This window comes from Alteromonas sp. G4i35 (assembly GCF_054960375.1).
The window spans coordinates 115,343-171,235 of record NZ_JBHNZD010000007.1; the positions used below are offsets into that span (position 1 = coordinate 115,343).

General features: G+C 44.7%; 57 protein-coding genes (1 of these 57 running past the window's edge). 26 read left to right on the top strand and 31 right to left on the bottom strand.

Annotated elements, in window-relative coordinates:
- From nspC to ACFI6L_RS05905, 4 genes are all read right to left on the bottom strand, one after another.
- On the bottom strand, window positions 1–47 hold the beginning of the coding sequence (gene nspC / locus ACFI6L_RS05890) for a carboxynorspermidine decarboxylase (protein WP_462573589.1). 1,084 nt of this gene lie to the left of the window's left edge; only the first 47 of its 1,131 coding nucleotides appear in the window; its start codon is at window positions 45–47; the stop codon falls past the left edge of the window.
- Between the two features lie 176 nt (window positions 48–223).
- A complete protein-coding gene (locus ACFI6L_RS05895; RefSeq protein ID WP_014950514.1) occupies window positions 224–1,426 on the bottom strand; it encodes a saccharopine dehydrogenase family protein in 1,203 nt (400 codons plus the stop codon).
- Between the two features lie 299 nt (window positions 1,427–1,725).
- The gene (locus tag ACFI6L_RS05900; RefSeq protein ID WP_039226244.1) at window positions 1,726–2,136 is read right to left on the bottom strand and encodes a hypothetical protein; all 411 of its coding nucleotides are present in this window, start codon (window positions 2,134–2,136) and stop codon (window positions 1,726–1,728) included.
- 203 nt (window positions 2,137–2,339) lie between these two features.
- Window positions 2,340–3,374, bottom strand: a complete 1,035-nt coding sequence (locus tag ACFI6L_RS05905; protein ID WP_462573590.1) for an AraC family transcriptional regulator — start codon at window positions 3,372–3,374, stop codon at window positions 2,340–2,342.
- 99 nt (window positions 3,375–3,473) lie between these two features.
- On the opposite strand from ACFI6L_RS05905, the gene ACFI6L_RS05910 reads away from it, so the two are divergent.
- Together ACFI6L_RS05910 and ACFI6L_RS05915 are read left to right on the top strand one after the other, a co-directional pair.
- Window positions 3,474–3,902, top strand: coding sequence for an SRPBCC family protein (locus tag ACFI6L_RS05910; protein ID WP_462573591.1), 429 nt, complete (start codon window positions 3,474–3,476; stop codon window positions 3,900–3,902).
- Window positions 3,889–4,701, top strand: coding sequence for a sterol desaturase family protein (locus ACFI6L_RS05915; RefSeq protein ID WP_462573592.1), 813 nt, complete (start codon window positions 3,889–3,891; stop codon window positions 4,699–4,701). The genes ACFI6L_RS05910 and ACFI6L_RS05915 overlap by 14 nt, the downstream gene beginning before the upstream one ends.
- Window positions 4,702–4,778: 77 nt before the next feature.
- Here the strand turns inward: ACFI6L_RS05915 and ACFI6L_RS05920 are convergent, their stop codons facing one another.
- Both ACFI6L_RS05920 and ACFI6L_RS05925 read right to left on the bottom strand, forming a co-directional pair.
- Window positions 4,779–5,024: a DUF4282 domain-containing protein gene (locus ACFI6L_RS05920; RefSeq protein ID WP_014950508.1), complete on the bottom strand. Its 246-nt coding sequence runs from the start codon at window positions 5,022–5,024 to the stop codon at window positions 4,779–4,781.
- A 171-nt stretch (window positions 5,025–5,195) separates the two neighbouring features.
- Window positions 5,196–6,125, bottom strand: a complete 930-nt coding sequence (locus ACFI6L_RS05925; RefSeq protein ID WP_462557323.1) for a 1-aminocyclopropane-1-carboxylate deaminase/D-cysteine desulfhydrase — start codon at window positions 6,123–6,125, stop codon at window positions 5,196–5,198.
- A 107-nt stretch (window positions 6,126–6,232) separates the two neighbouring features.
- Here ACFI6L_RS05925 and ACFI6L_RS05930 point away from each other — a divergent pair, with 107 nt between their 5' ends.
- The 3 genes from ACFI6L_RS05930 (at window position 6,233) to ACFI6L_RS05940 (ending at window position 8,362) form a co-directional block, all read left to right on the top strand.
- Entirely contained in the window at window positions 6,233–6,889 is a 657-nt protein-coding gene (locus tag ACFI6L_RS05930; protein ID WP_156078769.1) for a chalcone isomerase family protein, read from the top strand.
- Window positions 6,890–6,949: 60 nt separating this feature from the next.
- Window positions 6,950–7,510 carry a DUF3833 domain-containing protein gene (locus tag ACFI6L_RS05935; protein WP_462557319.1) on the top strand — a complete coding sequence of 187 codons (561 nt, stop codon included), beginning with the start codon at window positions 6,950–6,952 and terminating at the stop codon, window positions 7,508–7,510.
- A 213-nt stretch (window positions 7,511–7,723) separates the two neighbouring features.
- Window positions 7,724–8,362 (top strand): RpiB/LacA/LacB family sugar-phosphate isomerase, encoded by a 639-nt coding sequence (locus tag ACFI6L_RS05940; protein ID WP_462557317.1) that lies wholly within the window; start codon window positions 7,724–7,726, stop codon window positions 8,360–8,362.
- A gap of 109 nt (window positions 8,363–8,471) precedes the next feature.
- On the opposite strand, the gene ACFI6L_RS05945 is transcribed toward ACFI6L_RS05940, so the two are convergent.
- The 3 genes from ACFI6L_RS05945 to aceK all read right to left on the bottom strand — a co-directional run bounded on the left by ACFI6L_RS05945 (window position 8,472) and on the right by aceK (window position 12,591).
- Window positions 8,472–9,872 carry a HAMP domain-containing sensor histidine kinase gene (locus ACFI6L_RS05945; protein ID WP_278344335.1) on the bottom strand — a complete coding sequence of 467 codons (1,401 nt, stop codon included), beginning with the start codon at window positions 9,870–9,872 and terminating at the stop codon, window positions 8,472–8,474.
- Window positions 9,869–10,549 carry a response regulator transcription factor gene (locus ACFI6L_RS05950; protein ID WP_014950502.1) on the bottom strand — a complete coding sequence of 227 codons (681 nt, stop codon included), beginning with the start codon at window positions 10,547–10,549 and terminating at the stop codon, window positions 9,869–9,871. Before ACFI6L_RS05950 ends, ACFI6L_RS05945 begins: the two co-directional genes overlap by 4 nt.
- Before the next feature lie 311 nt (window positions 10,550–10,860).
- Window positions 10,861–12,591 carry a bifunctional isocitrate dehydrogenase kinase/phosphatase gene (gene aceK, locus ACFI6L_RS05955; protein WP_321824772.1) on the bottom strand — a complete coding sequence of 577 codons (1,731 nt, stop codon included), beginning with the start codon at window positions 12,589–12,591 and terminating at the stop codon, window positions 10,861–10,863.
- Between the two features lie 179 nt (window positions 12,592–12,770).
- On the opposite strand from aceK, the gene ACFI6L_RS05960 reads away from it, so the two are divergent.
- Complete coding sequence (locus ACFI6L_RS05960) at window positions 12,771–13,169, top strand: response regulator (protein ID WP_283627594.1); 399 nt, start codon at window positions 12,771–12,773, stop codon at window positions 13,167–13,169.
- A gap of 92 nt (window positions 13,170–13,261) precedes the next feature.
- Here ACFI6L_RS05960 and arsB read toward each other — a convergent pair whose 3' ends face one another.
- From arsB to ACFI6L_RS05990, 6 genes are all read right to left on the bottom strand, one after another.
- Window positions 13,262–14,290: an ACR3 family arsenite efflux transporter gene (gene arsB, locus ACFI6L_RS05965; protein ID WP_014980115.1), complete on the bottom strand. Its 1,029-nt coding sequence runs from the start codon at window positions 14,288–14,290 to the stop codon at window positions 13,262–13,264.
- 22 nt (window positions 14,291–14,312) lie between these two features.
- Window positions 14,313–15,080 (bottom strand): arsenical resistance protein ArsH, encoded by a 768-nt coding sequence (gene arsH / locus ACFI6L_RS05970; protein WP_014950498.1) that lies wholly within the window; start codon window positions 15,078–15,080, stop codon window positions 14,313–14,315.
- Window positions 15,080–15,547 (bottom strand): arsenate reductase ArsC, encoded by a 468-nt coding sequence (locus ACFI6L_RS05975; RefSeq protein WP_321824771.1) that lies wholly within the window; start codon window positions 15,545–15,547, stop codon window positions 15,080–15,082. Before ACFI6L_RS05975 ends, arsH begins: the two co-directional genes overlap by 1 nt.
- A 171-nt stretch (window positions 15,548–15,718) precedes the next feature.
- On the bottom strand, window positions 15,719–16,063 hold the full coding sequence (locus ACFI6L_RS05980) for a metalloregulator ArsR/SmtB family transcription factor (protein ID WP_239218508.1): 345 nt from the start codon (window positions 16,061–16,063) through the stop codon (window positions 15,719–15,721).
- Window positions 16,064–16,204: 141 nt separating this feature from the next.
- Complete coding sequence (locus ACFI6L_RS05985; RefSeq protein ID WP_462573593.1) at window positions 16,205–16,894, bottom strand: protein-tyrosine phosphatase family protein; 690 nt, start codon at window positions 16,892–16,894, stop codon at window positions 16,205–16,207.
- A 170-nt stretch (window positions 16,895–17,064) separates the two neighbouring features.
- Window positions 17,065–17,832, bottom strand: a complete 768-nt coding sequence (locus tag ACFI6L_RS05990) for a hypothetical protein (protein WP_462573594.1) — start codon at window positions 17,830–17,832, stop codon at window positions 17,065–17,067.
- 173 nt (window positions 17,833–18,005) lie between these two features.
- Here ACFI6L_RS05990 and ACFI6L_RS05995 point away from each other — a divergent pair, with 173 nt between their 5' ends.
- Window positions 18,006–19,304: a sensor histidine kinase gene (locus ACFI6L_RS05995; RefSeq protein WP_462573595.1), complete on the top strand. Its 1,299-nt coding sequence runs from the start codon at window positions 18,006–18,008 to the stop codon at window positions 19,302–19,304.
- A complete protein-coding gene (locus ACFI6L_RS06000) occupies window positions 19,301–19,945 on the top strand; it encodes a response regulator (RefSeq protein ID WP_239300584.1) in 645 nt (214 codons plus the stop codon). Before ACFI6L_RS05995 ends, ACFI6L_RS06000 begins: the two co-directional genes overlap by 4 nt.
- Before the next feature lie 54 nt (window positions 19,946–19,999).
- Here ACFI6L_RS06000 and ACFI6L_RS06005 read toward each other — a convergent pair whose 3' ends face one another.
- Window positions 20,000–21,157: an S-(hydroxymethyl)glutathione dehydrogenase/class III alcohol dehydrogenase gene (locus ACFI6L_RS06005; RefSeq protein WP_039226285.1), complete on the bottom strand. Its 1,158-nt coding sequence runs from the start codon at window positions 21,155–21,157 to the stop codon at window positions 20,000–20,002.
- 189 nt (window positions 21,158–21,346) lie between these two features.
- Between ACFI6L_RS06005 and ACFI6L_RS06010 the strand changes: the two genes are divergently transcribed.
- From ACFI6L_RS06010 to ung, 5 genes are all read left to right on the top strand, one after another.
- On the top strand, window positions 21,347–22,225 hold the full coding sequence (locus ACFI6L_RS06010) for a LysR substrate-binding domain-containing protein (protein ID WP_039226287.1): 879 nt from the start codon (window positions 21,347–21,349) through the stop codon (window positions 22,223–22,225).
- Between the two features lie 293 nt (window positions 22,226–22,518).
- A complete protein-coding gene (gene thrA / locus ACFI6L_RS06015) occupies window positions 22,519–24,984 on the top strand; it encodes a bifunctional aspartate kinase/homoserine dehydrogenase I (protein WP_110288209.1) in 2,466 nt (821 codons plus the stop codon).
- 170 nt (window positions 24,985–25,154) lie between these two features.
- On the top strand, window positions 25,155–26,099 hold the full coding sequence (thrB, locus tag ACFI6L_RS06020) for a homoserine kinase (RefSeq protein ID WP_252118969.1): 945 nt from the start codon (window positions 25,155–25,157) through the stop codon (window positions 26,097–26,099).
- A 118-nt stretch (window positions 26,100–26,217) separates the two neighbouring features.
- Window positions 26,218–27,501 (top strand): threonine synthase, encoded by a 1,284-nt coding sequence (gene thrC / locus ACFI6L_RS06025; protein WP_462573596.1) that lies wholly within the window; start codon window positions 26,218–26,220, stop codon window positions 27,499–27,501.
- Window positions 27,501–28,172, top strand: coding sequence for a uracil-DNA glycosylase (gene ung, locus ACFI6L_RS06030; RefSeq protein ID WP_462573597.1), 672 nt, complete (start codon window positions 27,501–27,503; stop codon window positions 28,170–28,172). Before thrC ends, ung begins: the two co-directional genes overlap by 1 nt.
- Before the next feature lie 253 nt (window positions 28,173–28,425).
- Here the strand turns inward: ung and ACFI6L_RS06035 are convergent, their stop codons facing one another.
- The 3 genes from ACFI6L_RS06035 to tal form a co-directional block, all read right to left on the bottom strand.
- On the bottom strand, window positions 28,426–28,602 hold the full coding sequence (locus ACFI6L_RS06035) for a DUF3545 family protein (protein WP_012519516.1): 177 nt from the start codon (window positions 28,600–28,602) through the stop codon (window positions 28,426–28,428).
- 362 nt (window positions 28,603–28,964) lie between these two features.
- Complete coding sequence (gene pgi, locus ACFI6L_RS06040) at window positions 28,965–30,614, bottom strand: glucose-6-phosphate isomerase (RefSeq protein ID WP_462573598.1); 1,650 nt, start codon at window positions 30,612–30,614, stop codon at window positions 28,965–28,967.
- A gap of 14 nt (window positions 30,615–30,628) precedes the next feature.
- Window positions 30,629–31,588: a transaldolase gene (gene tal, locus ACFI6L_RS06045; RefSeq protein WP_462573599.1), complete on the bottom strand. Its 960-nt coding sequence runs from the start codon at window positions 31,586–31,588 to the stop codon at window positions 30,629–30,631.
- Window positions 31,589–32,230: 642 nt separating this feature from the next.
- On the opposite strand from tal, the gene yaaA reads away from it, so the two are divergent.
- Together yaaA and ACFI6L_RS06055 are read left to right on the top strand one after the other, a co-directional pair.
- Complete coding sequence (gene yaaA, locus ACFI6L_RS06050) at window positions 32,231–33,007, top strand: peroxide stress protein YaaA (protein ID WP_462573600.1); 777 nt, start codon at window positions 32,231–32,233, stop codon at window positions 33,005–33,007.
- Between the two features lie 44 nt (window positions 33,008–33,051).
- Window positions 33,052–33,405, top strand: a complete 354-nt coding sequence (locus tag ACFI6L_RS06055) for an RNA recognition motif domain-containing protein (protein WP_338852134.1) — start codon at window positions 33,052–33,054, stop codon at window positions 33,403–33,405.
- 60 nt (window positions 33,406–33,465) lie between these two features.
- On the opposite strand, the gene ACFI6L_RS06060 is transcribed toward ACFI6L_RS06055, so the two are convergent.
- Entirely contained in the window at window positions 33,466–34,725 is a 1,260-nt protein-coding gene (locus tag ACFI6L_RS06060) for an MFS transporter (RefSeq protein ID WP_462573601.1), read from the bottom strand.
- A gap of 643 nt (window positions 34,726–35,368) precedes the next feature.
- On the opposite strand from ACFI6L_RS06060, the gene ACFI6L_RS06065 reads away from it, so the two are divergent.
- Genes ACFI6L_RS06065 through ACFI6L_RS06075 form a run of 3 tightly spaced genes read left to right on the top strand, consistent with a single transcriptional unit; the run spans window position 35,369 to window position 36,910 of the window.
- Complete coding sequence (locus tag ACFI6L_RS06065) at window positions 35,369–35,860, top strand: helix-turn-helix domain-containing protein (protein WP_080589203.1); 492 nt, start codon at window positions 35,369–35,371, stop codon at window positions 35,858–35,860.
- A complete protein-coding gene (locus ACFI6L_RS06070) occupies window positions 35,857–36,579 on the top strand; it encodes an AzlC family ABC transporter permease (protein WP_014950477.1) in 723 nt (240 codons plus the stop codon). The genes ACFI6L_RS06065 and ACFI6L_RS06070 overlap by 4 nt, the downstream gene beginning before the upstream one ends.
- Complete coding sequence (locus ACFI6L_RS06075; protein WP_014950476.1) at window positions 36,569–36,910, top strand: AzlD domain-containing protein; 342 nt, start codon at window positions 36,569–36,571, stop codon at window positions 36,908–36,910. Before ACFI6L_RS06070 ends, ACFI6L_RS06075 begins: the two co-directional genes overlap by 11 nt.
- Before the next feature lie 28 nt (window positions 36,911–36,938).
- On the opposite strand, the gene msrA is transcribed toward ACFI6L_RS06075, so the two are convergent.
- Entirely contained in the window at window positions 36,939–37,550 is a 612-nt protein-coding gene (gene msrA / locus ACFI6L_RS06080; RefSeq protein ID WP_061486426.1) for a peptide-methionine (S)-S-oxide reductase MsrA, read from the bottom strand.
- A 430-nt stretch (window positions 37,551–37,980) separates the two neighbouring features.
- Between msrA and ACFI6L_RS06085 the strand changes: the two genes are divergently transcribed.
- The gene (locus tag ACFI6L_RS06085; protein WP_061486425.1) at window positions 37,981–38,415 is read left to right on the top strand and encodes an OsmC family protein; all 435 of its coding nucleotides are present in this window, start codon (window positions 37,981–37,983) and stop codon (window positions 38,413–38,415) included.
- Between the two features lie 172 nt (window positions 38,416–38,587).
- Here ACFI6L_RS06085 and sodC read toward each other — a convergent pair whose 3' ends face one another.
- Window positions 38,588–39,133: a superoxide dismutase family protein gene (gene sodC / locus ACFI6L_RS06090; RefSeq protein ID WP_049586032.1), complete on the bottom strand. Its 546-nt coding sequence runs from the start codon at window positions 39,131–39,133 to the stop codon at window positions 38,588–38,590.
- 419 nt (window positions 39,134–39,552) lie between these two features.
- On the opposite strand from sodC, the gene ACFI6L_RS06095 reads away from it, so the two are divergent.
- The 3 genes from ACFI6L_RS06095 (at window position 39,553) to ACFI6L_RS06105 (ending at window position 43,075) form a co-directional block, all read left to right on the top strand.
- Entirely contained in the window at window positions 39,553–40,194 is a 642-nt protein-coding gene (locus ACFI6L_RS06095; protein WP_462573602.1) for a glutathione S-transferase family protein, read from the top strand.
- 234 nt (window positions 40,195–40,428) lie between these two features.
- Window positions 40,429–42,273 carry a DUF885 domain-containing protein gene (locus tag ACFI6L_RS06100; RefSeq protein ID WP_131138298.1) on the top strand — a complete coding sequence of 615 codons (1,845 nt, stop codon included), beginning with the start codon at window positions 40,429–40,431 and terminating at the stop codon, window positions 42,271–42,273.
- A gap of 466 nt (window positions 42,274–42,739) precedes the next feature.
- Window positions 42,740–43,075, top strand: a complete 336-nt coding sequence (locus tag ACFI6L_RS06105) for a VOC family protein (protein ID WP_014950470.1) — start codon at window positions 42,740–42,742, stop codon at window positions 43,073–43,075.
- On the opposite strand, the gene ACFI6L_RS06110 is transcribed toward ACFI6L_RS06105, so the two are convergent.
- From ACFI6L_RS06110 to ACFI6L_RS06130, 5 genes are all read right to left on the bottom strand, one after another.
- A complete protein-coding gene (locus tag ACFI6L_RS06110) occupies window positions 43,072–45,162 on the bottom strand; it encodes an oxidoreductase (RefSeq protein ID WP_462573603.1) in 2,091 nt (696 codons plus the stop codon). The two genes, ACFI6L_RS06105 and ACFI6L_RS06110, sit on opposite strands and share 4 nt — an antisense overlap.
- A gap of 331 nt (window positions 45,163–45,493) precedes the next feature.
- Entirely contained in the window at window positions 45,494–45,967 is a 474-nt protein-coding gene (locus ACFI6L_RS06115) for a DUF4426 domain-containing protein (protein WP_462573604.1), read from the bottom strand.
- 96 nt (window positions 45,968–46,063) lie between these two features.
- The gene (locus ACFI6L_RS06120; protein WP_014950467.1) at window positions 46,064–46,600 is read right to left on the bottom strand and encodes a YggT family protein; all 537 of its coding nucleotides are present in this window, start codon (window positions 46,598–46,600) and stop codon (window positions 46,064–46,066) included.
- 20 nt (window positions 46,601–46,620) lie between these two features.
- The gene (proC, locus tag ACFI6L_RS06125; RefSeq protein WP_278344347.1) at window positions 46,621–47,442 is read right to left on the bottom strand and encodes a pyrroline-5-carboxylate reductase; all 822 of its coding nucleotides are present in this window, start codon (window positions 47,440–47,442) and stop codon (window positions 46,621–46,623) included.
- Between the two features lie 70 nt (window positions 47,443–47,512).
- Window positions 47,513–48,199 carry a YggS family pyridoxal phosphate-dependent enzyme gene (locus tag ACFI6L_RS06130; RefSeq protein WP_278344348.1) on the bottom strand — a complete coding sequence of 229 codons (687 nt, stop codon included), beginning with the start codon at window positions 48,197–48,199 and terminating at the stop codon, window positions 47,513–47,515.
- A gap of 27 nt (window positions 48,200–48,226) precedes the next feature.
- Here ACFI6L_RS06130 and ACFI6L_RS06135 point away from each other — a divergent pair, with 27 nt between their 5' ends.
- The 3 genes from ACFI6L_RS06135 to ACFI6L_RS06145 all read left to right on the top strand — a co-directional run bounded on the left by ACFI6L_RS06135 (window position 48,227) and on the right by ACFI6L_RS06145 (window position 50,849).
- A complete protein-coding gene (locus ACFI6L_RS06135) occupies window positions 48,227–49,270 on the top strand; it encodes a type IV pilus twitching motility protein PilT (RefSeq protein ID WP_014950464.1) in 1,044 nt (347 codons plus the stop codon).
- Between the two features lie 8 nt (window positions 49,271–49,278).
- Window positions 49,279–50,391, top strand: a complete 1,113-nt coding sequence (locus ACFI6L_RS06140) for a PilT/PilU family type 4a pilus ATPase (RefSeq protein ID WP_014977241.1) — start codon at window positions 49,279–49,281, stop codon at window positions 50,389–50,391.
- 140 nt (window positions 50,392–50,531) lie between these two features.
- On the top strand, window positions 50,532–50,849 hold the full coding sequence (locus ACFI6L_RS06145; protein ID WP_039227917.1) for a putative signal transducing protein: 318 nt from the start codon (window positions 50,532–50,534) through the stop codon (window positions 50,847–50,849).
- A gap of 312 nt (window positions 50,850–51,161) precedes the next feature.
- Here the strand turns inward: ACFI6L_RS06145 and ruvX are convergent, their stop codons facing one another.
- The 4 genes from ruvX to ACFI6L_RS06165 all read right to left on the bottom strand — a co-directional run bounded on the left by ruvX (window position 51,162) and on the right by ACFI6L_RS06165 (window position 54,101).
- Window positions 51,162–51,593: a Holliday junction resolvase RuvX gene (ruvX, locus tag ACFI6L_RS06150; RefSeq protein ID WP_014980071.1), complete on the bottom strand. Its 432-nt coding sequence runs from the start codon at window positions 51,591–51,593 to the stop codon at window positions 51,162–51,164.
- Window positions 51,586–52,152, bottom strand: coding sequence for a YqgE/AlgH family protein (locus ACFI6L_RS06155; protein ID WP_061095728.1), 567 nt, complete (start codon window positions 52,150–52,152; stop codon window positions 51,586–51,588). Before ACFI6L_RS06155 ends, ruvX begins: the two co-directional genes overlap by 8 nt.
- A 128-nt stretch (window positions 52,153–52,280) precedes the next feature.
- Window positions 52,281–53,234: a glutathione synthase gene (gene gshB, locus ACFI6L_RS06160; protein ID WP_049586041.1), complete on the bottom strand. Its 954-nt coding sequence runs from the start codon at window positions 53,232–53,234 to the stop codon at window positions 52,281–52,283.
- Between the two features lie 138 nt (window positions 53,235–53,372).
- Window positions 53,373–54,101: a 16S rRNA (uracil(1498)-N(3))-methyltransferase gene (locus tag ACFI6L_RS06165; RefSeq protein WP_348671034.1), complete on the bottom strand. Its 729-nt coding sequence runs from the start codon at window positions 54,099–54,101 to the stop codon at window positions 53,373–53,375.
- Window positions 54,102–55,009: 908 nt separating this feature from the next.
- On the opposite strand from ACFI6L_RS06165, the gene ACFI6L_RS06170 reads away from it, so the two are divergent.
- Window positions 55,010–55,852: a mechanosensitive ion channel family protein gene (locus tag ACFI6L_RS06170; RefSeq protein ID WP_014950457.1), complete on the top strand. Its 843-nt coding sequence runs from the start codon at window positions 55,010–55,012 to the stop codon at window positions 55,850–55,852.
- Window positions 55,853–55,893 lie beyond the last annotated feature (41 nt).

Genomic DNA, 55,893 nt, shown 5'->3' on the forward strand with positions numbered 1-55,893 from the left:
ACGTAGCAAGGAGAGGGAATATCAGTACGTTGAGTTAAATCGGTCAATGGGATAAAGCTCCAAAAAATAAAACGGCTTTCAACATTTATCAAACGCCTAATGTATTACATTACAGGTCGTAGCTCAAAACTACTCTGTATCCTACATTCCAGTAATCTGATCTAGATTTAAATAGTGGCGTTAATAAAAAAGGGCGCTTGAATTAAGCGCCCTGATGTTTCAATTATTTAGTGAAAGGGCTACCTTCACATTCGAGTACGTGCCATGGCAGACCATGCTCGTTAAGCATATCCATGAATGGGTCTGGATCGAATTGTTCCATGTTCCATACACCAGCTTCTTTCCATGTGCCGTTAAGCATAAGCGCTGCGCCAATCATCGCAGGAACACCTGTGGTGTAAGATACTGCTTGCGCGCCTACCTCTTCGTTACATTTCGCGTGGTCACAGTTGTTATAGATAAAGATAGTTTTTTCTTTGCCATCTTTAATACCTGTGATGTAAGTGCCAATGCACGTCATACCGCTATAACCTTCAGCAAGTGAGCCTGGGTTAGGAAGTACTGCTTTCAAGAACTCTAGTGGTACAATCTTCTGGCCTTGGAATTCAACTGGCTCAATGCTAGTCATACCAATACCTTCAAGTACACGCAGGTGGTTAAGGTAAGCATCGCCAAAGGTCATCCAGAAGCGTGCACGCTTAAGAGTAGGGAAGTGCTTAACAATAGACTCTAGCTCTTCGTGGAACATCAGGTAAGATGCGCGAACACCAATGTTTTGATAGTCCAGATCTTCACGTACGCTTAACGGATCGGTTTCTTTCCACTCGCCGTTTTCCCAATAGCGACCGCGTTGGGTAATCTCACGAATGTTGATTTCAGGGTTGAAGTTAGTCGCGAAAGCCTGGCCGTGATCGCCGCCATTACAGTCTACGATATCAAGATAGTGGATTTCGTCGAAGTAATGCTTAGCTGCATATGCTGTGTAAACGTTAGTTACACCTGGATCAAAGCCACTGCCAAGAAGGGCCATAATGCCCGCGTCTTTAAACTTGTCTTGGTAAGCCCACTGCCACGAGTATTCAAACTTCGCTTCGTCTTTAGGCTCGTAATTGGCGGTGTCTAGGTAATCAGTATTAGTTGCAAGACATGCATCCATGATTGGAAGGTCTTGATATGGCAACGCAAGGTTGATTACTAGGTCTGGCTTTACTTCGTTGATAAGTGCTTCCACTTCTTTTGCGTTGTCAGCATCAACAGCGAAAACACCCTTAACGCGATCTGCACCTACTTCTTGCTGTAGCGCTTCACACTTAGATACCGTGCGGCTTGCTAAGTAAATTTCGTCGAAATGTTGCGGTAAACGTGCACATTTTTTCACAGTTACCGACGCAACACCGCCAGCACCAATAATTAAAACGCGAGACATAATAACTAATCCCTAATTTTGCTAATGAATTTTGGGCTGAATGCTAGCAGACCAATGGGATTTGGCAAGCAAAGACAGCCCATGACAGTACAAAAAATTTTAATCGTAACAACGAATGTAAAAGGTATTGCACACCTACTAGCGGCCTACCTTTCAAAGCCCTCATTATTGACCGTTTATGGTCCACGCCGAGATACGTCGTTCAATAGAAGTTTGAGCTGATACGAAAGCAGAAACGTTTTAAAATTAATAACGTGTCTGCAATTCTGCTCGGTTTAAAATATAAAGTCGCTCGAATTTCAGCGGGTAACCGTATCAATTGGTGGCGATATGACTACCTTATCATCAACTTTGTAATAAGGGTAAAGAATCAAACGCTCTTCATGATTTGGTGTAGCAGTGGCTATGGCAATGGCGTCGAGGGTTTTACTGTCTTGGGTATTAACCGCCGCAGCATAAACCAATACGCTGTAGCTGTTTGTGTCGGTGGTGGTATCGATAATTCGCCACTGAAGCTGCTCGATAAGCTGTGACTCTCGCTTTTGACCTTGTGTTTCGTCGTTGAAAATACAACCTACTCGGCCGTTTTCATAGATGGCAGCAAAGGGGTAAAACACATCGCATACGGGTAACATAAGCTCACATAAGCTTAGTGACTTCGACACGAGTACGTTTAATGGCGTTGGCAATGTAACTGGACGGTCGATCATAGCGCATCTCCTGTGAGTTAGCGTTGCTGGACACTTGCTAATACCTACGCTTACTACGTCACATTAGTTTAATATTCACCATTGCGATAGCTAAACACTACCATTTCATACTAAAAGATTAAGAGACTATAGGGCGATTGCTTTTTATCGGTTGTTCTTCAACGCGACTTAATAGTTCGGCGATGAGGAAGTGGACATTAGCTTTAAGGCGCTAAAAGTTGTTTTTGGTATTTCAGTGGTGTTGTTGAGTACCACTTTTTAAAGGCGTGGGTAAATGATGATTGTTCCTGAAACCCCAATAAATCTGCGGTATCAGCGATGGAGTGATGTTTCAGCAAATCATCTAAGCGGGCTTTGCGTTCGCTATTGAGAATTTGTTGAAAACTAGTGCCACTTTGCTTCAATTTTCGCTGTAAGGTGCGCGGACTGATAAAAAGTGCATTGGCTACGCGTTGCTGATCGCAGCCTTTTAAGGTTGGATTGGCTTTTAAAAGCGCAACGACTCTATGACTTATGTCTTCATGCTGATTGGCGGTGAACTGGCTATTGGCAAATTGAACACGGTCGCCGCCTTTGCTCGCCATTAGTTCTTCTTCGGTCACTTTTACGAGCGCACTAAACATCGCTTTGTTCTCGCTGGTAAATGGAATATGTAAAAGGTGCTGAGGAAAAATAATGGCGTTGGTGTTGGCGTTATCAACCACCTCACAATTGAACCACATCGCTAGCATGGCTTTTTCCGAATCGCTCAAAGGAAACGTAAAGGTGACGGCATTCAGTTTACAGGCAGAACCTAATATCTTGTAAACGGTTGCTACCCAGGCTGTGGTGTTGCGCAATACCATCTGCTTGCAATCGGCGCTTTTGGGTACCCACTCAACGCGGGTATTGTCAGGTTCGAAAAACACGCTAGTGGTGCCAATGTCAGCGACTAAAGCGTCAAAGCGGGTTAGCGCATTAATGGCTTGAGCTAAGTTTTCGCAACTTTCAACAAGATAACCCAGTACTCCGTAATCTTTCGCCTGAATATGTTTACCCAACTCAAAACCAAATAGCGAATTGTTGGTTAATGCGACCCCTTGGTTTAACAGCTCAACGTATACATTCATATCAACACGTGAAGAGCCAGACAGTGAGTCATGCTTCTGGGTAGTTAACGAAACATTGTCGGCATTAACGCCTAAGCTAACTAAATAGCTCACCGTACTTTGGATATAGGCTGAGGAAACTGATGGCATATGCTTGTCGCAAAATAACAAAAACACTGTCGCATTAACGCAAGATAAAACAGTAATGTCAATTTATGCTAGGAGCCGTCAGAAAAGGAAATAACGTAGATGGTTAACGTTTGCTACCAAAAAAATATTGCTGCAACGCCCAAAGAACTGCGCGATACACTGCTTGATCACCAGAATTTAAGCGATTTTTTCAACGCGTCGTTTAAGGTATTGAAAGCAGAAAATGATAATGAGATTAGCGGCGGAAAGGGCTGCGTAAGAGAAGTCACTATTCTGGGAGTACGCTTTAAAGAAGAAATTGTTCGTGCAGATACCAACGGCATTGAGTATAGAGTGGTTGATGACTTCCCAGTGAAGGCGCACAGGGGCGCTATTGCGTTCACGCAGCAAGAAAATGCAACAAACGTTTCTTATCGCATTGCCTGTCGGGCGCCCTGGTATATACCAAACTGGTTACTGACGCGCCTGTTGCAAAACGATATTAAGCAATGTCTAGATAAGTTAGGAGCACGCTTTGATCCCCGTTGAACTTATTTTGCTAGGCTTGAGCCCTGTATTTTTACTGTGTGTTTTTGTTGAATTTAAAAAAGCACGACAGTTTTACAATGTAAAAGACAGTGCAAATAATGCCTTACTTGCATTACTTCATCAGGGCTCTGATGCCTTGGTCTTGCTTCTACTAATGCCTTTCTTTATTTGGTTGCACCAGTTTTCACTATTTAAAATAGAGCTTAGCGCACTGTCACTTTTTGCAGGTTTTATCCTTCAAGACTTTTTGTACTACTGGTTTCATCGTGCTTCACACAACATACACTGGTTTTGGCTAGCGCATGTGGTACATCACAGCTCGACAAAAATGAATTTCACAACGGCTTTCAGGCAAAGCGTTTTGTATCCTTTTGTGGGCATGTGGCTGTTCTGGGTACCAATGATTCTTATTGGTTTTTCGCCAAGTCTGGTCTTTGCCATTGTCGCTATCAATCTGGCTTATCAGTTTTTTGTACACACTCAAACGATTGGAAACCTAGGCTGGGTAGAGCGTATCTTCAACACGCCTACGCATCACCGTATTCATCACGCAACGAATAAACCATACATTGATAAGAATTACGGTGGCGTACTTATTATATGGGATAAATTATTCGGCACTTTCGCTAAAGAAGACAAAACGATAACGATAAAGTACGGCATTGTAGGAAAAATGCCTGAGGACAATCCTCTTAGCGCTAACTTCAGTCAAATAGGTGTGCTTCGTGAACAGCTTCAGCACGCAAAAGGGATAAAAGCAAAGTTAAAAAGGTTGTTTGGCTATCCTGTCGCAGATTGATACTAATGGTCTTACACAATCAAAGTACTAGATGGATTGCTAGCGCTACCTAGAGAAGCGCTAGCCTTGGTATGGCACTATTCTTTACTAGCAATTTTCTGAAGGTTGCTGTGAATTTTGAAAAGTACGATAAGCAGTTCGCACCAGATTCTTGCGCCAATACAGCCAGACACGATAATAAATAGGCCGTATACAAAACTCGCGTCGTACCCTACAAACATCGTTGTTACGCCACTTACCACAGATCCTAAAAGCAATAGCCAGTACACGAAAGTGATAATCTTAGGGGTTAACATTGAGTCGAAGAAGAAAATATCTTTCATAATCATTCCTTGATGAAGTTTGCAGGTAGCAAGCGCTAATGTTATGCCGCATCCTGCGACAAACTTCTTGTTGTTATCGTTGTTTAGTGTTTAAAAGAATTGTGAGCAAGCTCACAGGGATAGTTGTAACACCGAAAGGTAGTGATCGCAACACTCTGTTATAAAAGGGGTTTATCTTGCGCCTTGCAAGCCGCCTGTGTGCAGTACAACAATGCGTGACCCGTCTTCAAACATACCTTTGGCCAGCATATCTTTAACTGCCCAAAAGGCTTTGCCGGAATAAACAGGCTCGATATCAAAATCGAAAGTATTATTAAAATCGTTGCAGAAGGTTTGAAGCTCATTTGGCGCTTTGGCGTAACCACCGAAGTGGTAGTTGTGTTCAATATGCCAATTTGATCGCCCAAGCGAGGCTGGAAGAAATTGTTCGACTAATCCTTCTAAGTAGTCTTCACCCTTCAGCACGCCAACACCGACAGCGTTGCAACCAGTGCGATGGAGAGTGTCTTTCGCATTATTTTCATTACGTTTATTTAATGCACTGACTATTCCCGCCAAAGTGGCTCCACTGGCGACAGGAGCGACAATAAAATCAAAATCTATGTTGATTTCATCAACCATGTCCTTTATCCCTTGAAGCGCTTGTGCTTGGCTTCCGCCCTCAGGAATGATCATCGCGTCAGGTTGCTGCTGCTTAAGATGAAGTAGATATGCGCTATCGTTTCGCTTTTTGTAAGTGACTCGGTCTACATAGTCGATACGGGTGCCCCAACTTTTCAAATCCTCAATCATGGGTGTAGGTGCAGCGCTGTAGTCACCGCGAATAACGGCGTTAAAAGGAATGCCCAATTTATAACAAACAAAGCCTAGTGCATGCAGGTGGTTAGAAAAACCGCCGCCGAAACTCACTATCGTTTTTGGCAACGGGCTGGTGAGCGCATGACTTAGCTTTCGCCATTTATTACCTGACATTACAGGGTGAATAGCATCATCACGTTTAACAAATAGCGATACCTTGCTGGCACCTTCCCAATTTGGCTTAAATGGGATTAGCGGTGAGGGCAGGGTTAATGACGATTTAAATGCATCAAGGGGAAGCACAACGAGAGCCTAGTGTCAGTTGATCAAATGTGTGAAGGCAAGAGTATAACCAGATAGAAATTCAATAAAAGACCTGTAATGTTTATTACGCTAATAAGAGCATAGTTATGGTTATCAAAATGTATGGCCTATTTCGCCAGTTGAGAGCTAAATCCTTACCAATGCGCCCAGAAAGTGCCAGTGGTGTGTGGGGACATTCGATGTATAGCGCTAGCATGGCTGCGAAGATGTTTTCCATCATTCTTTTTGTTTCGATATCAACAAGCGGGCTAATCATGTCAAAGAATGCGGTTGCGCAAGAGCCAGATGTTAAGCACATCAGTAATTATGTTCCCAATGCAAAGCTTGTTGGAAAAGGAATGTTCTCTTACTACTTCTGGGATGTGTATACCGGTGAGCTTTATGCGCCTGAAGGTGAATACGCCAATCAGCCCCCCTTTGCACTAAAGTTAACGTACCAGCGAGACTTGGAAGGCAAGAAAATTGCCCAGCGTTCTATTGATGAAATGAAAAAGCAAGGAGACCTATCGGCTGATGATTCAGACAAGTGGCTTTCCCTGATGAATAGTATCTTTCCTGACGTCAGCGAGGGCGACGTCATTACCGGTATCGCTACGAAAGATGGCACGAGTGTGTTTTACGTGAACGGTGAAAAGGCTGATGAAATTGAAGACAAAGCATTTACACAGCGTTTTTTTGATATCTGGCTAAGCGATAAAACGTCTGAGCCAAAATTTAGAAAGAAGTTATTGGGAAACGGATAAGGGCAACGCTTTATTAGCACTACGCCATGTCTATCTCGTCAATTGATTAAGGTTACGAAAGTGATAAAGAATACGGTGAAGTTTGTTTTAGGAATCGGAATTGCCGCTTTAACGGTAGCAGGGCTATCCGGATGCTCTGTTTCAGTGGATGGTGAAGACTACAGGTCTGTATCGCCTGTTTTCGATATTGAGCAATTTTTTGATGGGAACGTTAAAGCCTGGGGCATTGTTCAGAACCGCTCGGGCGAGGTGGTGCAAAGGTTCATAGTAGACATCGATGGTTCAGTAGATGGCGATACGTTAACCCTTGATGAATCCTTTAATTACGGTGTGGGCGACGGTCCAACGTCCCGTACTTGGACCATCGTAAAGCAGAGTGATAATAGCTATGTGGGTCGCGCGAGTGACATTGATGGTCCAGCCACAGGCACAAGCTTTGGCAACGCATTTAACTTTCATTACGAGATGGATTTGCCGGTGGATGACACTACCTATTCAGTGACGTTTGACGATTGGTTTTGGGCATTTGACGACAGTACTATGATGAACCGTTCGTATATTCGTAAGTTTGGCATTGTGATGGCAGAAGTCACCATATTTATGCAAAAACAAACAGACTAATACGCCATTCAGCTCGTTTTTTGAAAAATGCTGGCCAGTAGATTTACTGGTCAGTGACTTGTTACTCGTCGACCCTCCATCTTCATATATTTCCGTTTTCGTTTCACATTTGAAACTAATCGACATTTACTTTGGCATTACCCGTGAGGTGGCATTTCGTTCCATGCTAATGTAAGCGTTTAATTCGTTATTTTTCTTTGCTTAGGAGCGTTCATGAAAGTTGCATTGATGATGGAAAACAGTCAGGCGGCTAAGAATCCGGTAATATTAAATGAGCTCACAAGCGTGGCGGACTCACTGGGACACGCTGTATTCAATGTGGGTATGAACAGCGAAGCTGATCACCATCTTACCTATGTGCACTTAGGCATAATGGGAGCTATTCTACTCAACTCGAAAGCTGTCGATTTTGTGATTTCAGGCTGTGGTACGGGTCAAGGGGCTATGATGTCGTTGAATGCTCATCCAGGCGTATTTTGCGGTTATTGTATCGATCCTTCAGATGCATTTTTGTTTAACCAAGTTAACAATGGAAATGCGTTAGCGTTACCTTTTGCAAAAGGCTTTGGATGGGGCGCTGAACTTAATGCGCGTTATATCTTTGAGAAAGCGTTAACAGGCGAGCGTGGCGCGGGCTATCCCGTTGAACGTAAAGAACCTCAAGTACGAAACGCTGGTATTCTCGCAGATTTGAAACGTGCGTTGGCTCCAGAGAGCTACGTCGATTCACTGAAAAAAATGGACGTTGAACTGGTTAAAACAGCCGTATCTGGAGAGCGTTTCCAGCAGTGTCTATTTGACCACGGTCAAGATGAAGAGATTAAAGCGTACGTGAAGTCGCTGTTAGCGTAAGCGACTGGCACAAATCACAACGTTGAAAATGTAGGATAAAAACGCTGATGCTAAGAAAAAAGCGTCAGCGTTTTTTTATTTTTTGTCGACAAAAACAATAGTCCAAAGCTTAACGCTTAAACGTAAATACCACACCTAACCCGTGCCCTTTAACTAGCGGGTCGTGAATAAACCAAATGTGGCCGTCGTGTAACTTCACAATGGCAGACACAAGCGATAAGCCCAACCCATTTCCCTTACTGGTTCTACTGCCGTCTGCCCGATAAAATCGGCGCTCCAGATTCACAATTTCATGTTCACCCACGCCAATTCCCGCATCGTTCACGGCAATCACGATATGACTTGCTGTGGTAGAGAGCTGTACGGTGACCACACTTTTTTCATTAGAGTACTTTATGGCGTTGTCTAACACGTTAGCTACAGCTTGAAATAGCAGGTTAGGATCGGCAAGCATTGTAACTGCAACGAGCTCGCTCGAAAGGGTAATGTCGCGCTCTTCTGCAAGGGGGTGATAAAGGTCAACCACGTCCTCTACGATGGCGCGTACGTCAGTGGAACAAAAGCCTTCTTTCTTATTGGTGGTTTCAAGCCCACTTATGCGTAACAAGCTGTTAAACATGTTTAACAGGTTGTCGGCTTCTTGGGTTGTATCTTCCCTTAGTTGAGTGTCTTCGATTTTTTCTAGCGTGTTGCGAAGTCGAGATAACGGAGTGCGAAGGTCATGGGCGATGCTATCGGTCACTGACTTTATATTGTTGACTGAACTCTCGATAGTATCGAGCATTTGATTAAACACAAATGACAAACTGCTCAGGTCGTCCCAATTACTGTCAATTTCTAAACGCTCTTGCAAGTTTCCCGTTTTGATAATTTTATCCGCCGTTTGCGACATGCGGTTAATTCGATTAACCACGTAAACAGCAATAGCGAAGCTCAGCACACTCAAGGTACAAAGCAACACCACAATGATCCAGCTGAACGTTTTACCAAACCACTGTGCGCTGTATAAATCGTCAATGCCACGACCAACGTAAAGCACGTGATCGCCAAGGGTTACTTCTCTCATAAGTGCTTGGCGCAGCGTTTTTCTCGTTGTGCTATTGGGGCGGGTGATAACTATTTCTGCGGTAGCAAAACTGGCGCTTTTGTGGCGCTCAAGAACAAGGGGAATTGACGACAAATTGCCAGCCACTACTTGTTCATCTTTACTCAGTGCAACAAATGAACGTAGGTGGTCGGACGCTGAGGTGATTGTTGAGCCATTTGGCGAATGTTGGCCATTGTCTTTGGCTATCGCTAACTTAACCGCCTCAATACCGAGGTTTTCATAGAGAGTAATCAGAGCGTTTGTTTTGGCATTAACGGCAGCATTCGATTCCGAAATAAACAAGTCGCTGCTCGTTAATCGCCAAAAATAAACAATTAAAACAATGGCAATACAAGCTAGAGTAGTGAGCAATACGCCTACGCGAAAACTTGAACTACGCGTAAAGTCGCGTATTGCTATCATGCAAGCCCATCCGCTATTCGATATCCTGTGCCTCGCACAGTCTCTATAAGCGGGACATTAAACGCCTTATCCACTTTTTGACGCAAGCGGCTAATGTGAACATCTATCACATTCGTTTGCGGGTCAAAATGATAGTTCCAAACCTGCTCAAGCAGCATGCTTCGCGTCACGACTTTACCCTTGTGACGGAGCAGGCATTCAAGCAATTGAAATTCTTTAGACTGCAGGTCGATCTCTTGATCGCCGCGCAATACTTTGCGGTTAACCAGGTCTAGAGTGAGGTCGCCTACTTTTATCAGCGTCTTGTCTTCACCTTCTTTGTTACGACCTGCAAGGCCCTCAACGCGAGCAAGTAACTCTTCAAAGGCAAAAGGCTTAGTTAAATAATCATTAGCGCCTGTGCGAAGGCCTTTGACCTTGTCTTCAACCTGACTTTTTGCACTCAGTAATAAAACGGGCGTTGTGTTGCCTTCTTCGCGAAGTTTTTCTAAAACAGAAAAACCGTCGAGTTCGGGCAGCATCACATCCAGAATTACGGCGTCTAATTCGTTACTTGACGCCTGTTGGTAGCCTGATGTTCCATCACCTACAGTAATACATTCATGCCCTTCACCCAATAGTCCATTTGCAATGTGCGAGGCAACCTTTGGATCATCTTCTACAAGTAGCACTTTCATTATTACGCTTCTTTTGTTTATCAACATTCACACACTTGTTTGGCGTTGCTGTCGTCACTATGTGGCGATTAATCGTCAGCAAGCAAAATCAAGCAGTCGCAAAGCAGTATCGCTTTCACATGCTTTTACGAGTGTTAAGTAACGAAACGATCACTTTTAAGCTTTTTCGCATGTAGCGACAATTTGTTCAGGTGTCTAGTGCCCTAGAGGGCGCATGCACAGTGCTTTGGCTTGCTCTACACTCTTGAACTGCGCTCTCAAACTGTACTGGGACTCGGTCAACGTGCACCTTGATCAAACACTTAACTTAGTTAGCCTCTGTCAAAACGCATGCTGGCGTTGTAAGGCGTGAAGTGTTGAACATCGCCTCGTGCACATTTTTCCTGAACTTCGTGCCAATATTCAGGGGTCATCAAATCACCGTGTAACGATTTAAGTATATCTTTGAACTTGCGTTTACCTACAATGAAATGCTCAAACTGTTCAGGGAATACGTCGTTAGGCGCTACCGAGAGCGTATCAATAGCATAAGGATCGTCAGATTTCGGCAGGGATCTAAAATTGCGCTCATTCATTAAACAAATTTCATCATAGTCGTAGAAAATAACGCGGCCATGACGGGTAATACCAAAGTTTTTATGTAGCATGTCGCCAGGAAATATGTTGGCCATGGCAATTTGCTTAATGCACAGTCCAAGCTCATCTAGTGCACGGGTAATTTTCTCTTCATCTGTTTCTTCTTGTAGATACAGATTAAGCGGCGTCATTTTCCGTTCAATGTACATGTGTTTAATGATGAGTTCAGATTCAGTGAATTCTAAGCTCGATGCACACGTCTCTTTGAGTTCATCAATTAACTCAGGCTCAATTCTGTCTAGCGGAAACCTAAAATTCACATATTCATGAGTGTCGGCCATTCGGCCCACACGGTCTGACATTTTTACGAGTTTGTAGCATTCCTTAACGCGCTCACGCGTGATTTTTTTACTCTCTGCAAACTCGTCTTTAATAATTTTAAACACCACACCATAAGAGGGAAGATGGAAAACCATCATGACCAGGCCTCGAATGCCAGGAGCCGCCTCAAATTTGTCGTCTGACTCGTCCATGTGCTGCAAGAAGTTGCGATAGAACACTGTTTTACCGTGCTTATAGTGTCCCATTGCCATATACAGCTCAAAGTGCTTTTTATTAGGGAGAAGCTCTTGAAGAAAGGCGGCAACTTCCGCAGGATTTTGAGTGTCAGCCATAAAGTAGCTGCGAGCAAAACCGAAAATAACGCTTAAGTCTTTGCGATCAGTTAACAGCGCATCCACAAACATATGGGGTTCGTTATAGCGTCTCATGGCGATAACGAACGGCAGCGTTTCGTCGGGCATGCAAATTCGCCCAATCAGGTAAGCGGCTTTTCCTCTAAAAAACGTAGGCTTAAGGATTTCCACAGCTTGAACGCTGGCTAGCTGCTCCTTATTCAACCGAGCGCGAAGCGCGCTTTCAAGGTTCTGTAGGTCTCGCTCGAAGTTTTCAAATGGAATGTTGTATCGATATATCTTAAAAATTGACTCGTACATTTCACGCACCGTGGTGGTGGTGTCGAAGCTGTTAATCACTTTGTCTCTGTCTTGCCCGGGTAAGAAACAGCGGCTGGGCAAGACAAACATCATATCGTTATCGATTTTTCTATGTTTAAACAAGCGACCAATTACAGAGTTGTAAAAGGTTTCGGCTAGCTCAAACTGCGGGTGGCCTTCTAGCTGTAAAGCAAATACTTTCTTAAGCTCTTGCCAGAAAGCGTCGTCTTTTTGATGTACTTGAGTTAGCTGATAAATTTCGGCGACAGCGTCTGACAGGCTTTGCTCGTAAATGGTTATTCGCTCTTTAGAGGCAAGCTGAGTTTCTTTCCAATTTCCCTTTTCGAACCTTTCTTGAGCGCCACGAGTGATGCGGGTGAACCATCGATAACTCTTATCGAAATGAGACAAAATTTGATAGGCAACTTTTCTTACCAAACTCTTATCTTGGCTAGTAGCTAACTCTTGCATGGTCGTGTGTTCCTTATTTTGTTACTCGCTATATCTACCACAAAATAGATAGCTTGAAGAGTGAAGTTTGGCGCAGATAGCGATTAAGTTACCAATTATCAGACACTTTTTTGTTTTATTATACTTTCGTTTAATGTATTCTGTTGGCGGATTAATAACCAATTATAAGTTTGTATTTGATGGGTTTTAATATTCTTATTTGTGATGACTCGGCGCTGGCGCGAAAAATGGCGAGAAGCAATTTGCCAGATGGCTTTGCTGAAACTATTTACGAAGTGTCAAATGGTATGGACGCGTTGGAAGTATTGGCTCATCACACAATAGATTTGGTTTTACTGGACCTGACCATGCCTGTTCTTGGTGGTATCAGTGTGTTGAGTGAAATAAAACGCCGTCAGCTAGAAACGTTTGTTATCGTCGTGTCTGGCGATATTCAGCCAATGATGCAAGAAAAAGTGATGTCTTTAGGTGCACTGGGCTTTATAGAAAAGCCGATAAAACGGGACGTGCTAATGTCAGTTTTGCAGCGCTTTGGTTTTATTCTTCCCGATACATACAAACCAGCGATTGCGGTTTAAGATTTTAACGACTTATAAAAAGCGTCGATAAAGGTTGATGAGAAAAATTGATGACAAAGGGCGAACTGCGGTTCGCCCTTTTTCATATGCGCTTAGTCAAACCAGTGGCGCGTTTTGTTCGCAAACCACACTAGCGAAAGCATAACGGGCACTTCAACTAATACACCCACCACAGTGGCAAGTGCTGCGCCGCTGTGTAAACCAAATAGCGAAATAGCCACGGCTACCGCCAATTCAAAAAAGTTAGACGTACCAATCATACATGCCGGTGCTGCAACATTATGCGGCAGTTTCATACGTTTTGCCGCAAAGTAAGCAATGGCAAAAATACCGTAAGTTTGTATTAGTAGCGGTATTGCGATAAGCACGATGTCTTGCGGCTGCGATAAAATAGTTTCGGCCTGAAGACCAAACAAAATAACAATAGTGAGTAGCAGGCCGATAACTGAAAAGGGTTTGAACTTGCTAACCAATGCGTCAACAGCGCCATTTCCTTGTGCGTTATTGCCTTTATTTTCCAAGTGACGGCGCGTGATATAACCCGCGACCAATGGCAATACAACATACAGTGCAACAGAAAGCAGCAGGGTATCCCATGGTACGGTTATATCTGTTACGCCCAGCAGCATGGCGGTAAGCGGTGCAAAGGCAACGACCATAATCAAGTCATTAATTGATACCTGGACTAACGTGTAGTTAGCATCCCCTTTGGTAAGGTGACTCCACACAAATACCATCGCTGTACATGGAGCGACGCCCAGTAGGATCATGCCTGCAATGTACTCAGTGGCAGTTTGCGGATCTACCCAGTCGGCAAAAATGCCCTTAAAAAATAGCCAACCCAATAGTGCCATAGTGAAGGGCTTTATCAGCCAGTTAATCACCAAGGTCAGTACAAGGCCTTTCGGCTTTTTACCAACGTCTTTAATTGAGCCAAAGTCTATTTGTACCATCATTGGGTAAATCATTAGCCAAATAAGTACTGCCACTATCAGGTTTACGTGCGCATATTCAAGCGCCGCAATAGACGCAAAGACACCCGGCATGGCATAGCCTAGGCCCACCCCTGCAACAATGCAAAGGCCAACCCACACTGATAAATAACGTTCAAAGAAACCCATTCTGATTCACCTTTGTCTTACTTTACAACGATTTTTGATTAACACGCTTACTCACTTCTTCTGCGCTTTCAACGCGCTCAGAATAGCGGTCAACGAGAAAGTCTTTGTTGTCGCGGGTCAGCAAAGTAAATTTCACCAACTCTTCAACTACGTCCACAATGCGGTTGTAGTAAGGTGACGGCTTCATGCGACCATCGTCTTCAAATTCTAGAAAGGCTTTTGCCACAGAAGACTGATTAGGGATGGTTAGCATGCGCATCCAGCGACCTAAAATGCGCATTTGGTTTACCGCATTGAACGATTGTGAACCGCCGGAAACCTGCATAATCGCCAACGTTTTACCTTGGGTTGGTCGAACGCCGCCAAGGCTAAGCGGTACCCAGTCAATCATGCTTTTCATAATGCCAGTCATGCTGCCGTGGCGCTCTGGTGAACACCAAATTTGCCCTTCAGACCACATCATAAGCTCACGCAGTTCTTTCACTTTTGGGTGTGAGTCATCTTCAGTATCTGGCTGCGGCAATCCACGAGGGTCAAAGATTTTGGCTTCAGCACCAAAGTACTCAAGCAATCTTGCCGACTCTTCAATTACTAGGCGGCTGTACGAGCGTTCTCTGAGCGAGCCGTAAAGTAGCAAAATACGCGGCTTGTGATCTGAGAACCTTGATGCAAAGTTAGCCATAATTGGCTTGTGCATTTGCGCCATTACCGCGTTATCAGATGGGCTTTGTGCTGTTGAGCTTTCTTGGTTGCTTGATATATCTTGGCTCATTGATTTACTGTTACCCATTACTGGGCTCCTAATTTTGATAGTGCCTCTTTAAGCTGTGTTTTATCTAAGTTTTTCTCAGCAAGCTCTGCTAATGCCGCTACACGCTTTTCAATAATATCGATGGTGTTGTTGAATGCCTCTGCTTTCTCTTGTTCGCTACCTTCTAACTTAGACGGGTCTTCTAAGCCCCAGTGCACCTTAAGGGATTTACCGAAATAAACAGGGCATGACTCACCCGCCGCTGAATCACAAACGGTGACAACAAGATCAGCATCGTAATCTTCAAATTCATCCCACGACTGGCTTTGAAGGCCGTCTGTACTAAACCCGCGCTCTCCAAGGTACTTAAGAGAAAGAGGGTGTACTTCCCCTACAGGCTGGCTGCCAGCACTACGTGCTTCAACATTGCCGTTCGAGGCGTTAGTGATGGCCTCGCAAAGAATGCTGCGGCAACGGTTGTGCGTACAAATATATAAAATCTTCATATAAAACCTTGTTTAATGGTCGAGGCTACTGTGGGTAGCTGTAATAAATAGAATAAGACTTCGAAAAAACAGATACTTGGCGACGTATTAAGCTGCAATTAACACTAGGGCCTGTTGACCTTTGCTGTGCATTTTTGCAGCGGTCTTTGTGCCATTCAGAAAGTTTGGAATCTAGCAATTCTCGCAGGACAAATTCGCTAACGCCTCGCTAATATATTCATTGTTGTGAATAGCGGTGTTCTTAATGACCTCCAGCGCCCAAGCGGGTAGGTCAGGATGGAGCTGGTAATACACCCATTTGCCCTTACGAGTATCGAGAACTAAACCGCACTTTCGCAAGTCAGCGAGATGGCGTGAAATTTTGGGCTGGCTTAATTGAAGCGCATCAGTAAGGTCGCACACGCATAGCTCACCTTTTACACAGAGCATAAGCAGCGTCTTTAAGCGGGTGTCTTCCGACAAGCATTTGAAAAATGTTAAAGGCTGTAGCTGCGCAGAATCAGAACAAGTCGACATAAATCACATCACATATGAAATTTCGTATGTGATGTATCGTATATGAAATTCCGTATGTGTCAATGATAAATCTGAAATTTCATATGTGTTTGGTAGGGCGAGAGGGTCTTAGACCGCCATTATTCTCGGTAAGCCAGAAATTTAGTGGTTTTCAGGATCGGCAGCCTCAAACGACATCGCTACTTCTTTACCGTTTACCTCATTGTAGTGGGCAATTACCTCGTTCATGAAGGCGAACCATGTTGGATTCGGATACCAAATAGCCATAAGGTCTTTTTGGGCGGCTTGTTCATTTTCACCAAGTACGTTAATTCTGTATAGATACGTAAAAGCAGCGCCTCGCCAATTCAGTTTGCAGTGCGTGAGTACCTTGTCTTCTTTGATATCGACGGTTTGCATAAACGCTGCGTAATTTAAAAAGTTGGCTAATGTGGGGCCTTCCCAATCCACGGGCACATTAAAGTAATTGAGTCCTAATTCTGAGGTAGTTAAGATTTCACTGGTTCTATCTCCTGGGATCAAATCTACAACGTGTGTCACTCCTTTTTCTTTCAGTAAAGAAAGGTGAGAGGCATCGGGTAAGCCCGAAGAGAACATAAATGGCGCGTTTTCTTGGTAGTTGGTGAGCGTTGTAAGTGTCGGTTTGGTATTCATTTGCGCTTGGTCACTGGTTTGCGGTGTTGAATTGTCTTCATGATAAGCGTTCGCATGTGCACTTAAACCTAGCCCTAAACCAATACAGGCCGCACTAACAGCGAGACTACGCTTAGACGTTTGAAATGACAGTGTATCTTTCAATATTTTAAGTGCTGCTGATTGGTGCTTTCTCATAATTTAGCGCTCGATGTTGACACTGGTTTATGGTGGCGTTATTGCCATTTCTTACGTTACACATTTGATGGCTTGTTGTCCAAGTGGCAATGCCACCGTTAAGTAAACAGGCCCTAACCGTGGCATTGATAACTACTGCTGAATTGAATTTTTCTATATCACTTTTAAGTTTAACTTTTCACTACCTTAGGTTTTAAAGAAGGCGTATTACGACCAGATAATTTGGGATTGTATTTACAACTAAGCCAGATTGAAAAAGGAACGCCTATAAGAGCAGGTAGAACCCAACTGACAATTTGCAGTGACGGCGAGCCTTCGAATAATGCGCGTCCTCCAAAGGCAAAAAATGCGGTATATGCACCAATACCAGAGCCAATGATATGCCCAATGTGCTCAGTTACCCACGAACCTGCAACGATGTCTTTTTGATAAACATAGCGCACAATACCAATGGCATTTAACAGTGCAATAGGGGCAAAGATACAAGTTAGTGTGATGCCGTACGTAATACCTTGATACAATGCAATAGAAGCTACAACAGTAAGCAAAGCGGGTAGCCACAGATACTCGATAGTACGCAGTTTCTCAAGATTTTGCTTCGCTTTAAGCACCGCTACAGAATGCCTTACGTTGTTCCACACCAACAGGCTCAACATCAGCAAAAAGAGATATTGGCCTCTAAGGTAGGCAGTGAAATAAGCAACAGACTCAAAGTGCTCGGGCATTGTCGGGTAGATGGCTAGCGGAATAAACAACACTATTGTAGAGCTGATAACGCCACTAATAGACGTAAATAGCATCGCTTTTATGTAGTAACCACCAAATTGAATGTGGGCTTTTCCGCCCTTTCTCGTAAAACTAGACACCCAAAATAGTAAAAGTGACAATGCACCCGTTAAAACGTGAAGCGTTACTATAAAGCCATGAATTGTTTGCATCTTGCTTTCCTTTGGCAATGAACAAAATTGTAGGCTTATAGTGATAACTTCACGAGATTGACAACAGTGCCAGAAGTCATGAAATAAAAAGTGACTTCTGGCCTATGCATTGAACTATGTTTTTTGTCAAAGTAACGCTATAAGAACGAAAAGATATAGGTAGTCAGAAACGAATGAAAATCTCAATCCCTGCTCACTGGCGGGTGAGCATCGATATTGAGCGCGCGTCTGCATGCATTACGTGGTTGTTTGTAAGCGGCTCTGCACTTTACTTCTTGTATCTTCAATACTCATTCATGCATTGGCGAACCCTCTCCGCCATTGCTATTTTTTGTATGCTAGCTGCGACTTTTGTGATTGTCAGTAGGCATGACCACAGTATGCCTTCGTTAAGGCTGCCAACGTTATGGGCGATGTTTCTATTAGCGGTACTGTGCCAGTTTTTGCTTCCCTATGCCTACCTTGCCATCTTCATTGTTATTTGGTCCGCCATTCTTCCTTACTATGTTAATTGGAAAACGTGCGTCGTGCTTTCAATACCATTGGCTTTGCCCACCATCCTCATCCAAGGGTGGGTGTGGCAAGAGCAGCAAGCTGTCTTGACTGGCGCGCTGTTTTGGACATTCAATTTATTTGCCATGATCATGTCGAACACGGCCATTAAAGAATCGAAAGCGCGTGAAGAAGCCGATGCGCTCAATAGACAATTATTAAGTACTCAGCAACTAATGAAGCAGGCGCTTACTCAAGATGAACGCCTGCGTATAGCGCGAAACATTCATGATGTTTTAGGGCATCATTTGACGGCGCTTACTATCAACCTTCAAGTCGCGTCTAGAAAGGCGGATTTATTAGAGAGCACTGAATCGCAAGCCATAAAGCAACACGTTGAGCAGTCCCACAGTATCGCTAAGCTTTTACTCTCTGATGTTAGAGAAGCGATTTCTGACATTCGGGAAAATGCGGCTATTGATTTTTCATTAGCAGTAAACGCACTAATTAAAGATTTGCCTAGGCCGATGGTAAATCTGCACATTGACGACAATTTAATGTTAACCAACGTGCGAATTGCCGATTGCCTTTTGCGAAGTATGCAGGAGGCGCTAACTAACGTGATACGCCATACACAGGCGCATTATTTTTCCCTATCACTGACGCAACACAACGGCGCTTACAACCTACTAATGCACGACAGTATGGTGCCGCATGCTGCAGATGAGAAACTCAGTGATGAGCAGCCAAGTAGCATACAGTTCTTCGACAAAGCACCATGTAGCCATTCAGAAGGCGCTTTTGCAGAAGGGGGTCGAAAGGAAGAGCGGTCAAGCGAATCTGACACTTCAAGTCGTGTGGTGGCTGGCAATGGCCTAAAAGGAATGCAGGAACGGGTTCATGAGCTAAATGGAACTATCAGCTGGCAGCGAACCGAGCAGGGTTTTCGCATCGCAATTCACATACCGGAGGGCGAATGAAAACACGCCTTATATTAGTTGAAGATCAAATGCTGGTAAGGGAAGGCATCAAATCACTTTTAGGGCTTGATGATAGCGTTGAAGTTGTTGGCGAATACGAAAATGGTCAGCAGCTCATTGATAGTGAAAACGCTTTAAACTGTGATGTGATATTAATGGATATTCGCATGCCCAAATTATCGGGTATCGATACTTTGCTTGCACTGAGTGATAAAGGGATTAGTACGCCAGTGCTAATGCTTACTACGTTTGACGATCACGAGCTGGTAAACGGCGCTATGCGCGCTGGTGCAAAAGGGTACCTGCTTAAAGATGTATCGCTAGAAACCCTGGTTGACACTATTACACAAATAAAAAATGGTAAAACGCTTATTCAGCCCGCGGTAACCGAAAAAGTGTTGCAAGGCTTGAAAGGACTGAACGTAGAATTTGAGTCGTTTGAAAATCCAGAGCCACTTACTGAGAAAGAAGTCGAAATTCTCCGTTTGATCGCTGCGGGTTACAGTAATAAAGAAATTGCAGATGCGATGTTCAAATCAACAGGCACCATTAAGAACCAAGTTTCTTCAGTCATGGCTAAGCTTGGTGTACGAGATAGAACGAGGGCAGTGCTCAAGGCGTTAGAGCAGGGGATATTGTAATCGATAAAAGGAGAAGCAGAGCTTCTCCTAACGTGTTCCGAGCTAAGGCTTAAATTATTTATCCATATGCACAACAGAGCGGATACTTTCACCTTTATGCATTAAATCAAAGGCATTGTTAATGTCACCAAGACCCATGGTGTGAGTGATAAACTCTTGAAGACCAAAGTCACCATTTAAGTATTGCTCTACAATACCTGGTAGCTCTGAACGACCTTTAACACCGCCAAATGCAGAGCCGCGCCATACACGACCTGTCACTAACTGGAATGGGCGCGTTGAAATTTCTTGTCCTGCACCAGCTACACCAATGATCACAGATTCGCCCCAACCCTTGTGACAGCACTCAAGTGCAGAACGCATCACGTTGACGTTGCCGATACATTCAAACGAGTAGTCAACGCCGCCGTCAGTCATTTCAACAATCACTTCTTGAATAGGCTTATCGAAATTCTGAGGGTTTACCACGTCAGTTGCACCAAGCTGTTTTGCTAGGTCAAACTTACTTTCATTAATATCAATACCAATAATGCGGCCGGCGCCTGCCATGCGTGCACCAATAATGGCAGATAGACCGATACCACCTAACCCAAAGATAGCAACCGTGTCGCCTTCTTGTACTTTCGCCGTTTTAAGCACGGCGCCCATACCGGTTGTCACACCACAGCCAAGTAAGCATACTTCTTCTAACGGGGCCGTTTTGTTTACTTTTGCTAGCGATATTTCTGGTAAAACCGTGTATTCAGAAAACGTTGAGCAGCCCATGTAATGATAAATTGGCTCACCATCTTTAGAGAAGCGGCTTGTGCCGTCTGGCATTAAGCCTTTACCTTGTGTTTCGCGCACTGCTTGGCAAAGGTTAGTTTTGCCTGACTTACAGAACTTACATTCGCCACATTCTGCGGTGTAAAGAGGAATAACGTGATCACCAACTTCTACGCTGGTTACACCTTCGCCCACCATTTCAACAATACCACCACCTTCGTGGCCTAGAATTGAAGGGAATACGCCTTCAGGATCATCACCGGACAGCGTAAATGCATCAGTGTGGCATACGCCAGTTGCAACGATGCGTACAAGTACTTCGCCTTTCTTAGGAAGCTCTACGTCAACTTCTTCCATCTTTAACGGCTCACCCGGGCCCCAAGCCACCGCAGCTTTTGACTTAATGTGCGTTTGACCTTCTTGCAACGAATCTTTGAATGACGCCATGTAATGACTCCTTAATCATAAATATTTGATGATGTTTTATAGGCCAAAGTATAGGAGACGGATTACTAATGATAAATACAGTTTTAGTAAATCACTTTTTCATAATTGTAATAATTGATTTAGCCAAATAGAATGTACTTAAATAAACCAGAGCTGTGTTGAACAACGCTAAACTAACGAGTGGCGATAATGAAATATCTAGAAGGCATAGCTGAGTTTTGTGCCGTAGCTGACGTTGGCAATTTTACCGGAGCTGCGAACAAGCTCGACACGTCAGTGGCGCAGATAAGCCGTAAAGTCGCATCACTTGAAAAGCAGCTAGGCGTTAAATTATTACAGCGCACTACGCGAAGTGTTTCACTTACTGAAGCGGGCACGCAGTATTTTCAGCAGGCAATGCCTGCATTAAAGGCGCTCGAAGATGCCCAGCTAGCTGTAAGCGCACTGCAAGCATCGCCGCAAGGGCTAATTAAACTTACCGCTCCCGTAGCGTTTGGCGAAGCCTTTATCGCGCCTTTGCTCAATACCTTTATGCAAAAGTACGCTGGCATTAGCGTGCAATGCACGTTCTCCAATGAAAAACTCGATATTGTGGAGCAAGGCCTCGACCTTGCCATACGCATTGGCAAATTAGAAGACTCGACACTTGTTGCTAAAAAGCTGGCTACACGTCATTTGTTTGTATGCGGTAGCAAAGACTATTTTTCTCAACACTCGATGCCAAAATCTCTACAAGAGCTTAAGGAACATACTTTGTTGGTAGGCTCCCAACCCAACTGGAGGTTCGTTGTAAATAAAGAAGTGCAAACGTTGCCAGTGCAAGGACGTGTGCGATACAACAGTGGCAACGCACTCTGTAGCGCTGCTTTGGCAGGATTGGGGCTTACCCAGCTACCTGGGTTTTATGTGCGTGAAGCATTGGCACGCGGCGAATTGATAGAGGTATTACCAGAATATAAAGACAAGCAAGAAGCTATTTGGGCAGTATTTCCTTCCAATAGAAATGTTGCGCCAAAGATTCGTTTACTGGTTGATTTCCTTGCCCAAAATATCATGGATGATCGCTAGGAAAACAAACAAAGTAAGCCTTGTGTGCCTTAATAAGCAATATTCCGTGTAGAGTGTTGCACTTTTTGCAATACAGTGTAGTGAAAACTGCGGTTGACATATAGACGTCTATACGGCAAATTGCTTGTATGAAAAAGATTCTACTTACTCGCACCACCATTATGTTAATTACCACCTTAAAAAGGGCGGTCGCTGACTAGTGCAAGTAAGCAAAAGACAACGAAAGCCCGCCTAACACAGAGCGGGCTTTTTTTTACACACGTTTTAGCATGCGTAACCTTAAGGAGCAGCATATGAAAGTCTTAAAGTTTGGGGGTTCTTCTCTAGCCGATGCACCGCGATACATGCGCGTTATGGAGATTAGCACGGCGACCCACCAAACCGACGGTGCTGCGGTTGTACTCTCTGCCCCAAAGGGGGTAACGAACGCGCTTTCACTACTATGTGAACAAGCAGCCGCGGGTGAAGATTTCCAGCCGTTATTCAATAAGTTGAACGACACGGTTACCGGCATCGCCAACAACCTAAACGAAGAACTCGACGGGTTTGCACATGCAAGCGTGGTAGAATTCATTAATAGTCACCTTTCAGTATTAAAACAGCACCTTGAAGGTATAAAGCTGCTTGGTGTTGCACCTGATAATGTTGCTGCCGGTATTCTAAGTATTGGTGAGTACATCTCGGTGACGCTTTTTAGCGCTATGCTATCTGCCAAAGGTATCGCTAATCGCGTTATTGACCCGGTTAAGTATGTGCTGGCCGAAGGCGATTACCTAGACAGCATTGCCGATGTGTCGCTTAGTAAAGCGCGCTTTTCAGATGTGCCTACTGACGGCAGTGAATTTCTGGTCATGCCGGGGTTTGTTGCTGCTAACGAAGCGGGCGAGAAAGTCACGCTTGGGCGTAACGGCTCAGACTATTCAGCGGCCATTTTAGCGGCGTGTATAGACGCAAATTGCTGTGAAATTTGGACAGACGTAGATGGTGTTTATAACGCTGACCCGAACCAAGTTGAAGGGGCAGTGCTGTTAGACAAGCTTACCTATCAAGAAGCGATGGAGCTGTCTTATTTCGGTGCCAAGGTACTTCATCCGAAAACTATCGGTCCTATTGCCCAACACCACATCCCTTGTTTGATCAGAAACACACTAAACCCAGCTGCGCCAGGTACGCTAATCAGCAATGAAAAAAGCGAGGTGTGGACGTCAGTTAAAGGTATTTCACAGCTTGATAACGTCACCATGTTTAACGTTGCAGGCCCTGGCCTTAAAGGCATGGTAGGTATGGCAAGTCGTGTGTTTGAGGTGATGTCGAACGCCAATATTTCAATAAGCCTTATTACCCAGTCTTCTTCAGAATACTCAATCAGTTTCTGTATCCAAAGCAAAGACGCCAGCCGAGCGTTAACGCTTCTTGAAGATGCGTTCGCGCTAGAGCTTCAAAATCAATTGCTAGATCCTATTGAAGTGCGTCATGACCTAGCCATTGTTACTTTGGTTGGTGACGGTATGCGTCAAACCAAAGGGTTGGCTGCGCGTTTCTTTAACTCGCTTGCCCAAGCGCGCGTAAACAACGTAGCCATTGCTCAAGGCTCTTCAGAGCGCTCTATTTCAACGGTAATTGAAAGTAAGCGTGCTAAGAAAGCAGTAAAAGTCATTCATCAGAATTTTTTCTCTGACCGCCATACCATCGACGTATTCCTAGTAGGGTGTGGCAATGTGGGAACCGAATTGCTAGGTCAAATTGAAAAACAACAGCCGGCTTTGCTAAAACGCAATGTACAGCTGAGAGTTTATGGCATTGCAAATAGCCGGAAACTGCTGTTAAACAGTCAAGGGATTGATTTAAGCGGTGACTGGAAAGCGGCACTTGAATCGGCAAGCGAAGGATTAAGCGTAGAACGCCTGCATCAGTTCGCTAACGACAATAGTCTGGTAAACCCGGTGATTGTTGACTGTACTAGTCACGAAGCGATTGCAGAGCAATATGTAGATATGATGGAAAGCGGTTTTCACGTAGTAACGCCAAATAAAAAGGCGAATACGAGCGCTATGTCTTACTACCGCAAGCTTCGCAAGACCGCGCAATCGACAAATCGTCAGTACCTTTACGAAACCACTGTCGGCGCAGGGCTACCGGTTATTGATAACTTGCAAAAGCTATTCAGCGCCGGCGACACCTTACACCGCTTTGAAGGAATTCTATCGGGCAGTTTGTCTTATGTATTTGGCAAACTTGAAGAGGGCATGAGCCTGTCGCAAGCGACACAAACAGCCAAAGACAACGGCTTCACAGAGCCTGATCCGCGCGATGACTTAAGCGGCATGGACGTAGCGCGCAAGCTGCTTATCATGGCTCGTGAAGCCGATTTAGCGTTAGAACTATCTGACATTGAAATTGAGTCTGTACTGCCAAAAGGCTTTGCTGAAGATTGTTCAATTGACGAGTTTATGCAGCAGCTGCCAGAGTTAGATGCGTCGTTTGGTGAAAAGGTTGAAGCGGCTAAAGCCGAAGGTAAAGTACTTCGTTATATCGGCAGCATTGAAGACGGAAAATGCAAAGTAAGCATTCAGGCTGTACCGGCAAGTAACCCTCTTTCGCAGGTAAAAGACGGTGAAAACGCGCTGGCGATTAACAGTGACTACTATAGCCCAATCCCTTATGTAATTAGAGGATATGGAGCAGGTGGTACGGTAACAGCAGCAGGGGTGTTTGCTGACATTCTGCGTACTATGCCGTGGAAGCAAATGGCGCACTAAGGGCTAAATAACGCTTAGCTTGCTTAGCGTAGATAGGCGGCTAAAGTAAGATATTCGAAGGTGTGACTTAGGCCAGTAATGTTGTGGCATCGATTTAAAGCGCTAATTTATTGAGCTAATTTGAAGCGTTAATATAAAGAGCACGCCACAAGCGAAGTAAGAGTAATAATATGAAAGCATTTACGGCCTTCGCGCCGGCATCAATAGGAAATGTGAGCTTAGGCTTTGACGTACTGGGCGCAGCCCTTGCGCCCGTTGATGGCACTAAGCTAGGTGATGAAGTTGAAATAAAGGCGGCTGAGTCATTTTCATTAGAAACGGTGGGGCGCTTCGCTCACAAACTCCCGGGCGATGCAGACAGTAATATTGTAACTAAGTGCTATCACTATTTCTGTGAGCAAATGGAAAAGGCTGGAAAAACAACCTCTCCTGTTGCGCTTACGCTTCATAAAAACCTTCCAATAGGCAGCGGGTTGGGTTCAAGCGCAAGCTCTATTGTGGCAGCGTTTGCAGCGTTAAATGCTTACTTCGACACCCCGTTCGATGAAGATACTCTGCTTATAATGATGGGCGAATTAGAAGGCCAAATAAGCGGTAGTATTCACTATGATAATGTTGCTCCCTGTTACTTAGGTGGTATGACGTTAATGACAGGTAGCGATGCGCCGGTCACACTGTCGTTGCCCTTAAACGACGAATGGTACTATGCCGTTTGTTATTCAGGCATTAGCGTATCAACGGCGGCTGCTCGCGATATCTTGCCTAAACAGGTGGAAATGGCGACGGCACTAACCTTTGGTCGACAGCTAGGTGTGTTTGTACATGCCTTACATGTAGGTAACTTTGATTTGGCAGCATCGGTAATGAACGATGTTATAGCCGAACCTTACAGAAAATCGCTACTGCCTGGCTTTGATAATGCTCGTGCGTTTAGTGAGCAAGCGGGCGCGCTCGCTTTTGGTATTTCTGGCTCGGGACCTACGGTTTTTGCCGTGTGTCCAAGTAAAGCGCAGGCAGAAAAAGTCGCCGCCTATTTAACAGAGAACTACATTCAAAATGAAGATGGCTTTAGCCATGTGTGCCAAATACCAAGCCAAGGCACCATTGTTTCTTAAGGTACATAGTTTCTTAAAGTACATAGTTTCTTAAAGGCAAATGATTTCCTAAAAGCACAATAATTTTTTAAAAGATTAAAAGGGCAGAGTACTTGCCCACATAAAAAGGTAACAGCAAGTGGAATTGGTAAATTTAAAAGATTCATCGGACACAGCAAATTTTGCTGAAGCCGTTAAGCGGGGCTTAGGTAAAAACCAAGGGCTTTATTTTCCAGAGCATATTCCTACCCTAGACAATATTGACGAATTGTTGGAAAAGCCATTTGTAGAGCGCAGTATTGAAGTACTTCGCGCCCTTATCGGCGATGAGCTGAATAATGGCGAGCTAGAAGAAATTGTTCAGACCGCATTTGCTTTTGGTGCACCAGTTGAGCAGGTCAACGATAACGTATACTGCTTAGAGCTTTTCCATGGTCCAACGCTGGCGTTTAAAGATTTTGGCGGCCGCTTTATGGCGCAAACCCTGTCGCGTATTAGCGAAGGGAAGCCAGTTACCATTCTAACAGCGACTTCAGGTGATACCGGCGCAGCGGTTGCACATGCATTTCACGGCATTGACAATATCAACGTGGTTATTTTGTTTCCAAAGGGCAAGATTAGCTCGCTGCAGGAAAAGCTATTCACTACGCTAGGCGGTAATATTCATACCGTTGCTGTTGAGTCAGACTTTGACGCATGCCAATCACTAGTAAAAACCGCGTTTGACGACCCTGACGTACGTGAAGGCCTTAACCTGAACTCAGCAAACTCAATCAACATCAGCCGTTTACTAGCGCAGGTTTGCTATTACTTTGAAGCAGTAAGTCAGTTGCCAAAAGAGAAACGAGACCAACTCGTTATTTCAGTACCTAGTGGTAACTTTGGTAACCTTACGGCTGGCATGATTGCTAAATCGTTAGGTTTACCTATAAAGCGTTTTATCGCAGCAACTAACTTAAACGACACGGTACCTCGATACCTTAAAACCGGCGAGTGGGAACCTAAGGCGACGGTTGCGACCATGTCTAACGCAATGGATGTGAGTCAGCCTAATAACTGGCCGCGAATAGAGGCGCTTATTGAGCGTGGCTATATCGACAAAGCGTGTCTTAAAGGTGAGATGGTTGACGAAGAATATACGCAGCTTGCTATGCGTCAATTAGCGCAACAAGGCTATACCAGCGAGCCACATGCCGCGATTGCCTATCGCGCAGTAAGTCATGACTTAGAAGACGGCGAAATTGGTTTGTTCTTAGGAACAGCGCACCCGGCTAAGTTCAGAGAAACCGTTGAAAACGTGCTAGGTAATCCAATCAGCTTACCGAAAGCGTTGGCCGATGTAGCAGGCGAAGACAGCTTAGCGGTAGACTTGCCAGCGTCTTACGATGCACTTAAGCAGCATATGATGGATTTGCTTAAGTAATGACACCCTTGGCTACAACATGGCAAAGCGCGCTTGGTGATGAAAAGCAAAAAGACTATTTTGTTACGTTGCTTGAGCGCGTGAAGCACGCTCGTGAAGCGGGAAGCGTTATCTACCCGCCTCAGTCTGACGTATTCAATGCGCTTAAATACACGCCGCTAGACGAAGTAAAAGTCGTGATCTTAGGTCAAGATCCGTACCACGGTCCTAATCAAGCCCATGGACTTTGTTTTTCAGTAAAAGCTGGCGTTAAAACACCGCCATCGCTTAAAAATATGTACAAAGAGCTGTTGTCTGACATTGATGGTTTCACCGAGCCTAATCACGGAACGCTGACGTCGTGGGCGGAGCAGGGCGTATTGCTACTTAATACTGTATTGACCGTTGAGCAGGGCAAAGCACATAGCCACGCGAAATGGGGATGGGAAACCTTCACCGATAAGGTTATTGATGTGGTCAATGAGCACTGCCAAAACGTTGTGTTTCTTCTGTGGGGAAGCCATGCGCAAAAGAAAGGTAAGCACATTAACCGTGAAAAACACCACGTTTTACATGCGCCTCATCCGTCGCCACTCTCAGCACACAGAGGCTTTTTAGGTTGCAAACACTTCAGCCAAACAAACGAATACCTTATTGCTAAGGGCAAAGAACCCATTAATTGGCAGGTATAGTACTGGCACAAATAGCAGCTAGCCACACAGCAAGTGTGGTTGCCTTATTCAGGGCCTATCAATGACTCACTAGATAAATGCCTAAATAGCTATGAGACATGTTATGCGGTCTGGCCGCAATTAGGCACAGAGCATATTCCTTAGCTAATACGCTATTACATAGAGCCAGCGAAGAGACACCATGCTTGCAAGTGAAGCATTTACAGCACGCTAGAAAGTAAAAAGGCCGCCTGTGTAACAGGCGGCCTTCGTTTTATCTTTCCAGTGTCTCTAGCTCGTACTCGAAACCACAGTCGAGTTCGGCCAGTTCTTTTTCTAATTTGTAGCGATCTTGTAGCGCTTCGATTTCTCTCCACTTACGTTTTTTGCTTTTGGTTTTTGCTGGGCTTGCTTCGATGTCTAACATGGCAAATAGATCTGATTTATCCACTGGGATCTCCTTTTTATACCACTACAACTAATACAGAGTTTTTGTTTTTAATTCCCTCTGTACAATTTTGTATCACAGCCGCCACTAAAATAAAATAGTTTAATTTACCTTTTATTAACAAATTGTGACGATATGATGACAACGGTAAGGAAATGTCCAGTGTGTTTAAAGCGTGAACAATAACTGTATGTAATTGATCCTATTTGTTTTGTTAGTAATCAATTGCACAGTGTTACGGACATCAAAAATGTCTGTCGTATTGTTGATGAAAACCGCAACAAAAAACGGCTAGCTTCCGAAAAAGCTAGCCGTTCAGTTTGTTATTTGCACCAATTGGGTGATTTTAAATCACCTCGCATTCCTTATTTTGGTGCATTCGCTGCTCTGAATTTGGCAATCAATTGTTGTGTTGAAGCGTCGAAATTATCTTTGTCTGCCTCGCCTTGAATGCCTGCAAGTACTTGGTTTCCTAGTACTTTACCTAACTCAACGCCCCATTGGTCGAATGAGTTAAGGTTCCAGATAACACCCTGAACGAATACCTTATGTTCATACATTGCAACCAGCGCGCCAAGTGTTTTAGGCGTAAGGCTATTAAACAAGAAAGTATTGCTAGGCTTGTTGCCAGGCATGGTTTTATGAGCGGCCAAGCGTTTGCGTTCAGCGTCGTCTAGGCCTTTACCGTCAAGGTCTGCATAACACTCTTCAAAGGTTTTACCCTGCATTAGTGCCTGGGTTTGACCAAAACAGTTAGACGCAAGCATAGCGTGATGCGTGTCGTCCTGGTTAGGAACGTTAAGTGGCAACATGAAGTCTGCTGGGATAACGCCAGAACCTTGGTGAATAAGCTGATGGAAGCTATGCTGGCCGTTTGTACCTTCACTGCCCCAAATAATTGGGCCAGTAGGGTAATCTACGTGCTCACCTTCTTGCGTCACTTCTTTACCATTACTTTCCATATCTAACTGCTGTACGTAAGCTGGTAAGCCGCGAAGATAGTGATAGTAAGGTAATAAAACGTGTGATTGCGCGTCGAAGAAGTTTCTGTACCACACACCTAACAGTGCAAGTAGAACAGGCATGTTTTCTTCTAGCGGTGCGGTTGTGAAATGGGTGTCCATGTCAAATGCACCTTCAAGTAAGCCTTTGAAGTTTTCAAACCCAAGGGCTAGCGAGATAGGCAGGCCAATGGCAGACCACAGTGAGTAACGACCGCCAACCCAATCCCACATAGGGAAAATATTGTCGGCGCTAATACCAAACTCGGTGGCTGCTTTAACGTTTGAAGACACGGCTACAAAGTGTTTAGCAATATCTTCTTGTGTACCGCCAGACTTTAAGAACCAGTCTTTAGCCGTAAGTGTATTTTGAAGCGTCTCTTGGGTAGAGAAAGACTTTGACGACATGACCACCAAAGTTTCTTCAAAATCTACGCTAGATAGCACATCGTGAATGTGGCAACCATCAACGTTGGCAACAAAGTGAACTTTCACGGCATCAACGGTATGCGGCTTAAGTGCCTCGGTCATAATCTTAGGACCAAGGAACGAACCACCAATACCAATTGCCACAATGTGCTTGATAGGCTTGCCGGTATAACCTTTGTGTTCACCGCTATGAACCGACGCGGTAAACGCTTCAATTTTTGCAAGCGTAGCATGCACTTCAGGCATTACGTCTTCGCCATCTACCAGTACTTTACGGTCTGAGAAATTACGAAGTGCGGTGTGAAGCACAGCGCGACCTTCTGTTGAGTTAATCTGCTCACCAGAAAACATCGCGTCGCGAAGGGTTTCTAGTTTGCACGCTCTGGCAAGGTCGAAAAGTCCTTTAAGCGCGTCATCATTTACACGGTTTTTCGAGTAATCAAGAAAAATACCGCAGGCTTCAAGCTGCATCTTATCTGCGCGATTTGCATCTTGTGCAAACCAGTCGCGCATGTGCGCATCTTTTACCGTTGCAGCAAGTTCAGACAGCTTTTTCCATTCAGGAAGAGAAGTTAAAACACTCATTGTTTCAATAACCCTTACGCGCTTAGTTTTTCGCGAAGCATGGTTTCAAGTTTTTCCTGATCTGCGGCGAAGTTGCGGATGCCTTCAGAAAGCTTTTCGGTTGCCATTGCATCTTCGTTCATTGCCCAGCGGAATTCGCCTTCTGTTAAGCGGTCACCTGGTGTTTTTGTAGCGCCATTGTCTTTAAGTTTAACCTCTAGATCGCCAGGCTCGTTTGCCAGTTCTTCTAGCAGTGCTGGGCTAATGGTTAGACGATCACAACCTGCCAACGCTTGAATTTCACCAATGTTACGGAAGCTTGCGCCCATCACTACGGTATTGTAGCCGTGGTCTTTGTAGTAGTTATAAATTTTAGTTACAGATACTACGCCTGGATCTTCATCTGGTGCGTAAGACTCAGTACCGGTCGCTTTTTTGTACCAGTCTAAAATGCGCCCTACGAATGGAGAGATAAGATAAACACCGGCCTCTGCACAAGCTTGTGCTTGGGCGAAGCTAAATAGAAGCGTTAAGTTACACTGAATGCCTTTCTTCTCTAGCTCTTCTGCTGCCTGAATACCTTCCCAAGTAGACGCAATTTTAATAAGAATGCGTGACTTATCGATACCCGCATCTTCATATAGCTGAACCAAACGTTCCGCTTTTTCGATAGTGGCGGCAGTGTCGAACGATAGGCGAGCGTCTACTTCAGTTGAGATTCGCCCAGGAATAGTGGCAGAGATTTCTTTACCAATCGCTACCGCTAGTTTGTCTGCTGCATCAGTAAGCTGCTGGTCAGCGTCGTTTGACTGAAGTTTTGCCCATGCTACTGCATCATCAATTAGGCTTGCATATTGAGGAAGACCAGCCGCTTTTAAAAGTAGCGACGGGTTAGTTGTGGCATCGACTGGTTGATACTTTTTAATGGCATCGATGTCGCCTGTGTCGGCAACAACGGTAGTGATATCACGTAATGAAGCTAACTGATTGCTCATAATTCTCTCTGTTCTTTATCAAAATAAATTTGGACAACTCGCTGGAAAAGCCAGTTGAATAAAACGGTTCGCTTGCGCGTGTGTAGGGCTTCGCGCTTGCGTTCTTTTTTACCAGTTCTTAGTTCTTTAATAAGTACTGGTACATGCAGCGCTTTGGTAATTGAGGTACGTTCACGGAGGGTGTATCTCAATTATTGTTTGAATAATTATTTGTAACGCTATTTATATCAAACCCGTGTGACAATTCATACATTGAATAGCGACAAAATGGCTAATCGGATTTCTCTGTTAAGCCAATTTACGTCTTTCTTATGCCATTTTGCTTTTTGAAGCGTATCAGGTGGTACAATACCAGTGTAATACCATTCCGCATAGATCATTACCCACTCAGCGAGAGTTAAAATGCTCGTAATCGCGGCGTGTCACCGCAGGTATAGTGGTTCTACATTAAGGTGGCACAACAAAGAGTACGGGCATTTTAAACTCGCCCTTCGGGAAGGTCTGGCAAGCTTCCTAGCTTCATTCTGGGAATTTGAAAGGGAACAGCCATTCCTGCATTCCCACGCTTTGCTAGGAAACTTGCCAGAGCCTTCTGAGTCGGCAATGATCTATGCGGATTGGTATTAAACCTAAGGAGTCGAAATGTTAGTTGTAGTATCCCCAGCAAAAAATTTAGATTTTGAAAGCGAAATTCCTGTGTGCCAGTTCACTCAGCCTGCCATGCTTGAAGACACTGAACGTTTGATGGAAGTTTGCCGCACCTTATCGCCTGCTGACTTATCATCGCTGATGAAGATAAGCGACAAGTTAGCAACGTTGAACGCCAACCGTTTTGCTGAGTTTTCTACGCCGTTTTCGCCCAATAATGCACGCCAAGCAATGTATGCGTTTAATGGTGATGTGTACACTGGGTTAGATGCTTACTCGCTTGATAGCGGAACGGTCGAATATGCGCAAAAACATCTTCGAATTCTGTCTGGCCTATACGGATTACTTCGTCCTTTAGACTTAATGCAGGCCTATCGTTTAGAAATGGGCACTAAATTAGCAAATCCTGAAGGTAAAGACCTGTATGCGTTTTGGGGTGATCGCATTACTTATGTGCTAAATAAGGTATTAGAAGCACAGGGTGACAATGTGTTGATCAACCTTGCTTCAAATGAGTACTTTAAAGCAGTGAAGAAAAAGTCTTTAGATGGCATGATCATTACGCCAACGTTTAAAGACTGCAAGAATGGTCAGTATAAAATTATCAGTTTCTTTGCGAAGAAAGCCCGTGGTTTAATGGCGCGTTATATTCTTGAAAACCGTGTAGAAGACGTAGAAGGTCTGAAAAACTTCGACGTAGATGGCTATGTGTTTAGCGAAGAACAAAGTTCATCAACGGAACTTGTGTTTCTGCGTAACCAGGAAAGTTAATAACACCCGTTCATCCATAATCACCTTAAAAGTAGGACATAAATTTGAGCATATTAGTTCGCAATTTACCTAAAACATTTACTCAGGAGAATCTTGAAGACTTGTTTTTCGAGTTTGGCACCATAGCGTCGTGCGACTTGGTGATGGATGAGGCTACTGGCTTATCGAAAGGCTTTGGTTTCGTAGAAATGAGCACGCAAGAAGAAACCGATAAAGCCATTGAAAAACTTAACGCCAAAGTTATCGACGGTAAGAAAATTCGTGTTAAGTGGTCAAATCAAGAGAAGAAGCAGGCTGAAGCGATAGCTAGTGCGCCAGCGCCCAAAAGAGACATTCCCGAAGATGTATGGGGAAGTGCTTCTAGCAATAACTCTGATCGTGAAAACGACGCCGAGTAATACCGAGGGAATACAACTAACAAGCGCTGACAACAAAGGTTGTCAGCGCTAAACCTTCATTTAACCAGATACGGTTGCTGTTTGTACTTGAGTATTGCGAGCAGTCATAACAATGGCCAGCCACACCAGTACACCACCACCGGCAAGCGCTAGGCCTACCCAACCCGTTGATGTATAGCCATAACCTGCTGACAGTGTCATTCCTGCCAACCAAGGGCCAAGCGCATTAGCGGTGTTAAAAGCCGCATGGTTCATGGCGCCGGCTAAAGTCTGAGCCTCGCCAGCGACGTCCATAAGCCTTGTTTGCAGCGGCACCACCATGCCACCACCGATACCAATGAAAAACAGTGATGCTGCCATCAAGTATGGATTCCCCATCGACGCAGCGTAAGCTGCAGCTGATAGGCCCAGTAAAACCTGAAACGTAATCGCTGACGTCAGTAGCCTGCCTTCAGAATAGCGGCCTGCAATAATATTGCCCAAGGTTACGCCTATGCCATAGATAAGCAATGTGGCCGAGATTCCCCACTCAGGTGATGAGGTTGTATTGAGGTAAGAGGCGCTGAAATAAGAATAAACTGAGAACATACCACCAAAGCCAATCGCGCCCATAAGTAGTACCAGCAGCACGTCTTTGTTTTTCAGAACTTTAAGCTCGGTTAGTGGTTTGGCATCTGGATTAGGGCCGCGGTACGGTGCGGTTTTCCAAACCATTAATGCAGTAACTAGCGCAAAGGCTGAAATAATAAAGAAGCCAGTGCGCCATCCGAACATTTGCCCAATACCGCTAATTGACGGCACACCAATAATATTGGCCATAGCCAAGCCTAAAATGACGTTACTGACTGCTTGCGCCCGTTTATTCTTACCGGCAATGTCTGCAGCAAAGAGCATGGCAATGCCGAAGTAAGCGCCATGAGGTAGGCCAGCAATAAAGCGCGCTATGTTCATTGTCCATTCTGACCACGCTAGCGCTGTTAGTAAGTTTCCGCCAGCATAAAATACCATCATGGAAATAAGCATGGTGCGTCTTGCAAGCCTGGAAAAAAAGATAGTGATAAGCGGCGCGCCCACTACAACACCAATGGCATAAGCACTAATTGCGTGACCGGCGACATTTTCAGTAATGCCAAAATCTTCTGCAAAGTAAGGTAATAAACCCATTGCCGCAAATTCACTGCAACCAATCACAAAGGTTCCGAAAGCCAGCCAAAAGGTTATAGTGGCCAGTGAGTATTCACCCAACGCTGAGGGCTGCTCTGAAGATGCCTGCTTTGAAGAGGCTTGGTCAGAAAGAATCTTGTCAGTTTGATTCGTCATAAACGTCCTTTTGTTCAATGAGTTCAATCACGTACTTAGTGGCTGTTTTAGCGAGGGGCTGTTGAGCTTTGCTGTGCATTCTTACAATGTCTGTGTGTCATCAAAGATAAAAGACACTCAGCAGACTAGCGCTTTGATGAAACGCAAAAACCGGCTCAACGGAGTGTTTGCCGGTTCTCTTCGAATAGTCGCCCTTATCATCGATAATATTTAGCAATGATCAACAGCCCACAGGTTCGTGCTTTTCGTATTCGTTTAATGCAAGAGATCGTAGCATCGCTCAGATAGCAAGTAACGATAACTGATAAGGTTTCTTAATCAATTCAGCGATTTAAATGTAGTGCTTTTGTTAATAAATTACGTCGGACCTTTTGCGTTAGAAAGTCGAATGGGCGTTTAAGAAAATCGAAGGTGACTGTTTTCTGTGCACAAATATTGGTTACCTTTTAGTTCATCACTTTGTCATCTTTTAACATTTGTCACGTATTCCAGTCGTGGCGTGAGCACAACGCCGTATCTATGCCTCCATTGAAAACAAACTTCTTGACTTTGAGGTGTTCTATATATAGAACGTTCTTTAAATGGAACAACATTAAATTGGTAAGGTGTGAATCAATCAACGCTCAACATCCTCGGAAGGCATTTGCAGAAACTCAGGCAAGACAAAGGTGTCTCGCTGTCGCAATTGGCAGCAGGGGCAGGTATCGCTAAATCTAACCTTTCAAGATTGGAGCAGGGCAACGGCAACCCGACGCTAGACACCATTTGGCGGTTAGCTAAACAACTAGACGTTCCGTTCGGTCAGCTAGTTCAGCCTCTTAGCGCAAGCGTTGGAGAAAAGGGCGTAGAAGTTCGTTTAATTGAGCAAGGACAAGGTATCCCGAACGTTGATGCTTATTGGATGTCGGTTGCACCCAATACTTTTCGAGAGGCAGAAGCTCACGCCACAGGAACAGAAGAAACGATTACCGTTGTTAGCGGCTCTCTGGAAGCTGGGAATAGTGGAAATACTCAATGGCTGCATCCGGGTCAAAGTTTAGCATTTAACGCTGATTTGCCCCACGTATACAAAACGGGAGACGAGTGGGCGACATGTCTTATCACAATCGTTTATCACAAAGAGGCAAAGGAATGAGCCAACTTTCATCAAAAAGTGGACTTAAGCAAGGGGTTATTGACGGGTTACCTTTGTTAGGTGGCTATATTCCGGTAGCCATTTCATTTGGCGTGATCGCAGTTCAAGCCGGTTTTTCTACGCTGGAAGCCACGCTAATTTCCATATTCATTTATGCAGGCGCGTCGCAGTTTCTTTTGGTAGCCATGGTGGCATCAGGTGCGCCACTTTGGCTAGCGGTTTGTATGACGTTATTAGTTAATGTACGTCATGTGGTTTATGCGCCCAACTTGGTGCCTTATTTACCGCAAAGTAAAGCTTGGCCCTATTTAATGCACGGCCTTACTGACCAGATTTTTGCGCTAGCCCATACTCGCTTGCCGCTAATGGACGATGCTAAAAAGGTAGATTGGTTTAAAGGTGTATCGATGGTGGCGTGGCTTAGTTGGATCGTAGGGACAGCGCTTGGCGGTATCGCAGGGGACTCCCTTACCCAACAATGGCCAATATTAGACAGCGTGATGCCCTTTGCCTTACCTGCACTTTTCCTTGTGCTACTCGCGCCTAAATTCTCAAGTAAACTGTGGAGCGCTACCTTGCTCGTTACAATGACGGCGGCTCTCTTTTTGGCTCTCAGCGCCTTTAAAAACGCTGCAATTCCACTGGCAGCACTATGCGGTGCGATAACCTTTTATCTTCTCACCTCGCACGTTGAAAGGAAGCAATCTCATGCACGTTGATATTTGGATAGCTATTGTTGTAGCGGCCATCGGAACATATGCATTGCGCGTAGTACCGTTGCTGTGGACTCAGCGTCACTTTAATAAACACAAGGCCAATAACACTGAGGCGCGTTTACCTACGTGGCTAAGCGTGTTAGGGCCGTTAATGATTGCCGCTATGCTAGGAGCGTCACTTATTCCAAAAGCACCGTCAGCGGCGAGTTGGATTGCAACCGCAATAGGCACTGTTGTCACTGTGCTTGTTTGGCGCAAATTCAAAAGCTTAGGGCTGCCAGTGTTTTGCGGCGTGCTTTCTTTTGGTGTGGCTTTTGGTATCGCTTTGGTTTAGCGTTGGGCGTAGATGTTAAGTTGCTGGGCTAAGACTTATTCTTACCCAAGGCTTTCTCGCCCCAAATTTCTTCCAAGCGCTGGTCACGTCCACAGTTCCATCGGTAGAACTTATAGCGAACGGGACTTTTTTTATAAAAATCTTGATGGCCAATTTCGTCGCCTTTTATCGGATAAAAGGTAGAAGCATCGAGTATGGGCGTTACCACCTTTTTATTGGGAAATTGGGCTACCACGTCAGCTTTTGTTTTTTCTGCTATAGCACGTTCTTTATCGTTTGCTACAAAGATGGCGCTTAAGTAACTGGGTCCCTTATCACAAAACTGACCTCGGTCATCGAAAGGGTCAATGTTCACCCAAAAATGATCGAGAATATCATTATAAGAAAGCATATCGCCGTCGTAGGTGATCTTTACCGCCTCAAAGTGTCCCTTGTGATTGCCATTATAAGTCGGATTTGGCGCGCTTCCGCCAGTGAACCCCGACACCACATCAGTAACCCCGTCTAGCTTTTCAAAATCAGACTCCATGCACCAAAAGCAGCCCCCAGCTAGTATGGCCTCGTTGGCACTTGTTGATGGCGTAAAAACCGAAGCGCTCAACGCTGTGCTAATAAAAACTGCAGAAAGTGTTAATTTCATCATTCACCTTTTATGTGTTGGTTTGACGTTGTAGCGACCTTCGCGTTTAATTCGTCAGACCCCAGTTTGCGAAGATATACGGTTAACAAATAAAGAACGGTTTAAGCTGAAATTAATTTCATCGCGGTGCAGCGAGTTAATTCAATTTTTGTTTTACAAGCGTACATTTTTTCTAAGCGCACATTGCGAAGCTTGAGGCTTTGCGCGAAAGCATAGGTACTGAAAAAGACTAAAAGGATGTAAGTAAAATTTTCATCTCACTCTGTAGTCTTCTTTCAAAGAGGGAACTGTCTCTGATTCCACCATTTACAAGATGAGGCTGTAAAGCCGCTATGACAAGGGATAGAGCGATTTCTTATGATCGGCAGAGCACTTGCATCTTATCCAACTACATGAAAATCAGTTTAGTTAAAATGAAAGGAAAGATGATATGTCGATAGTCAAATCAGGTAGTGCAGTTTACAAACCGCTAGGTAAAAAGGGAAAGGGGAGCATTTCTACACAAACCGGTGCTTTATCGAACCAGCCTTATGGTTTTAACACGCGGTTTGAAGATGGAAAGGGAACCAACCCCGAGGAATTAATTGGTGCGGCGCATGCGAGTTGCTTCACCATGGCACTTTCTTTTGCGCTTTCAGATGCGGGATACAATGACGGCGAGTTAAATACCACTGCAAAAATCAGTTTAGAGAAAAACGATGACGGCTTTGAAATAACTCAATCGGCACTAAGCTTAGATGCTGAGGTTGAAGGGATTACCGAAGATGAGTTTGAGAAAATTGCACAGGAAGCAAAAGAAAATTGCCCTGTATCTCAACTTCTTAATGCCAACATCACATTGGAATACCGATTGAATATTGAATAAGAGATAAAGGCTATTACTACCCTTATCGAAAGATAGGACTCGCTTTGTTAGACACTCGCTTTGTTAGACAAGACCAGGCAAGTTGTTTTTATCAAGTGAACTATAAAAAAGCGGCTTTTGAAGCCGCTTTTTTGTATAAAATGTTGATTGCATAACATGAGGTGGCGTTAGTTTATTTCCCAATTACGCCACATGCTACGCGGTCACCACCGCCACCTAACTTTTTAGGTGAATCAGAGTAATTGTCGCCACCTGCGTGAATCATTAAAGCGCGGCCTTCAATATCATCTAACTCAAGCTCTGGTGCAAAGATAGGCTGGGTTGCGTTTCCATTTTCATCAACATAAAGCACGGGTAGATCACCCTCGTGACCCTTTTCAGACCAAGGAGCACGGTGTTTACCGGTATCTTCTGGATCGAAATGGCCGCCCGCTGCGCCGCCTAACACTTTTTGCCCATCTTTCATTGAGGGTGAACAGTCACCATTTTGATGAACATGAAAACCATGAATGCCCGGGGTTAACCCTGACAGGTTTGGCGTAAATACTACACCGTCATCATCATAACTGCTCACCACTACTGAGCCCATGCTCATCCCTGTTTCCAGGTTATTCATTATCACTTCTTTTCCATCACTATCATGATGACCTGCGAAACTGCTCGCACTTAACATTAATGTCAGTGAACCTGCTAAGGTAGATAGTAAACGTTTCTTCATCGTGTTCTCCTTCACTCAATTATTAACGAATTTGTTAAAAGCATTGAAGTGAGATGAGCATAAAGTGAACCATTGTGGCGCATAACTCAGGGATACTACGCAAGACTAGGAATACTAGGGCGTTGAAGCGACAACCGAGTTGTGTGTTAGCGCATAGCTACTGGCATTTACGGAAATCATTATATTGGTTACGTGAAAAAGTTACCGACCATTACCTTATCTTTTTGGCTTTTCCTTATTATTTTCACTCTTTTTGAAGGTAGCCTCTTTATATAGTCTTTGGATATGGAGCCTCTCCATAAGTAGGCGGTACTGTCATACAGAAGTTACAGTGTTAAAACTCAGTAACAATATGGCAGTAGCACTTTTTTCCTATTCGACTTACAGTTAGCTCACATTACATAAGCAAGGGCATAGGTATGTATACACTTTACGGATATCCGAAAACTCGCTCGGTTCGCGTGGCATGGGCACTGGAAGAGCTAGGTTTACCTTTTGAGTACAGCTTAGTTGACTTAAAACAAGGGCAACACCTGTCAGAAGAATATAAAGCCATCAGTCCTGCCTCTAAAATCCCAGCGCTTTCGACGCCGGAAGGTACCTTGACGGAATCGGCGGCTATCGTCACTTTTTTAGCTGAACGTCACGGCATGCATGAATTCATTCCAGAGCCTGGTAGCTTCGAGCGAGCCAAATATGAAGAAATGATGTTGTTTCTTACCAATGAGTTAGAGCAACCGATTTGGAATTTGGCAAAGCACACCTTTGCATTGCCCAAAGAGCAAAGACTTGAACAAATGCGTGATGTAGCGGTGTGGGAGTTCAAGCGCGTGTTGCCTGTATTTTCTTCTATGCTTGGCGACAAAGAATTTGTGTGTGGAAACATGTTTACTGTGGCCGACATTATAGCCGGTCATATTTTAGCGTGGGCAAAAGGTAGTAAATTAGATATTACTTTGAATGGTAAAATAGACAATGTAGCCGCGTACGCGCAACGTGTGTTAGGCCGTGAGGCGTATGAAAGGGCGTGGCGAAAAGAGATGGCTCATTTGCCTGAATAAACAGTGCATCCTGAAAAACCTTAAATGAATAGATATCGTGTGAAGATGTGGCTAATTAAGTAAACGCTGAATTGCATTGTACAGCCGGTATGCCTGATATCTGGCGTCAGGTACGTATTATTAGGTTTAAATGCGCTTATCACACGACATATAGAATCAAAAAAACACAAAACGACAGCGCTTTTTTTGCGAAATATAAGCAAAAACAGCGAAGAAATAACAAGGGAACAAAAAATGAAAGCATTCAAAACACTACTTGTAAGTAGTGCAGTAACCATGGCACTGGGCCTTAGCTCAGCAGTGGCACATGAACACGGCAACGCAAATGTGCAGAGTTCATCAAAAAGTACTTCAGTGTCAAAAGAAGCGTCTGAGCACGAAAAACTTTTTGCGTTATTTGCAGCCGCTGACCAGCGTGATATTGAGCTAAACCCAATCATGGCCATTTTTCGCGGCGACATGCGTTACGCAGATAGAATGGGCGACTTCTTAACAGACTCTCACGCTTTAGCGGGAAAGACAGCGACATTGCTGAATTTGTCAGAGCTTAAACAAATTGACCGCAGTAAGTTAAGCGACACCGATAAACTCGCCTACGACGTATTTAAATACAACGAAGAGCGCTCGCTAAAAATGTCTACCGACGAGATTGAAGCGCTAACGGAAGTGCGTCCTGTTAATCACTTCAGTGGGTTCCACACCTTCTACCCGACCTTCGCGAGCGGAAAGGGCGCAGCGCCATTTAAAACAGTAGAAGATTACGAAAATAACTTATCTCGCCATAAGGATTACATTGCTATTTCTGACCGCGCTATCGGAAAGTTCCGCGAGGGCATGGAAAGCGGTGTTCTTGAAACTAAGCTGACAATCGATCGCGTGATCAAGCAGTTCGATACTCAGCTGGCTATCCCAATTAAAGAGTCACAGTTTTGGGGGCCAATTACTATGTTCCCAGAAAGTTTCTCTGACGAAGAAAAAGCCCGTTTAACCGCTGACTACGAGAAAGCGACGCAAGAGATTTACGATGCAACCACGCGTATGCGCGACTTCCTTCGCGATGAGTATTTGCCTATTGCACGTGAAAGCATTGGCCTTAGCGATATGAAAGGTGGTGCAAAGCTTTATCAATTGATGGTGGAAGGTTCAACGACACTACCAATGACGCCTGATGAACTGCATAACCTTGGTTTAAAAGAAGTTAAGCGTATCAAAAATGACATGCTTGAAATTAAGGACGAAGTGAAGTTTGAAGGGACATTAAACGAATTCTTCGACTATGTACGTACCGATCCTAAGTTCAAGCCTGAAAGCCGTGAAGCGCTAACACAGAGCTATTACGATATTGGCCGTGAAGTTGATGAGAAAATTGATCAGTATTTTTCACTGTTGCCGAAGTCTGAGCTAGAAATCAAACCCTACGACCCTGCTATCGAGCAATTCAGTGCGGGTGGATCATATCAGCCGGGCACGCCAGACGGCTCTCGTCCAGGTACTTTCTACTTTAATGCCTACGATTTGCCTAGCCGCTTAACCACCGGCAACGTTACCTTGTATCTACACGAAGGCGCTCCAGGTCACCATTTCCAAGTGAGTCTAGCGCAAGAAAATGAAGCGCTACCTTCATTCATGCGCTTTAGCTTCCTACCAGCCTTCGGTGAAGGTTGGGCGCTGTATTCTGAAACGCTAGGATATGAAATGGGGTTCTTTGACGATCCATGGAATCGTTATGGCACGCTTCAAGATGAGCAGTTGCGCGCCATGCGTTTGGTGGTAGACACAGGTATTCACGCGAAAGGTTGGACCCGCGAACAAGCCATCGACTTTATGCTTGATAACTCAGGCATGACCCGCACAGAAGTTGTTGCCGAGGTAGAGCGTTATATTGCGATCCCGTCGCAAGCGCTATCTTACAAAGTGGGCGCGCTTAAAATTCAAGAATTGCGCGCGCGCGCGGAGAAGGCATTAGGTGATGATTTCGATATCCGTGAGTTCCACGCACAAGTGTTAAACACGGGCGGCATTCCACTTGCTATTCTTGAGCAGAAAATTGATCGCTGGATCGCTAGTCAAAAAAGTTAAGGAATAATATTGTTATTTAAACTTTTTACAGCGCAATCAGCGTTAGGTTAAGAACAGTAAAAAGCCGATATTTGACGTAAAGCCAGTAATATTCAGTATTACTGGCTTTTTTCTTTTTGCGACTAATGGCAGTGATATTGTTCAAAAGCTTCACTAGAGTAATAATACCAATCCGCATAGATTATTACCCACGCAGCGAGATTGAAAATGTTCGTTATCGCGGCGTGTTACCGCAGGTATAGTGGTACTACACCAAGGTGACACAACAAAGAGTACGGACATTTTAAACTCGCCCTTCGGGAAGGTCTGGCAAGCTTCCTAGCTTCATTCTGGGAATTTGAAAGGGAACAGCCATTCCTGCATTCCCACGCTTTGCTAGGAAACTTGCCAGCGCCTTCTGAGTGGGCAATTATCTATGCGGATTGGTATACGTGAACAATGGTTACGAAATTTAAGGGAGAATAAAGTGGAGTTAGGGCTATTTTCGTTAAGTTTAACGGTTAAAGACATCAGCAAGTCGAAGACGTTTTATGAGGCCTTGGGTTTTGAAGCCATGCCTTCATGCGGCTCGGTGGAAGATAAATGGTTAATGATGAAAAATGGCACCACCATGATTGGGTTATTCGAAGGGATGTTTGAAGATAACATTATGACCTTCAACCCAAGTGATGTTAGGGCACTTCAGGCAAATCTAGTTGAACAAGGCATCGCTTTAGACGTGCCTGTGAAAGGCGATAGCGGCCCCGGGCATCTAATTGTTAAAGACCCGGATGGCAACGCTATCATGTTCGATCAGTTTTAAATTCGCGCTGCCAGTTCAGCGCCTTGACGGATAGCGCGTTTAGCATCAAGTTCAGCCGCTACGTCAGCGCCGCCGATAATGTGCACGGTAAATCCTGCCTCTTCTAGAGGTTGTTGCAGAGGCTTAAACGGCTCCTGACCAGCACATACAATGACGTTATCGACCGGCAATACTTTGGGCGTGTCGTTAATCAGCACGTGCAGGCCTTCATCATCTACTTTCTCGTAGCTCACCCCATTTATCATTCGAACATTGTGGTGTTTCAATGACTGCCTATGGATCCAGCCCGTAGTTTTGCCCAGCCCTTTTCCTACTTTAGACGTTTTACGTTGTAGTAGATACACTTCCCGCTCAGAAGGCTCTATGGCTTTTTCTTTTAGTGCGCCAGGAGCAGAATAATCTTTATCTATCCCCCAGTGCGCCAGCCACTTTTCTTTATCTTTGGCTAAATGTTCGTGTTCTACTAGGAATTCCGCTACATCAAAACCAATGCCGCCAGCGCCCACAATAGCTACTTTCTTGCCTACTGGCTTGTGGTCGCGCAATACGTCTAAATAACTCATCACTTTAGGGTGGTCGTGCCCTTCAATTGTAAGCGTACGAGGATTAATACCGGTGGCTAGCACCACTTCATCAAACTTCTCATCGGCAAGTCTTTCTGCGTTAATCTCGGTGTTAAGGTGAACCGTAACGCCCAGGCGAGCTAGCTGATTGTCAAAGTAGCGTAGGGTTTCGTAAAACTCTTCTTTACCCGGCACTTGCTTGGCGTAATTAAATTGACCGCCAATTTCACTGGCTTTATCAAATAGATGTACCTCGTGACCGCGCTCTGCGGCATACATGGAAAACGCCAAACCCGCAGGCCCTGCACCTACGACAGCTAGTTTTTTCTTATTGTGAGTAGGGGGAAAGGTAAGTTCGGTCTCGTAGCACGCTTGCGGGTTTACCAAGCAACTTGCACGCTTTTGTTCGAATGCATGGTCTAGGCAAGCCTGGTTACAGGCAATACACGTGTTGATTAGCTTAGACTCATTGCGCATAGCCTTCGCTACAAAGTGAGCGTCAGCCAAGAAAGGTCGCGCCATCGATACCATATCAGCATGGCCTTGTGCGAGTACCGATTCTGCAACTTCAGGCGTATTGATACGGTTAGTGGTGATAAGAGGGATAGACACCTCTTTTTTCATGCGTTCGGTTATCCAGGTAAACGCCGCGCGAGGTACGGATGTGGAGATAGTGGGTACCCTTGCTTCGTGCCATCCTATGCCGGTATTAATTAGCGTAGCGCTTGCTTTTTCCATTTCTTTGGCTAAATATACAACCTCGTCCCACTTAGCGCCGCCTTCGACTAAGTCCAGCATAGACAGGCGATAAATAATAATGAAGTTAGTGCCCACTTTCTCGCGTACACCTTTTACTATTTCTATTGCCAGACGAGCCCTATTTTCTAAGCTGCCACCCCATTCATCATTTCTATGATTGGTGCGTTCACAGAAAAACTGATTAATGAGGTAGCCTTCAGAACCCATAATTTCCACGCCGTCATAGCCTGCTTGCTGGGCAAGGGCTGCACATTTTACGTAGTCTTTAATTGTGCTTCTTACGCCACGTGAGGACAATTCGCGAGGCTTAAAAGGGGTAATAGGCGACTTCATAGGTGAAGCCGAAACAGCAAGTGGGTGATAACCGTAACGGCCTGAATGCAAAATTTGCATGCAAATTTTGCCGTCTTCCTTATGCACAGCGTCGGTAATAACACGGTGCTTTTTCGCGTGGCGAGAGCGGGTCATTCTGCCAGCAAAGGGCGCTACCCAACCTGAAATATTAGGGCTAATACCACCTGTTACGATTAGCCCCGCACCACCTTTTGCTCGCTCAGCGTAAAACGCAGCAAGTTTGTCAAATCCGCCTTTCTCTTCTTCCAAACCTAAATGCATTGAACCCATTAGGGTACGGTTGCGAAGTTGAGTAAAGCCCAAATCTAACGGAGCTAATAAGTTAGGGAAGTAAGGTGAGAGTTGTTCTGAATTGTGGGCAGACTGCGGTGTAGCTGTCTGAGATACGGTCTGAGACGAGGGCGTATTCATAATTGTTCTCTTTTTATTTGCTATGAAGGCAGTTAGTGCATGTCGCTCTTTGCTGCGGCGCAGTGCTCATCTGTCTTTCATGATTTAAGTGCTAATGGTTACACATAATCCGACCACACTAACTTGCCCGACCAGTTGCTTTGATTATTTACCACCACATTCAATTGGTAAAGTGCAGTTACCCTATTTTTAACATAATAAAAAAGCGAGATACCGGGCTAACGGATATCTCGCTTCGTTAATCACTGCTTTTCATCACAAGCATGAATGCGTTACAGGTGAGCGCTTACTTACGATATTGGCATTATTAAAGCAGTGCTCGCCTTATAAATTACTCGTCAACGTACATTTTTTGCTGAAACTTCAGCGTTTGTTGGCTGCTACCTTTTTGAACGTCAATCTCAAACCTAAAGGTTTCCTGATCACGAAATGGCAGCACGGCAAGGTAATAGATAGCATCACCTTCTTCCACCTTTTTGAAAGTCAGCTTACGCGAGTTACCTAACAGATTCTTAGCCGTACCTGTGACATCTGCCCGTTGCGCTTCACCGGAAACTTTGTCTAACACCGAAATGTTAACCAACGCATTAAACTTACTTCTCACAATGCCGTAGCTAGCCGCCACTTCAGGTGTGAGAAATGGCGTACTCACCACCATATAGTGAACATCCCATTCACCAAGCGTTTGCTTCTGCTCGGCAAATGCGGAAACGCTTAAGCATGACATAGCCATCGCAAGAAGTGCGACGTAAGCTTTTTTGATTTGATTTATTCTACCCATGATAGAAACTACCTCTGCCTTCATCCTATTTTCAATTCTTACCCATTACAGCTTGTTTTGCTCTATGAACCAAACTGCAAGACCAATACTTTCCCTAACAGTGTCTTGAACTGACATTAGTTACATAGGGAAAGTGTCTTGGATCAGAAGCTGTAAAAACTGTAATGCAATGATGGCAATAAGCACTGACAAGTCCAAACCGCCCAATGGTGGAATGACTTTGCGTATTGGCGCTAAAAATGGCTCGGTTAGCTGATACAGAACATAGTCAACCGGAGACTGACCTTGTGACACCCAGCTCAAAATAGCGCGTAGTAGCAACACCCAGAACATTAACGACAGGGTTTCTTTTATCACGCCAATCACTGATAAAATCGCAATGCCGACTGGGTTTAGACTACCGCCAAACATTAACCCTAGGGTTATCAGCTTAAGCGCGCATACCGCTACCGCTAACACAAAAGTAGCGGTGTCGAACCTGCCGATTGACGGAATAATACGGCGCAACGGCCCCACGATAGGGTGGGTTGCTTTTACTACAAATTGACTGAGTGGATTATAAAAATCTGCCTGAACCATTTGTAACCAAAGGCGCAGAATAACCACCATCAAATAAAGGCTAAATAAGGTATCAACCAAAAATACCGTTGCGTTCATGTTGTGTTTTTCCTAAAACGTTATAGCTGTTTTGCCATTTCTTCAGCACGTGCTACGGCGGCGCGCATCGACTTGCTGACAATATCTTTTAAACCTTCATTAATGAAAGTGTTAACGGCTTCTGCGGTAGTGCCGCCCTTAGACGTAACTTGGGCACGAAGCTCGCTTAATTCAAGGTCTGGGTTGTTACAAACCATTTCGGCTGCGCCTAACATGGCTTGTTGAACCATTAAGCGAGATTGCGCTTTGTCAAAGCCCATGTTCATGGCTTCTTCCTGCATATTTTGTAAGAACAAGAAGAAATAAGCTGGGCTGCTGCCCGCTGCGGCGATAACACCGTTAATACCCTCTTCTTTATCTACCCAAACGGTTTCGCCAACGCTGTTCATTACATCGTCAACGTATTGCCTGTTTGACTCAGAAACCGTGTCGTCGGCATACATCCCAGACATGCCCTTGCCTAACAAGCTCGGGGTGTTTGGCATAATACGAACAACAGGGTATTCACCACCTAGCATTTCTTGCAATCTGGCTACCGGCAGCCCAGCTGCAATGCTCATAAACAACTTGCCCGAAAGGTCATTGTTTTTCTGAAGCTCGCCGCACATATCGCCCATTATTTGTGGTTTTACCGCAAGGACTATGGCATCAGCGAATTGGCAGGCTTCATCATTAGATTGTGTGGTGTGAATACCAAACTCGGCCTTCAGGCCGTCTAACTTTGGTGTGGAAGGGTTTGCCGCAAGGATGTTTTCTTTCGCGTACCCAGATTTGATAAGACCACTGATGATGCTGCGGCTCATGTTACCCGCGCCAATAAATGCTAATTTTTTCTGTTGCATGTAAATCCTATTTGTTGGTTGCGTTTAAGTCTGTGTAGCGAGGCGAAGCGCTATCCGTTGGGTTAGCGCGCTAGTTTCGCTTACCGAAAATAGCGGTACCGATGCGCACCATAGTCGACCCGTGTTGAATCGCTTCTGTCATATCACTACTCATTCCTACGGATAGGGTATCAAAATTACTCAATGATGTATGGTAGTGGTCGAATAATTCTTTTAGCTTAGACAGTGTGGCGCGCTGTTGTTCTTCACTAGGATCAGCTTTGGGAATGGCCATTAGTCCACGCAAGGTCAGGTGCTTTTGAGAGTTAATAAACTCCACTAGCGCATCTAATTCACTTAGGGCTACCCCTGACTTACTCTCTTCGTCATCAATATTAACCTGAATGCACACGTTTAACGGCGGCATTGAGTCAGGCCGCTGTTCGTTTAAGCGACGAGCAATTTTTTCTCTATCTACAGACTGAACCCAATCAAAGTGTTCGGCTACCACTTTGGTTTTATTCGATTGGATTGGACCAATCATGTGCCACTCTATATCGCTTAAGTGAGAAAGTTCCTGAACCTTTTCAACACCTTCCTGCACGTAATTTTCGCCGAACATACGTTGTCCGGCTTCATACGCTTCCATGATATCTGATACGGGTTTTGTTTTGCTAACCGCTAGCAATTTTACGGAATTTGGTGGACGATATGCACTGGTAGCGGCTTGGTCTATTCCTTTTCGTGCGGAATCTAGTCTTTCTGCTATTGTTTGCATTATTCACCTTGTTTTGGAGAAGTGGTTGTGGATATTACCGAACTTTTGGCTTTCAGTGTTAAGAATAACGCCTCAGATTTACACTTATCAGCGGGCCTACCACCAATAATTCGTGTAGATGGCGAAATGCGTAAACTGAACGTGCCAGCCCTCGATCATAAGCAAGTACATGGTCTCGTTTATGAGATTATGAATGACATGCAGCGCAAAGAATACGAAGAAAACCTGGAAACCGATTTTTCTTTCGAAGTGAATGGCTTGTCGCGCTTTCGTGTTAACGCGTTTGTGCAAAACCGAGGCGCTGCGGCAGTATTACGTACTATCCCCAGTAAAGTATTAACCTTAGACGACCTTGGCGCGCCTGAAATTTTCAAGGAAATTATAAATCAGCCTACCGGCATTGTACTTGTGACAGGTGCCACCGGCTCGGGTAAAAGTACCACGCTTGCGGCCATGGTCGACCATATCAACACCCACAAGCGTGAACATATTCTTACCATTGAAGACCCTATCGAATTCGTGCACGACAACAAGCTTAGCTTGGTAAACCAGCGGGAAGTACACCGCGATACGCACTCGTTTAATAACGCACTGCGCTCGGCGCTTCGTGAAGACCCTGACGTTATTCTAGTCGGTGAGCTACGTGACCTAGAGACCATACGCCTTGCCATTTCAGCTGCTGAAACCGGCCACTTAGTATTCGGCACACTACACACCAACTCTGCACCAAAAACCATTGACCGCATCATTGACGTTTTCCCGGCAGAAGAAAAAGCCATGGTGCGCTCTATGTTGTCTGAATCATTGCGCGCGGTAATTTCACAAACTCTGCTTAAGAAAGTAGGCGGAGGCCGGGTTGCTGCCCATGAAATTATGGTGGGGATCCCCGCTATTCGTAACCTTATTCGCGAAGATAAAGTGCCGCAAATGTACTCGGTTATTCAAACGGGTCAGGCTCATGGTATGCAAACCATGGATCAGTGTCTTCAGCGCTTAGTGGCGATGGGTGTTATTACTAAACAAGACGCCGCTGCAAAGTCAGTTGATAAACAGTCGATGAACAGTTTCTAGAGGCCATCATGTTAGATTCATTACTTCAAAAAATGGTCGATACCAACGCATCGGATTTGTTCGTAACGGCGGGATTCCCCGTAAGCGCCAAAATTAACGGCAAACTTACGCCAGTGACGGAAAGTGCAACATCGGAAGAGGCATCGCTGGCGCTGGTTCACGAAGCGATGACCGAAAAACAGCAGAATGAGTTTCACACCACCAAAGAGTGTAACTTCGCCATAGTACGAGAGGGCATTGGTCGTTTCCGCTGCTCCGCATTTTGGCAGCGTGACCAAGCGGGCATGGTGATTCGCCGCATCGTTACTCAAATTCCGAAAGCTGATGATTTGGGTCTGCCGCGAGTATTAAAAGAAATTATTATGGCTAAACGCGGTCTTGTTCTATTTGTAGGTGGAACAGGCACGGGTAAGTCCACGTCACTGGCTGCGCTTATTGGGCATAGAAATGAAAATTCGCACGGGCATATACTGACTATTGAAGACCCCATTGAATTTGTGCACGAGCATAAAAACTGTGTTATTACCCAGCGCGAGGTGGGCATAGATACTCAGTCTTTCGACGACGCCCTTAAAAGTTCGCTACGTCAGGCACCTGATGTCATTCTTATTGGTGAAATTCGTTCAATGGAAACCATGGAATATGCCATGTCGTTTGCTGATACAGGGCATTTGTGTGTGGCTACGCTGCACGCTAACAACGCGAACCAAGCTATTGAACGTATTATGCATTTAGCGCCGAAAGATCAGCACGATAAGTTGCGCTTTGACTTAAGCTTAAACATCCGCGCCATTGTTGCGCAGCAACTAGTACCTACGCCAGACGGCAAGGGTAGGGTTGCGGCAATAGAAATACTGCTTAATTCGCCGCTAGTGCGCGACCTAATACAGCGCAATGAAATAGGCGCGTTAAAAGAAGCAATGAAAAAAGGCAAAGAGCAGGGCATGCAGAGCTTTGATATGGCGCTGTATGATTTGTACAAAGCGGGTAAGATTGATATGGACCAAGCGCTGCACCACGCCGACTCGCCTAATGACCTGCGCTTAATGATCAAGCTTGATACCAGCGACGGTTCTAGCTTAGGTACACTGTCAAATGTATCTATTGATATGGATGACTAATTGCTTTCGCTTTATGCTGAAATCCCTTTAGGGGGAGCTGCATTTGAAACGCTTACTGAAATAAAGCAGTAGAGAGACACGTTTTTCTCGCATGATGAGCAGCCCACGGGCTGCTTTTGTGTTTAACAAGAGGGTAGCCATTGAAAAAACTCTTCACTTCACAAGACGCTTTTGAACTTCAAGCGGTTCGCAGCGAGCTTGATGCTTTATCTATTCCTTATATGGTAAAAAATGAGTTTGCCAGTGGCGCAATCGGAGAGCTGCCTTGGCAAGATTCTCAGCAGGAAGTGTGGCTTGTTGACGATAGCTGGTATGCAAGAGCGTCGAAAGTTATTGAGCTCTTCATTCAGAAATCAAACGATAAGGCAGTATCTAGTGAAGACTGGATTTGTGGTGAGTGCAGTGAACAAAACGGCGCTGCTTTTGATGTCTGCTGGCAGTGTGGGGCAGAAAAGTAATAATAGCAAGAGCTAGGGCCTGTTGACCTTTGTTGTACATTTTTGCAGCGGTCTGTGTGCCATCTAGACAAGGCGAATGTTTGACGGTTTAGTGGTTCTAAATCGAGAACATTCAACGCAGTAAAGATGGCACAAAGGCGCTGCCCGAAGGGGTCGTTATGGAAGCCTTTTACTCTTTGTCACAGTCCTTTAACTTAGCCCGCTAGGCTTGCAGGACTGTTTCGCGATTAAAAGGCTTCCATTTAGACCAAAATTCGTACACCAAAGGTCAACAGGCCCTAGCAGCATACAAAGGTCAACAGGCCCTAACAATTATTCGTACTGACTCTCGCTCCAGCTAGCGAATATTACGCATGCCGACACACTATCAACCTTATCTTTAGTCAGTTTCTTATAGCCACCTAACTCAAACAGCATGGCTTTAGCGTCTGTGGTAGTCAGTCGCTCATCACAGGTGTCAACGGCCACTTTAAAACGCCCATGTAGACGGTTTGCAAATTTGCGGGCGCGTTGAGTCATCTCCTGCTCAGTACCATCCATATTAAGCGGTAAACCCACCACCACGATATGCGGTTGCCATTCTTCGTAAAGCTTTTCTATTAACGTCCAGTCAGGAATACCGTCTCGTGCCTTCAGCGCTGCAAGAGGGGAAGCCGTACCGGTAATTTCCTGACCTACCGCCACGCCAATGCTTTTGGTACCAAAATCAAACGCAAGTACCGTACGATTTCCTATATCAGGCATGCCCCGCTCCCGGTGCTAGCTGCCATACATCCACACCGAGTTTATTTACTGTTGCTTGCCATTTCTTGTGCATAGGCGTGTTAAACAGAATTTCTTCGTCAGCTTCTATGGTGAGCCATGCGTTTTCCTGCATTTCCCTCTCAAGCTGACCGGCTGTCCAGCCCGCGTACCCCAAAGCAATCAAAACGTCTTCAGGGCCTTCATCATTGGCAATAGCAGTCAAAATGTCCTTGGAGGTGGTCACCATAACCCCTGGTGCAAGCTTTAAGCTAGATGCCCACTCTCTTTGCGACGAGTGCAGCACAAATCCTCGCTCTTGGCTTACAGGACCGCCAGCCAGCACGATTTGCTCTGCTTTGTCGTCAGACACAGTGAGTTCTTTATCAGTCTGTTCAAGAAGCTGCTTCACGTTCATGGTAGAGGGTTGATTTACTACAATACCCATAGCACCTTCAGCGTTGTGTTCACAAATATAAATGAGTGAGCGAGAAAAATACGGATCGTCCAAACTAGGCATCGCGACCAGAAAATGATTTTGTAGGCTTTTTAATTCCGTCATAGTTTGTCTTTTATCTACTATCTTTTGCTCTGTGAGGGCCTTTACACTATTGAAGCTAAAGGCGCTCTATCCACTCATATTTGCTTTTTACGATACGAACTGCACTGTGTTACCAATACAACCTTACTTTATTTACTGGCTAAGCGCTTTTCAATGGCGTCAAACAGCGCACCCATTATATTAACATCGTAAGCTGCTTCTATTTCTCTTACGCAAGTTGGGCTAGTAATGTTTATTTCAGTAATTTTGCTGCCAATAACATCAAGTCCTACAAATAAAATGTTATTTTCCTTGAGCGTTGGCGCGATGGCTTCGGCTAGGGCGCGGTCAGAATCTGAGATTGGCTGAGGGCGTCCTGTACCGCCAGCGGCTAGGTTACCTCTGGTTTCCCCTTTTGTAGGCAGTCGCGCTAAGCAATACGGCATGACTTCACCGTCAACGATGAGTACGCGCTTATCGCCGTCTTTAATCTCTGGAAGGTACTCTTGTACCATCATGTAGCGCGTGCCTAACTTGGTTAGGGTTTCAATAATAACGCCTAAGTTATTGCCATCAGGCTTCACTCTAAAGATAGACGCGCCACCCATACCGTCTAAGGGTTTGCAAATAATGTCTTGGTGCTTGGCGTGAAACTCACGGATAAGCGCTTGGTTGTTCGTGACTAAGGTATTGGGAATGTGTTCTGGGAAGTACGACGTAAACAGCTTCTCGTTGTAGTCGCGAAGCGCTTGAGGGTTATTTACAACTAGCGCTCCCGCGTCCTGCGCAAGCGACAGCACCTGAGTCGCATACAAAAACTCGCTGTCAAAGGGAGGATCTTTGCGCATGAGTAACACATCAACGTCGCCTAAATACAACGTAGACTCGTCTTCAATGGTGTAGAAATCTGTAGCTTGATCCTTGACCGATACGGTTTTACCTAAACCCATAGGCTTACCATTGTCTAAATACAGGTCTTTTAATTCAAAATATACAACCTTTGCACCGCGGCGCTGAGCTTCAAGCATCATCGCAAAACTTGTATCTTTATGTGGCTTAATGCTCGCGATGGGGTCCATAATTACGCCAACGGTATATTGCATAATGTTTTCACCTTGAATGTTGATAAAATGCCGGCTCAGATGGCCCAGCTGATTGTAATCATATATGGGGGCACACCTGAATTCTTCAAGTTACTGAGCTAGCACTATGCTTGCTATATAGCTGCCTAAAATACTGACTTAGAAGTCGCCGTGCTGAGCTTGAAGAATACTTAGGCTTGTAATTGCCGCTGTCTCGGTGCGCAAAATACGTGGGCCCAAACTTACCGACTGATAACCGTTTTCGTTTGCCTGATGAATTTCTGTTTCAGATAACCCACCTTCAGGGCCAATAAGCAAACGAAAGCCTTGAGCATTATAAGGTTGTCTTGCCAAGCTTTGCTCTGCGCCAGGTGCGAGAACTAATCTTGTGGTATTGGTTGAAGACGACAACCATTGATTAAGACTAACCGGGGCGTTGAGCGCGGGAATAATGTTGCGACCGCTTTGTTCACAGGCGCCAATAATGATCTTCTGCCATTGCTGAATTTTCTTTTCCCAGCGCGACTCGTCGAGTTTAACCGTACAGCGTTCAGTGATGACGGGCGTTATTTCTGATACGCCAAGTTCCACGCTTTTTTGTAGCACGGTATCCATTCTATCGCCTTTAGATACCCCTTGACCTAAGTGCAAATGAAGCGGGGACTCTTTCGCTAGCGATAAACAAGCGTCGGCTTCAACCGTCACTTTTTTTCTTTGAACGCTAATAATTTGCGCACTGTATTCATTGCCGTCGCCATTAAAAAGCACAATAGGGCGATTGGGCTTTATGCGCAGTACCGTCGCGATGTGATGACCGGCGTCTTCAGTTAACTCAAACTCTTGTTCTAACGGGACTGGGTTGGGGTAATAAACTCTTGGTATACGCATAACAAATCAGATGTGTAGTTTTAACGCGTATAATACGTGTGTGGATACAGGTTGCAATGCTGTCGACAACATCGCGTAAGTAAATATGCAAAAACTTACGCAAACGACAGCATGCTGCCTATTTAAGAATCACATGACTCACTCTCTAGGCCGCGGAAGGCGAAGAGTTTCTCGAAGTAGATTTCAACACGTTGGATGAAGACTTCGATTGGGCTGCTGGGCGGTAGTCCGCTCTTGCGTACTTAGTATGTTTTCCTTTATCGGTGCGCAGTGAATATAAAAATAAACACAAAACCACCGAAAACAGGGTTATGAGAAGCAACATGCGTTAATCCTTTACGTGACATAGTTTGCTAAAGCTCCTTCATGAAGTTGCTCAACACACACTGATGAGGCGTAGTGAACAGTCAACTTTCATGAGACTTTAGTCTAAAACTTTGAGGCTAAAAAATCATCAAAAAAAATGTCTTATAACTCGGTAACTTCCAAAAAATGGAAAAAAAACACAAAGCGCATTTAAGCTTCGTGCTGAAGGATGCGCTTGTTGAGTGACAAGCGTGTGACAAGCGAATATAAAGTGTTCATTTTTTGTTTTTTCATTCTAGCGCCTGTGTGCCACCTATACGGCATAGAAACTTGTCGATTTAGAGCCACTAAACCGTCAAACACCCGCCTTGCTTAGATGGCCAGCAAACCGCTGCAAAAATGTACAAGAAAGGACAGTGGATCCTAAAGTAAAACAAATGAACTTCCTCTACTTTTGTATAATGCTAACGCTTTTAAATACCCATGTAGCTTAGACTTTAGAGCAAATTTACTGTGTTTGAGCCCATATTATATTGGTCTTAAATCAAATAGCTGCTACCGTATTTCAGCAATTATCAACTAACCATGACAAGGACCATATTATGGAAGAAAAACTTTCGCTTTTTTCTGCAAGCGATGTTGAAAGGTACATAAACGATTACGCCATCCCGTGGGGGATTAACATTCTGATGGCAATCGCGATTTATGTAATAGGTAGGATCGTAGTTGGTTTCATTTTATCTGTATTTAGACGCCTAATGGCCAAGTCTAAATACGACAACATGCTAGTGGACTTCCTGGAAGCTATCCTTAGCGCCATTCTAATGCTGTTTGTTATTGTCGCTTCGCTTGATCAGCTAGGCGTAGATACAACGTCATTAGTTGCTATATTAGGTGCTGCTGGTTTAGCTATTGGTTTGTCATTGCAAGACTCGCTTAAGAACTTTGCAGCTGGCGTAATGCTTCTGGTTTTCAAACCATTTAAAGCGGGTGATTTTGTCGAAGCTGCAGGTACTGCTGGTTCGATTGTTAAGATTGGTATTTTCACTACAACAATGAACACACCAGACAACAAAGAAATTATTGTTCCCAATGGCAATATTTACGGTGGCAACATCACTAACTATTCAGCAAGAGACACGCGTCGCGTAGACATGGTTGTTGGTATTGGTTACGACGCTGACCTTCTCAAAGCGAAAAGAATTCTTGAAGAAATGGTGGCGGCTGATGAGCGTATTCTTGCAGAGCCAGCGCCTAAAATTGCAGTATCTGAACTGGCGGACAGCAGCGTGAACTTTATTGTTCGTCCATGGGTGAATTCTGCCGATTTCTGGGGTGTTAAATTCGACTTCACTGAAAACGTTAAACTGCGTTTTGATGAAGAGGGTATTTCAATTCCATTCCCACAAATGGATGTACATCTTCACAAAGCAGACAGCGAATAATTTCGTTGGTTTCAAACAAAAAACGCTGCATTTCGCAGCGT

What these genes read in the sequence shown, in the direction of transcription:
- msrA (WP_061486426.1), bottom strand. Translation starts at nt 37,550, where the DNA reads ATGAAATTAACACTTTCTGCAGTTTTTATTAGCACAGCGTTGAGCGCT.
- ACFI6L_RS06000 (WP_239300584.1), top strand. Translation starts at nt 19,301, where the DNA reads ATGAAAACACGCCTTATATTAGTTGAAGATCAAATGCTGGTAAGGGAA.
- ACFI6L_RS06075 (WP_014950476.1), top strand. Translation starts at nt 36,569, where the DNA reads ATGCACGTTGATATTTGGATAGCTATTGTTGTAGCGGCCATCGGAACA.
- sodC (WP_049586032.1), bottom strand. Translation starts at nt 39,133, where the DNA reads ATGAAGAAACGTTTACTATCTACCTTAGCAGGTTCACTGACATTAATG.
- ACFI6L_RS05930 (WP_156078769.1), top strand. Translation starts at nt 6,233, where the DNA reads ATGGTTATCAAAATGTATGGCCTATTTCGCCAGTTGAGAGCTAAATCC.
- ACFI6L_RS06100 (WP_131138298.1), top strand. Translation starts at nt 40,429, where the DNA reads ATGAAAGCATTCAAAACACTACTTGTAAGTAGTGCAGTAACCATGGCA.
- aceK (WP_321824772.1), bottom strand. Translation starts at nt 12,591, where the DNA reads ATGCAAGAGTTAGCTACTAGCCAAGATAAGAGTTTGGTAAGAAAAGTT.
- ACFI6L_RS06170 (WP_014950457.1), top strand. Translation starts at nt 55,010, where the DNA reads ATGGAAGAAAAACTTTCGCTTTTTTCTGCAAGCGATGTTGAAAGGTAC.
- ACFI6L_RS06085 (WP_061486425.1), top strand. Translation starts at nt 37,981, where the DNA reads ATGTCGATAGTCAAATCAGGTAGTGCAGTTTACAAACCGCTAGGTAAA.
- ACFI6L_RS05895 (WP_014950514.1), bottom strand. Translation starts at nt 1,426, where the DNA reads ATGTCTCGCGTTTTAATTATTGGTGCTGGCGGTGTTGCGTCGGTAACT.
- proC (WP_278344347.1), bottom strand. Translation starts at nt 47,442, where the DNA reads ATGCAACAGAAAAAATTAGCATTTATTGGCGCGGGTAACATGAGCCGC.
- ACFI6L_RS06130 (WP_278344348.1), bottom strand. Translation starts at nt 48,199, where the DNA reads ATGCAAACAATAGCAGAAAGACTAGATTCCGCACGAAAAGGAATAGAC.
- ACFI6L_RS05900 (WP_039226244.1), bottom strand. Translation starts at nt 2,136, where the DNA reads ATGATCGACCGTCCAGTTACATTGCCAACGCCATTAAACGTACTCGTG.
- ACFI6L_RS06120 (WP_014950467.1), bottom strand. Translation starts at nt 46,600, where the DNA reads ATGAACGCAACGGTATTTTTGGTTGATACCTTATTTAGCCTTTATTTG.
- ACFI6L_RS05905 (WP_462573590.1), bottom strand. Translation starts at nt 3,374, where the DNA reads ATGCCATCAGTTTCCTCAGCCTATATCCAAAGTACGGTGAGCTATTTA.
- pgi (WP_462573598.1), bottom strand. Translation starts at nt 30,614, where the DNA reads ATGAGTGTTTTAACTTCTCTTCCTGAATGGAAAAAGCTGTCTGAACTT.
- ACFI6L_RS05960 (WP_283627594.1), top strand. Translation starts at nt 12,771, where the DNA reads ATGGGTTTTAATATTCTTATTTGTGATGACTCGGCGCTGGCGCGAAAA.
- ACFI6L_RS06140 (WP_014977241.1), top strand. Translation starts at nt 49,279, where the DNA reads ATGTTAGATTCATTACTTCAAAAAATGGTCGATACCAACGCATCGGAT.
- thrB (WP_252118969.1), top strand. Translation starts at nt 25,155, where the DNA reads ATGAAAGCATTTACGGCCTTCGCGCCGGCATCAATAGGAAATGTGAGC.
- arsB (WP_014980115.1), bottom strand. Translation starts at nt 14,290, where the DNA reads ATGGGTTTCTTTGAACGTTATTTATCAGTGTGGGTTGGCCTTTGCATT.
- ACFI6L_RS05950 (WP_014950502.1), bottom strand. Translation starts at nt 10,549, where the DNA reads ATGAAAGTGCTACTTGTAGAAGATGATCCAAAGGTTGCCTCGCACATT.
- ACFI6L_RS05940 (WP_462557317.1), top strand. Translation starts at nt 7,724, where the DNA reads ATGAAAGTTGCATTGATGATGGAAAACAGTCAGGCGGCTAAGAATCCG.
- ACFI6L_RS06155 (WP_061095728.1), bottom strand. Translation starts at nt 52,152, where the DNA reads ATGACGGAATTAAAAAGCCTACAAAATCATTTTCTGGTCGCGATGCCT.
- ACFI6L_RS06115 (WP_462573604.1), bottom strand. Translation starts at nt 45,967, where the DNA reads ATGAAGGCAGAGGTAGTTTCTATCATGGGTAGAATAAATCAAATCAAA.
- tal (WP_462573599.1), bottom strand. Translation starts at nt 31,588, where the DNA reads ATGAGCAATCAGTTAGCTTCATTACGTGATATCACTACCGTTGTTGCC.
- ACFI6L_RS05990 (WP_462573594.1), bottom strand. Translation starts at nt 17,832, where the DNA reads ATGCAAACAATTCATGGCTTTATAGTAACGCTTCACGTTTTAACGGGT.
- gshB (WP_049586041.1), bottom strand. Translation starts at nt 53,234, where the DNA reads ATGCAATATACCGTTGGCGTAATTATGGACCCCATCGCGAGCATTAAG.
- ACFI6L_RS06165 (WP_348671034.1), bottom strand. Translation starts at nt 54,101, where the DNA reads ATGCGTATACCAAGAGTTTATTACCCCAACCCAGTCCCGTTAGAACAA.
- ACFI6L_RS05980 (WP_239218508.1), bottom strand. Translation starts at nt 16,063, where the DNA reads ATGTCGACTTGTTCTGATTCTGCGCAGCTACAGCCTTTAACATTTTTC.
- yaaA (WP_462573600.1), top strand. Translation starts at nt 32,231, where the DNA reads ATGTTAGTTGTAGTATCCCCAGCAAAAAATTTAGATTTTGAAAGCGAA.
- ACFI6L_RS06095 (WP_462573602.1), top strand. Translation starts at nt 39,553, where the DNA reads ATGTATACACTTTACGGATATCCGAAAACTCGCTCGGTTCGCGTGGCA.
- ACFI6L_RS05910 (WP_462573591.1), top strand. Translation starts at nt 3,474, where the DNA reads ATGGTTAACGTTTGCTACCAAAAAAATATTGCTGCAACGCCCAAAGAA.
- ACFI6L_RS06010 (WP_039226287.1), top strand. Translation starts at nt 21,347, where the DNA reads ATGAAATATCTAGAAGGCATAGCTGAGTTTTGTGCCGTAGCTGACGTT.
- arsH (WP_014950498.1), bottom strand. Translation starts at nt 15,080, where the DNA reads ATGGGTAACAGTAAATCAATGAGCCAAGATATATCAAGCAACCAAGAA.
- ACFI6L_RS06070 (WP_014950477.1), top strand. Translation starts at nt 35,857, where the DNA reads ATGAGCCAACTTTCATCAAAAAGTGGACTTAAGCAAGGGGTTATTGAC.
- ACFI6L_RS06005 (WP_039226285.1), bottom strand. Translation starts at nt 21,157, where the DNA reads ATGGCGTCATTCAAAGATTCGTTGCAAGAAGGTCAAACGCACATTAAG.
- ACFI6L_RS05975 (WP_321824771.1), bottom strand. Translation starts at nt 15,547, where the DNA reads ATGAAGATTTTATATATTTGTACGCACAACCGTTGCCGCAGCATTCTT.
- ACFI6L_RS05920 (WP_014950508.1), bottom strand. Translation starts at nt 5,024, where the DNA reads ATGAAAGATATTTTCTTCTTCGACTCAATGTTAACCCCTAAGATTATC.
- ACFI6L_RS06060 (WP_462573601.1), bottom strand. Translation starts at nt 34,725, where the DNA reads ATGACGAATCAAACTGACAAGATTCTTTCTGACCAAGCCTCTTCAAAG.
- ruvX (WP_014980071.1), bottom strand. Translation starts at nt 51,593, where the DNA reads ATGCCTGATATAGGAAATCGTACGGTACTTGCGTTTGATTTTGGTACC.
- ACFI6L_RS06110 (WP_462573603.1), bottom strand. Translation starts at nt 45,162, where the DNA reads ATGAATACGCCCTCGTCTCAGACCGTATCTCAGACAGCTACACCGCAG.
- ung (WP_462573597.1), top strand. Translation starts at nt 27,501, where the DNA reads ATGACACCCTTGGCTACAACATGGCAAAGCGCGCTTGGTGATGAAAAG.
- thrA (WP_110288209.1), top strand. Translation starts at nt 22,519, where the DNA reads ATGAAAGTCTTAAAGTTTGGGGGTTCTTCTCTAGCCGATGCACCGCGA.
- ACFI6L_RS05945 (WP_278344335.1), bottom strand. Translation starts at nt 9,872, where the DNA reads ATGATAGCAATACGCGACTTTACGCGTAGTTCAAGTTTTCGCGTAGGC.
- ACFI6L_RS05985 (WP_462573593.1), bottom strand. Translation starts at nt 16,894, where the DNA reads ATGAGAAAGCACCAATCAGCAGCACTTAAAATATTGAAAGATACACTG.
- ACFI6L_RS05995 (WP_462573595.1), top strand. Translation starts at nt 18,006, where the DNA reads ATGAAAATCTCAATCCCTGCTCACTGGCGGGTGAGCATCGATATTGAG.